The organism is Natrialba hulunbeirensis JCM 10989, from assembly GCF_000337575.1.
Classification (GTDB): Archaea; Halobacteriota; Halobacteria; order Halobacteriales; family Natrialbaceae; genus Natrialba; species Natrialba hulunbeirensis.
This window is the reverse complement of record NZ_AOIM01000013.1, coordinates 1-57,509: the sequence shown is the minus strand read 5'-3', so window position 1 is coordinate 57,509 and position 57,509 is coordinate 1. Positions and strand designations below refer to the sequence as shown.

At 61.8% G+C, this 57,509-nt stretch carries 49 protein-coding genes, 1 tRNA gene and 3 pseudogenes (1 of these 53 running past the window's edge); 26 read left to right on the top strand and 27 right to left on the bottom strand.

All coding sequences use genetic code 11. The features are described 5' to 3' along the window. Positions 1–904 carry the 5' portion of a S1C family serine protease gene (locus C483_RS03995; protein WP_006652069.1) on the bottom strand. It extends 248 nt beyond the left edge of the window, so only the first 904 of its 1,152 coding nucleotides appear in the window; the start codon lies at positions 902–904; its stop codon lies off the left edge, out of view. Between the two features lie 318 nt (positions 905–1,222). Here C483_RS03995 and C483_RS03990 point away from each other — a divergent pair, with 318 nt between their 5' ends. Continuing rightward, positions 1,223–3,256 carry a glycoside hydrolase family 15 protein gene (locus C483_RS03990; RefSeq protein WP_006652068.1) on the top strand — a complete coding sequence of 678 codons (2,034 nt, stop codon included), beginning with the start codon at positions 1,223–1,225 and terminating at the stop codon, positions 3,254–3,256. A gap of 136 nt (positions 3,257–3,392) precedes the next feature. Here the strand turns inward: C483_RS03990 and C483_RS03985 are convergent, their stop codons facing one another. From C483_RS03985 to C483_RS03970, 4 genes are all read right to left on the bottom strand, one after another. After that, the gene (locus C483_RS03985; RefSeq protein ID WP_006652067.1) at positions 3,393–4,631 is read right to left on the bottom strand and encodes a mandelate racemase/muconate lactonizing enzyme family protein; all 1,239 of its coding nucleotides are present in this window, start codon (positions 4,629–4,631) and stop codon (positions 3,393–3,395) included. Positions 4,632–4,753: 122 nt separating this feature from the next. Then, positions 4,754–5,821, bottom strand: a complete 1,068-nt coding sequence (locus tag C483_RS03980; protein WP_006652066.1) for a glucose 1-dehydrogenase — start codon at positions 5,819–5,821, stop codon at positions 4,754–4,756. Positions 5,822–6,207: 386 nt separating this feature from the next. Continuing rightward, entirely contained in the window at positions 6,208–6,855 is a 648-nt protein-coding gene (locus C483_RS03975; protein ID WP_006652065.1) for a bifunctional 4-hydroxy-2-oxoglutarate aldolase/2-dehydro-3-deoxy-phosphogluconate aldolase, read from the bottom strand. Between the two features lie 138 nt (positions 6,856–6,993). After that, a complete protein-coding gene (locus C483_RS03970) occupies positions 6,994–8,085 on the bottom strand; it encodes a TrmB family transcriptional regulator (protein WP_006652064.1) in 1,092 nt (363 codons plus the stop codon). Between the two features lie 157 nt (positions 8,086–8,242). Here C483_RS03970 and C483_RS03965 point away from each other — a divergent pair, with 157 nt between their 5' ends. Then, complete coding sequence (locus C483_RS03965; RefSeq protein WP_006652063.1) at positions 8,243–10,384, top strand: hypothetical protein; 2,142 nt, start codon at positions 8,243–8,245, stop codon at positions 10,382–10,384. A 121-nt stretch (positions 10,385–10,505) separates the two neighbouring features. On the opposite strand, the gene C483_RS03960 is transcribed toward C483_RS03965, so the two are convergent. Continuing rightward, positions 10,506–11,645 carry an ABC transporter ATP-binding protein gene (locus C483_RS03960; protein WP_006652062.1) on the bottom strand — a complete coding sequence of 380 codons (1,140 nt, stop codon included), beginning with the start codon at positions 11,643–11,645 and terminating at the stop codon, positions 10,506–10,508. Positions 11,646–11,907: 262 nt separating this feature from the next. Here C483_RS03960 and C483_RS03955 point away from each other — a divergent pair, with 262 nt between their 5' ends. The 3 genes from C483_RS03955 to C483_RS03945 are packed head-to-tail and all read left to right on the top strand — an operon-like array spanning position 11,908 to position 15,154. Continuing rightward, positions 11,908–13,104: an extracellular solute-binding protein gene (locus C483_RS03955; protein ID WP_193787497.1), complete on the top strand. Its 1,197-nt coding sequence runs from the start codon at positions 11,908–11,910 to the stop codon at positions 13,102–13,104. Between the two features lie 38 nt (positions 13,105–13,142). Further along, on the top strand, positions 13,143–14,177 hold the full coding sequence (locus C483_RS03950) for a carbohydrate ABC transporter permease (protein ID WP_006652060.1): 1,035 nt from the start codon (positions 13,143–13,145) through the stop codon (positions 14,175–14,177). Further along, complete coding sequence (locus tag C483_RS03945; protein ID WP_006652059.1) at positions 14,174–15,154, top strand: sugar ABC transporter permease; 981 nt, start codon at positions 14,174–14,176, stop codon at positions 15,152–15,154. The genes C483_RS03950 and C483_RS03945 overlap by 4 nt, the downstream gene beginning before the upstream one ends. 143 nt (positions 15,155–15,297) lie before the next feature. Here the strand turns inward: C483_RS03945 and C483_RS03940 are convergent, their stop codons facing one another. From C483_RS03940 to C483_RS03915, 5 genes are all read right to left on the bottom strand, one after another. Beyond that, positions 15,298–15,624, bottom strand: a complete 327-nt coding sequence (locus C483_RS03940; protein WP_006652058.1) for a hypothetical protein — start codon at positions 15,622–15,624, stop codon at positions 15,298–15,300. Positions 15,625–15,882: 258 nt separating this feature from the next. After that, positions 15,883–18,093, bottom strand: a complete 2,211-nt coding sequence (locus tag C483_RS03935) for an alpha-amylase family glycosyl hydrolase (RefSeq protein WP_006652057.1) — start codon at positions 18,091–18,093, stop codon at positions 15,883–15,885. A gap of 46 nt (positions 18,094–18,139) precedes the next feature. Continuing rightward, on the bottom strand, positions 18,140–19,378 hold the full coding sequence (locus C483_RS03930; protein ID WP_006652056.1) for a mandelate racemase/muconate lactonizing enzyme family protein: 1,239 nt from the start codon (positions 19,376–19,378) through the stop codon (positions 18,140–18,142). Positions 19,379–20,588: 1,210 nt separating this feature from the next. Then, positions 20,589–21,917, bottom strand: coding sequence for an alanyl-tRNA editing protein (locus C483_RS03920; protein ID WP_006652054.1), 1,329 nt, complete (start codon positions 21,915–21,917; stop codon positions 20,589–20,591). A 93-nt stretch (positions 21,918–22,010) separates the two neighbouring features. Beyond that, on the bottom strand, positions 22,011–22,535 hold the full coding sequence (locus C483_RS03915; RefSeq protein ID WP_006652053.1) for a helix-turn-helix domain-containing protein: 525 nt from the start codon (positions 22,533–22,535) through the stop codon (positions 22,011–22,013). Positions 22,536–22,676: 141 nt separating this feature from the next. Between C483_RS03915 and C483_RS03910 the strand changes: the two genes are divergently transcribed. Next, positions 22,677–22,761: transfer RNA gene (locus C483_RS03910), tRNA-Leu, on the top strand. A gap of 507 nt (positions 22,762–23,268) precedes the next feature. Continuing rightward, positions 23,269–23,832 (top strand): DUF420 domain-containing protein, encoded by a 564-nt coding sequence (locus C483_RS03905; protein WP_006652052.1) that lies wholly within the window; start codon positions 23,269–23,271, stop codon positions 23,830–23,832. Between the two features lie 56 nt (positions 23,833–23,888). Here C483_RS03905 and C483_RS20345 read toward each other — a convergent pair whose 3' ends face one another. The 4 genes from C483_RS20345 to C483_RS03890 all read right to left on the bottom strand — a co-directional run bounded on the left by C483_RS20345 (position 23,889) and on the right by C483_RS03890 (position 26,625). Beyond that, the gene (locus tag C483_RS20345; protein ID WP_006652051.1) at positions 23,889–24,032 is read right to left on the bottom strand and encodes a hypothetical protein; all 144 of its coding nucleotides are present in this window, start codon (positions 24,030–24,032) and stop codon (positions 23,889–23,891) included. Between the two features lie 104 nt (positions 24,033–24,136). Continuing rightward, a complete protein-coding gene (purF, locus tag C483_RS03900) occupies positions 24,137–25,609 on the bottom strand; it encodes an amidophosphoribosyltransferase (RefSeq protein ID WP_006652050.1) in 1,473 nt (490 codons plus the stop codon). A 146-nt stretch (positions 25,610–25,755) separates the two neighbouring features. Beyond that, a complete protein-coding gene (locus tag C483_RS03895) occupies positions 25,756–26,316 on the bottom strand; it encodes a hypothetical protein (RefSeq protein ID WP_006652049.1) in 561 nt (186 codons plus the stop codon). Positions 26,317–26,427: 111 nt separating this feature from the next. Further along, positions 26,428–26,625 (bottom strand): hypothetical protein, encoded by a 198-nt coding sequence (locus C483_RS03890; RefSeq protein WP_006652048.1) that lies wholly within the window; start codon positions 26,623–26,625, stop codon positions 26,428–26,430. A 122-nt stretch (positions 26,626–26,747) separates the two neighbouring features. Here C483_RS03890 and C483_RS03885 point away from each other — a divergent pair, with 122 nt between their 5' ends. Further along, entirely contained in the window at positions 26,748–28,673 is a 1,926-nt protein-coding gene (locus tag C483_RS03885) for a MutS-related protein (RefSeq protein ID WP_006652047.1), read from the top strand. Positions 28,674–28,710: 37 nt separating this feature from the next. Here the strand turns inward: C483_RS03885 and C483_RS03880 are convergent, their stop codons facing one another. Both C483_RS03880 and C483_RS21325 read right to left on the bottom strand, forming a co-directional pair. Continuing rightward, positions 28,711–29,391 (bottom strand): DUF6735 family protein, encoded by a 681-nt coding sequence (locus C483_RS03880; protein ID WP_006652046.1) that lies wholly within the window; start codon positions 29,389–29,391, stop codon positions 28,711–28,713. Positions 29,392–29,652: 261 nt separating this feature from the next. Beyond that, complete coding sequence (locus tag C483_RS21325; RefSeq protein WP_449289181.1) at positions 29,653–29,796, bottom strand: DUF7577 domain-containing protein; 144 nt, start codon at positions 29,794–29,796, stop codon at positions 29,653–29,655. Positions 29,797–29,989: 193 nt separating this feature from the next. Here C483_RS21325 and C483_RS03875 point away from each other — a divergent pair, with 193 nt between their 5' ends. Further along, positions 29,990–30,652: an HAD family hydrolase gene (locus C483_RS03875; RefSeq protein WP_006652045.1), complete on the top strand. Its 663-nt coding sequence runs from the start codon at positions 29,990–29,992 to the stop codon at positions 30,650–30,652. A gap of 4 nt (positions 30,653–30,656) precedes the next feature. On the opposite strand, the gene C483_RS03870 is transcribed toward C483_RS03875, so the two are convergent. Continuing rightward, positions 30,657–31,103, bottom strand: a complete 447-nt coding sequence (locus tag C483_RS03870; RefSeq protein WP_006652044.1) for an SRPBCC domain-containing protein — start codon at positions 31,101–31,103, stop codon at positions 30,657–30,659. A 171-nt stretch (positions 31,104–31,274) separates the two neighbouring features. Between C483_RS03870 and C483_RS03865 the strand changes: the two genes are divergently transcribed. The 3 genes from C483_RS03865 (at position 31,275) to C483_RS03855 (ending at position 32,960) form a co-directional block, all read left to right on the top strand. Continuing rightward, on the top strand, positions 31,275–32,045 hold the full coding sequence (locus C483_RS03865) for an NAD-dependent epimerase/dehydratase family protein (protein WP_006652043.1): 771 nt from the start codon (positions 31,275–31,277) through the stop codon (positions 32,043–32,045). Between the two features lie 102 nt (positions 32,046–32,147). Next, a complete protein-coding gene (locus tag C483_RS03860) occupies positions 32,148–32,603 on the top strand; it encodes a hypothetical protein (protein WP_006652042.1) in 456 nt (151 codons plus the stop codon). Positions 32,604–32,714: 111 nt separating this feature from the next. Next, complete coding sequence (locus C483_RS03855; RefSeq protein ID WP_006652041.1) at positions 32,715–32,960, top strand: DUF7535 family protein; 246 nt, start codon at positions 32,715–32,717, stop codon at positions 32,958–32,960. A 43-nt stretch (positions 32,961–33,003) separates the two neighbouring features. Here the strand turns inward: C483_RS03855 and C483_RS03850 are convergent, their stop codons facing one another. After that, a complete protein-coding gene (locus tag C483_RS03850; RefSeq protein ID WP_006652040.1) occupies positions 33,004–34,008 on the bottom strand; it encodes a glutathione S-transferase family protein in 1,005 nt (334 codons plus the stop codon). A gap of 214 nt (positions 34,009–34,222) precedes the next feature. Further along, positions 34,223–34,474: pseudogene (locus tag C483_RS03845) on the bottom strand (calcium/sodium antiporter); the annotation flags it as partial. 120 nt (positions 34,475–34,594) lie between these two features. Between C483_RS03845 and C483_RS19825 the strand changes: the two are divergent. From C483_RS19825 to C483_RS03825, 3 genes and pseudogenes are all read left to right on the top strand, one after another. Next, complete coding sequence (locus tag C483_RS19825; protein WP_152419819.1) at positions 34,595–35,716, top strand: hypothetical protein; 1,122 nt, start codon at positions 34,595–34,597, stop codon at positions 35,714–35,716. Between the two features lie 185 nt (positions 35,717–35,901). Continuing rightward, positions 35,902–36,474, top strand: a pseudogene (locus tag C483_RS03830) (Na+/H+ antiporter NhaC family protein); the annotation flags it as partial. Continuing rightward, positions 36,471–36,746, top strand: a complete 276-nt coding sequence (locus C483_RS03825; RefSeq protein ID WP_006652035.1) for a DUF7513 family protein — start codon at positions 36,471–36,473, stop codon at positions 36,744–36,746. The pseudogene C483_RS03830 and the gene C483_RS03825, both read left to right, overlap by 4 nt. 57 nt (positions 36,747–36,803) lie before the next feature. Here C483_RS03825 and C483_RS03820 read toward each other — a convergent pair whose 3' ends face one another. Further along, positions 36,804–37,052, bottom strand: a complete 249-nt coding sequence (locus C483_RS03820) for a bacteriophage holin (protein WP_049912419.1) — start codon at positions 37,050–37,052, stop codon at positions 36,804–36,806. Positions 37,053–37,150: 98 nt separating this feature from the next. On the opposite strand from C483_RS03820, the gene C483_RS03815 reads away from it, so the two are divergent. Continuing rightward, the gene (locus tag C483_RS03815) at positions 37,151–38,272 is read left to right on the top strand and encodes a DNA methyltransferase (protein WP_006652033.1); all 1,122 of its coding nucleotides are present in this window, start codon (positions 37,151–37,153) and stop codon (positions 38,270–38,272) included. Between the two features lie 93 nt (positions 38,273–38,365). Here the strand turns inward: C483_RS03815 and C483_RS03810 are convergent, their stop codons facing one another. Next, a complete protein-coding gene (locus C483_RS03810) occupies positions 38,366–39,016 on the bottom strand; it encodes a potassium channel family protein (protein WP_193787496.1) in 651 nt (216 codons plus the stop codon). A gap of 193 nt (positions 39,017–39,209) precedes the next feature. On the opposite strand from C483_RS03810, the gene C483_RS03805 reads away from it, so the two are divergent. Then, entirely contained in the window at positions 39,210–40,655 is a 1,446-nt protein-coding gene (locus tag C483_RS03805) for an NCS2 family permease (RefSeq protein WP_006652031.1), read from the top strand. A 175-nt stretch (positions 40,656–40,830) separates the two neighbouring features. Then, positions 40,831–41,079: a glutaredoxin family protein gene (locus C483_RS03800; protein ID WP_006652030.1), complete on the top strand. Its 249-nt coding sequence runs from the start codon at positions 40,831–40,833 to the stop codon at positions 41,077–41,079. Positions 41,080–41,181: 102 nt separating this feature from the next. Here the strand turns inward: C483_RS03800 and C483_RS03795 are convergent, their stop codons facing one another. Then, positions 41,182–43,020, bottom strand: coding sequence for a pentapeptide repeat-containing protein (locus C483_RS03795; RefSeq protein WP_006652029.1), 1,839 nt, complete (start codon positions 43,018–43,020; stop codon positions 41,182–41,184). Positions 43,021–43,057: 37 nt separating this feature from the next. Further along, positions 43,058–44,023 (bottom strand): transcriptional regulator, encoded by a 966-nt coding sequence (locus C483_RS03790; protein WP_006652028.1) that lies wholly within the window; start codon positions 44,021–44,023, stop codon positions 43,058–43,060. A 220-nt stretch (positions 44,024–44,243) separates the two neighbouring features. On the opposite strand from C483_RS03790, the gene C483_RS03785 reads away from it, so the two are divergent. Next, positions 44,244–45,620, top strand: a complete 1,377-nt coding sequence (locus tag C483_RS03785) for a tRNA(Ile)(2)-agmatinylcytidine synthase (RefSeq protein WP_006652027.1) — start codon at positions 44,244–44,246, stop codon at positions 45,618–45,620. 68 nt (positions 45,621–45,688) lie between these two features. Then, the gene (locus C483_RS03780) at positions 45,689–45,904 is read left to right on the top strand and encodes a hypothetical protein (RefSeq protein ID WP_006652026.1); all 216 of its coding nucleotides are present in this window, start codon (positions 45,689–45,691) and stop codon (positions 45,902–45,904) included. A gap of 95 nt (positions 45,905–45,999) precedes the next feature. On the opposite strand, the gene C483_RS03775 is transcribed toward C483_RS03780, so the two are convergent. Next, a complete protein-coding gene (locus C483_RS03775; RefSeq protein ID WP_006652025.1) occupies positions 46,000–46,203 on the bottom strand; it encodes a VNG_1110C family protein in 204 nt (67 codons plus the stop codon). A 163-nt stretch (positions 46,204–46,366) separates the two neighbouring features. Between C483_RS03775 and C483_RS03770 the strand changes: the two genes are divergently transcribed. The 6 genes from C483_RS03770 (at position 46,367) to C483_RS03745 (ending at position 53,206) form a co-directional block, all read left to right on the top strand. Continuing rightward, positions 46,367–47,479: an OBG GTPase family GTP-binding protein gene (locus tag C483_RS03770; RefSeq protein WP_006652024.1), complete on the top strand. Its 1,113-nt coding sequence runs from the start codon at positions 46,367–46,369 to the stop codon at positions 47,477–47,479. Positions 47,480–47,709: 230 nt separating this feature from the next. Further along, the gene (locus C483_RS03765) at positions 47,710–49,404 is read left to right on the top strand and encodes a Na+/H+ antiporter NhaC family protein (protein WP_006652023.1); all 1,695 of its coding nucleotides are present in this window, start codon (positions 47,710–47,712) and stop codon (positions 49,402–49,404) included. 127 nt (positions 49,405–49,531) lie between these two features. After that, a complete protein-coding gene (locus C483_RS03760) occupies positions 49,532–50,329 on the top strand; it encodes a VOC family protein (RefSeq protein ID WP_006652022.1) in 798 nt (265 codons plus the stop codon). Positions 50,330–50,512: 183 nt separating this feature from the next. Further along, positions 50,513–52,027, top strand: coding sequence for a sugar transferase (locus tag C483_RS03755; RefSeq protein ID WP_006652021.1), 1,515 nt, complete (start codon positions 50,513–50,515; stop codon positions 52,025–52,027). Positions 52,028–52,116: 89 nt separating this feature from the next. Further along, the gene (locus C483_RS03750; protein WP_006652020.1) at positions 52,117–52,713 is read left to right on the top strand and encodes a hypothetical protein; all 597 of its coding nucleotides are present in this window, start codon (positions 52,117–52,119) and stop codon (positions 52,711–52,713) included. Next, positions 52,697–53,206 (top strand): metal-dependent hydrolase, encoded by a 510-nt coding sequence (locus C483_RS03745; protein ID WP_086009725.1) that lies wholly within the window; start codon positions 52,697–52,699, stop codon positions 53,204–53,206. Before C483_RS03750 ends, C483_RS03745 begins: the two co-directional genes overlap by 17 nt. Positions 53,207–53,314: 108 nt before the next feature. Here C483_RS03745 and C483_RS03740 read toward each other — a convergent pair whose 3' ends face one another. Both C483_RS03740 and C483_RS03735 read right to left on the bottom strand, forming a co-directional pair. Next, positions 53,315–55,966 carry an efflux RND transporter permease subunit gene (locus C483_RS03740; RefSeq protein ID WP_006652018.1) on the bottom strand — a complete coding sequence of 884 codons (2,652 nt, stop codon included), beginning with the start codon at positions 55,964–55,966 and terminating at the stop codon, positions 53,315–53,317. A gap of 90 nt (positions 55,967–56,056) precedes the next feature. Then, positions 56,057–57,487 (bottom strand): annotated as a pseudogene (locus tag C483_RS03735) (COG1361 S-layer family protein); the annotation flags it as partial. Between the last annotated feature and the right edge of the window lie 22 nt (positions 57,488–57,509).

Sequence of the window (57,509 nt, the reverse complement as noted above, 5' to 3'; positions counted from 1 at the left end):
AATCGGGGACGACTTCGGAGACGAGAACGCCGCGGGCTTCCTCGAGGTCGTTCGCCTCGGCAACCTGCGGTCCGACCGCCGAGACGCCGATCCCCATGTATGGGTGTTCGTACTCGCCGTCTTCGACGAGTGCCGGGATGACGCGGTCTGCGAGCTGTGCGGCGATTGCGAAGCCGATGGTCTGGCCGGCACCGGCGAAGACGACGCCGAGGACCTCGCCGTCCAGCGAGACGAGCGGGCCGCCGCTGTTGCCCGGGTTGACCGGCGCATCGGTCTGGATCGCGGCCGGAATGGCAAAACCGGTCGGGCTCGGCAGTTGGCGGTCGAGGCCGCTGACGATTCCCTGGGAGAGCGAGGCGTCGAGTCCGAGCGGGTTCCCGAGGACGAGGGCCTCCTGGCCGATCACCGGGTCGTCAGCCGTAAACGAGAGTCCGTCCGTGATATCCGGGAGGTCATCAACGGCGATCGCGGCGAGGTCGCTGTGACTGTCGGTGCCGACTACCTCGCCTTCGCGCCACTGTTCGTCACGGAACTGGAGTTCGACGGTGCTGGCTTCTCCGACGACGTGGGCGTTGGTGACGACGTGATCGCCGACGACGAAGCCGGAACCGATGCCGCCGGGGTCGTCGTCGAACGGATCGTCCGAGCCGACGACGGTCACCAGCACGACGTCGTCGATGATATCGTCGTAGACGTCAGCGTAGGGGCCGCCGGCGTCGAACGGATCGTCGCTGTCCTCGCCGTTCTCGTCGTCTGCGGTGTCGTCCTGCAGTCTGCGTGTCGCCACTCTATCAGCGCCGCCGGTGCCGACACCTGCTCCGGCGCTGATCCCGACGACTGCGGCGCTGCTGCCCGCTCGAAGGAGTCGCCGCCGTGAGAGTTCGTGCTGTCGTTGTCGTCCCATCGTAGACGTTCCACCGTGACGAGGGCCATAAAACGCCGGCCAGCACGCCATTGTTCTCACTCTCTTGGATGCCCGATAACTCGTGTAGGCGCTCGTTACTCGCCACACCCGGCCGCTGCTGGCCGACATTTATGCGCGTGAACGGTGACAACACAACGGGTCACTGACTCTCCGCGACCGCTGGAACCTCGCCTAACCGTCATCACCCCACACCCACACCCTACCCACACCCCACCTGGCCGCGGTCCCCTCGGTTCGCCTCCCACCCCAGGCACCGAAACACGGGCACCGTGCCAGAGTTTCCACGTGAACACAACGATGGAACACGAGTATCCACCCCTTCGCGACTACGGCAGTATCGGCAACGACGACCGGTGTGCACTGGTCAGCCGAGCCGGTTCGATCGACTGGTGCTGTTTCCCCCACCTCGAATCGCCGAGCGTCTTCGCTCGCGTTCTCGATGCGGACGACGGCGGACACTTCACCGTGTCACCAGTGACTGACGACTACGAGTCGAGCCACCGGTATGCAGACCGGACGAACGTCCTGCAGACGATTTTCGAAACGGAGAGCGGTCAGGTCACGGTCACCGACTTCATGCCGATCCGGAACGGTAACGACGCTACGCAGCGGACCGACCAAATCGGTTCGGACTCCCAGCACGCAGACGACCAGCACCCACAGCCACAACACGCCATCTACCGCCGACTCGAGTGCGACCGCGGCTCGATGGCGTGTCAGGTCGTCTTCGAACCCCGACTCGAGTACGCGCGAGTGACGCCGACGTTCGAGGCGGTCAGGGATGGTATTACGGCGAGGCGGGAAGGTGGCGAGGGGGCGGACACTGGCGGCACCGAAGACAGCGACGATGAAGACGACTGGCTCGACCAGCGCCACCAGCCAGTCCACTACGTCGGCGACGCCGACCTCGAAATCGACCACGAGGAAGCGCGAGCGACCGGGACCGTCTCGCTCGAGGCCGACGACACCTGCTGGGTCGGCGTCCAGTACGGTGGCCGGGAGCCAGCACAACCGGAGTCACCGTCGTATCAGGAGTGGCTCGACGAGACCAAACGGTACTGGCGCGAGTGGATCGGCGGCCGGGACGGCGCAGCGGACTCGGTTCCGGAGCGCTGGCACGAGATGGTCGTCCGCGCAGAACTCGTCTTGAAACTCCTGATTCACCACGAGACGGGGGCGATTCCGGCTGCAGCGACCACGTCGATCCCAGAGAAAATCGGCTCTGATCGCACCTGGGACTACCGGTACAACTGGATTCGCGACGCCAAGTTCACCGTCCAGGCGCTGCACGATACGGGCCACCGTCAGGAAGCCAGGAACTACTTCGACTGGTTCGTCGGCATCGCGACGGACCATCCCACCGAGATTCGCCCGCTGTACGGACTCCACGGCGAACACGACGACGATCTCGACGAACGGACGCTCGATCATCTCGCCGGCTATCGCGACACGGGTCCGGTTCGGGTCGGCAACGGTGCCGCATCACAGCTCCAGCTCGACGTCCACGGCACGTTCGTTCAGGCCATCTACGAAACCGTCCAGTTCGACGAGGACGCCGGACTGAGCGAGGACAGCTGGGACGCCGTCATCGAGAGCATCAACTACGTCTGTCGCAACTGGGACCAGCCGGATGCCGGCATCTGGGAGTTCCGCGAGGAACATCGTCACTTCCTGCACTCCAAACTGCTGTGCTGGGTCGCGCTCGACCGCGGCATCGCGCTGGCCGAGGAAAACGACTTCGACGCGCCGCTCGAACGCTGGAGAGACACGCGCGACGAGGTTCGTGAAGCGATCGAAACGCGCGGCTACAGCGAGGCTGCCGGCAGTTTCGTCCAGCACTTCGAAAGTGACGAGGCGGTCGACGCGACGGCACTCCTGATCCCAATCTACGAGTTCCTCCCGCCAGAGGACGAGCGCGTCCAGTCGACCATCGACACCGTCCTCGAGAAGCTCGCGACCGACGACGGGCTCGTCGTGCGCTTCGTGGATACCGACGTGCGGGAAGACGAGGAGGAGCCCTTCCTGCTCTGTTCGTTCTGGCTCATCGACGCGCTCGTCCTCTCGAACCGACTCGAGCTCGCGACGGAGTACTTCGAATCGGTACTCGAGTACGCCTCGCCGCTCGGGCTGTATTCGGAGAAGGTCGACCCCGATAGCGGTCGACTGCTCGGAAATTTTCCGCAGGCGTTCTCGCATCTGGGGTTGATCAACAGCGTGAGTTATCTCGCGCGGGCGATGGATGCTGATGGGGACGTATCACCCGAGGATTTCCATCCGGAGAACGTGGAAACGCTGTTTCGGCGGGGTAACGAGGATGTCGTCACTGACTGAGCGCTCTGGTGCTGTTCCGATCTCAGTCGCTGTGTTCGTTCGATGTGGTTTCGTCTCATCTAGCGAGCAGCGAGCAACGAATAGCAAATAGCGACTAACTAACAGCGAACAGCAAAGCGGTTCCAGCGTGCCGGTGTTACGCTTCGTCGAACAACTCCTCACCCTCGACCATGTGCTCCTCGACAGTATCCAGGTCGAGGGTAACACCGAGTCCCGGCTCCTCGGGAATCTCGATGTAGCCGTCCTCGATTACATCCTCCTCGACGAGATCCGACCACCACTCGAGTTCGTAGGAGTGGTACTCGACGGCGAGCGAGTTCGAGATGGCCGCGCCGACGTGGGCGCTGGCCATGGTTGCGACGGGTGAGGCGACGTTGTGCATCGCGACGGGGACGTAGTAGAGGTCCGCGAGGTCGGCGATTTTCCTGGTTTCGCGCATCCCGCCGACTTTCGGCATGTCGGGGGCGATGATGTCGACCGCTTGCTCTTCGAGGAGGCGGCGCTGGCCGTGTTTGCGGTAGACGTTTTCGCCGACGGTGATTGGGGTGGTCGTCGACTGGGTCACTTCGCGCTGGACATCGTGGTTCTCCGGCGGGACGGGGTCCTCGAGCCACCAGACGTCGTACTCCTCGAGTCGCTTTGCGAGACGCTTGGCGCTGCCACCGGAGAACGTCCAGTGGCAGTCGAAGGCCACGTCGGCCCGCGAGCCGACGCGTTCCGTGATGGCTTCGACGATCGAGGCCTTGTGTTCGATCTCGGGCTTGCGAAGATGGCGGTTCGCGCGGTCCTTCTCGTGACCCGAAGGGACGTCGAGGTCGAATTTGAGGGCGTCGTAGCCGAGGTCTTCGACGACGCGTTCTGCCTCGTCAGCACACGCAATCGGGTCAGCCTCGTCCTCGGTGTGACAGTCGCAGTAGACGCGGACCTCGTCGCGGTACTTGCCGCCGAGCAACTGGTAGGCGGGAACCTCGAGAATCTTGCCCGCGAGGTCGTGCAGTGCGACCTCGATTCCCGAAATCGCCGTCACGGTAACGCCGCCGATCGAGCCCTCGCCGGACATCTTCTGCACGAGGTGTTCGGTGAGCCGGTCGATGTCGAGTGGGTTCTCGCCACGGAGGAAAGGCGCCATCCGCTCGATGAGTTCCGGCGCGCCAGCACCCCAGTAGGCCTCGCCGGTGCCGACGATGCCCGCGTCCGTGTAGATTCGGACGAGTGTCCACGGGAAGTTGCCGTCGATCATCGTCGTCTGCACGTCGGTAATCTCGACGTCGCGGCCGCCGCCGCGCTCGCGTGTCACGCCCATCGTCTCCGCCGAGAGCTCTCGCATCGTGTACTCGGCGTTCGGATCGTGGAGCCGCGTGTAATCTACACCCATGGAATGAATACTTACACCTATGATAGTAATAGTTTTGCATCCGGTGCGTGCGAACGCGCCTCGACGGTCTGTGTTTCCGAGTCGCCCGTTGCAGTGCAGGCGCTCAAACGAACACTCCAAACTCAGACGCCGTCGAACTCGATCGCAGTCTTGACGACCTCGTCCCCCGCGTCGAAGGCGTCCCGATAGTTCTCGAGGTCGTACACTCCGGCCGCGAGTTCCTCGGTGAACCAGTCTGGAAGCTGTGCGAGCGTGTCGATCGCGGCCTCGAAGTGCCCGCGGTGGGAGTTGACCGTCCCGAGCAGCGCCTTGTTGTGCAAGACGAGTTCCCGATGGAGCCGACCGCCGTCGACTTCGAACTTCCAGGGCTCTGGCACTCCAAGCAGAACACCGACCCCGTTCGGCGCGAGCGCCTCGACCGTTTCGAAGGCGTGCTTTGCGTGTCCCGTCGCCTCATAGACCAGGTCGACAGCCTCGTGTTCGGCCGGAATCTCTGCAACCGGCGTCTCTCGTGAGTCGACGTAGGTACCGCCCAGCTCCGAAACCAGTTCGACCGTCGGGTGCGACCGATCCCGGCGACCCAGACAGTAGGTCCGGTCGAACTCGAGTACCGACTCGAACATCGCGAGGGTGATGAGCCCGAGCGGGCCGTTCCCGAGGACGAGCGCCGAGTCGGGTTCCCACTCGAACGCGGATCGGCTCGCGACGGCGTGCTCGAGTGCTTTCTCCGTGATACTGATCGGTTCGACGAGGAAGCCAAGCGGTGCGAGTTCCGCGGGAATCGGGACGAGGTACTCCGCGGGACTGGTGAAGTACTCGGCCATAAAGCCGTGTGCGCCGACGATTCCACGCTCGACGTACTCGCCGCTTGGGGCCATGTCGGGCTCGCCGCGGTCGAAGAACTCGTTGGTCTCGTCAGGTCGCCGACGCACGGTCGGCACGACGAACTGGCCGGACTCGAGTGCCGTCCCGTTGGGATCCTCGACGACGCCGACGGCTTCGTGGCCGAGGACGAGCTCGTCCGCTCCGTCGGGGAGATCGCCGTGGTGGCCCGCGATCACCTCGTGGTCGGTGCCGTCGATACCGACGCGCAGCGTCCGGACGAGGGCTTCGCCTGGCTCGGGATCGGGGCGTGGCCGCTCGACGAGAGCGGGTTGGCCGGCCCCTGGGTCGACAGCGATCGCTTTCATACTCGACCAACGGGACCAGTGGAATAAAAATTTACCCTTCCAGTAGTAAACTTCTGAATAACGCGGTCTGACCGTCAGTACCTATTCGGATTCCGACAGAGATGCACCCCTCGGCGAACATCAGGTACAACTCTCAGTCGTCGGCTGGAGGCACTCTCGGACCAGTCTCTCAGGCGATCAAGCTAACCGGTTGCTGCATCAGTCGTACTGACTCGACTGCTGTTCGAACAGCTAGTCGGTGTATCGGACCCAATACAGTACAGTCACTGTTAGCACCGTCGCCCGCGACGGCTTGCAGCACTAATTTTTGTGGCAAGCGCTGCCACTGGCGGCCATATTGTGAACAGTGGTCCGGGACCAGCAGTAACTACCGTGGGTGTCGACTACTACCGGGCGTCCTCGACCGCCTCGACGAACGTCTCGGCGGTTTCGCGGACCTGCTCCATGTCACCGCGTTCGATGGCCTCGTCGTCGAGAATCGCACCGCCCGCGCCGACGGCGACCGCGCCCGCGTCGAAGAAGTCCGCGACGTTGTCGGGCGAGACGCCACCCGTTGGAATAATACCTACATCGCCGAGCGGGCCGCTGAGTGCACCGATGTGACCCGGCCCGACCGTCGAGGCGGGGAACATCTTCAACAGATCCGCGCCGGCTTCCATCGCCGTGACGGCCTCGGTCGGCGTCATGACACCCGGTGCTGCAAGCACGCCGTGGCGGTTGCACGTCCGGACGACCTCGGGACTGGTGTGTGGCGAGACGACGAACGTCGCGCCCGCGTCGATTACCGACTGTGCCGTCGCAGCGTCGAGGACAGTTCCCGCGCCGATGACGGTGTCGGTGTCCGCGAGTTCACGATCCACGTCGGCGATCATCTCGGCAGAACGGGTTCCGTCGGCGGTGATCTCGAGTGCCTCGACGCCAGCATCGGCGAGGGCGCGTGAGACGGAGACGATCTGGTCCTCGCTGACGCCGCGCAGGACGGCGATAACGCCGCTCTCGACGATTCGATCCTCGGTGGTTCGTTTGTCGGTCATTGGGTGTCTCCACGTGGGCCCGACGGATAGTTTTCACCGGGCTGGTCGTTTCGGACGGACGTATTACGGAGTGCATCTCTACACATCGACTCCGTCTTTCTGGCCACTCACCAAGAAATTTACTCACAGGCGACTCTATTACTCGCCGCTCAGTTCGCGGAGCGTCACCGACTCGGCCTCGAAGTCCTCGAGGAACGCGCCGGTTCCGCCGATCGTGTAGCGCTCGGCCTCTCCCGCGCTCTCGTCTGTCACCTCGATCGTGAACGAGTTCTCGATCGGAACGGACGACGTTTCCGGGCGAACGAGACTCTGACGCACGTCGACGACTCGGCCGGTGAGCGTCCCCGGGGCGGTCGAGGTGTCTCCGTCGCCAACGGGAGTTCCCGACACCGTTGCTTCGAGCGCCGTGTCCGTCGCGCGGTGAAGTGCGATCTGAAACACCGCGTTCCGGAATCCGTCGTAGGTCTCGGGCAGCGCCCGCGGGGTCGTCACGTAGCGCTCCTCGGCGGTCGGCCAGTAGTTCGCCAGGAACGAGCCCGCGAGCACCGGCACGAGCTGTTCCTGTGAGAGCGCGATCGCGCGCGTATCGCTCGTCGAACTCGTGAGCAACTGGCTCGGCGCGAGCAGGCCGTGCTGGCGGTCCACGGTGAGCATCGTCGGCACCAGCGCGTCCCACGTCCGCACCGTACTCGCCGCACCCGCAAGTGAGGCGATATCCTGTTCGTCGCCGCCGGTCGCACCGAGCAGGAGGAGCACGAGCACGCCGCGGTCGACGGTCTCCTCGAGTGTCGATCGAATCTGGGGGAGGATGCTGACGGGAATCGAGAGCGTCACCTCGGTGTCGGCGCTCGCGAGCAGTTCCTCGAGTCGCTTGACGACGGTCTGGCGGGACTTGATCACCTCGAACTGCTCGCCGGTGCGTTCGGTTGCGGTATAGCGCTCGCGGAGTTCGGGCTCGATGTCTTCGACGCTGCGGGTGAGCCGGTCGACGACGGTTTCGGGATCGACGGGTCTGATCACGGTCGGGACGGCATGGTCGTCGACCTCCACGAAGCCACGGTTCTCGAGTTCCTCACTGATGCTGTAGACGTAGCGCTTCGAGACGTCGGCGGCGTCGGCGATGGTACTCGCCTTCGACGCGCCGTGGTCGAGAATCGCGAGGTAGGTGTCGATTTCCTTTTCGGAGAGTCCGAACCGTTCGAGGAGGTCGGCGAGCCCGTCAGTATCCATGAGTATACAGTACTTCACGGATTGCGACGGTGCGTGAAAAAGTTTCACGGTTGCGCCGGGCTCGCAAGCCGGTTACGGCCTCCACGCGGGAACTCGAAAAGTGAGATTACATTTTACAACAAACTTTAATCGGTGGGGGTTGTAGTCGTCCGTCACGATGAAACTTCACAGCGCCCTGAACGACGTCAAGCGCTCACGGGGTGACGACCGCCGATTCCCCGGCGAGCGCCGGTCGACGACGGGTCGCTTCTCCGGCTTCGACGACAGGCTCGTCCACGTCGCACCGAACGGCGCGCTCAGTGACTACTCCTACCCGCTCTCGGGACTGGTTGGTATCGACCACTCGCGGTTCGGTCTCGAACTCGACGACACGCTCTACTGGCTCGACGAACCGGGCGACCAGCGCTACGTCGGTGAGACGGCGCTCGTGGAGACCACACACGAGGTCGACGGCCACACACTTACCCAGTACGACCTCACGCTCGGCCGCCTCCATCTCACCCACTTCTCCCTCTCTACCGACGACGAGCGCGACGACACCGACCCGGACGCAACCCTCTACGCCTGCGTCGCCTTCGCCCCCGAAGACCGCGTCAGCCGCATCGGCCAACTACTCCACGGCGACGCCGTCGAAGTCCACCACGACCGTGAACACGACTTCCTGACCGCCGCGACCGACATCGAGGTCACCGGACAGATTCCCGCGACATTTTCGGAGCTACTCGAGTCCGAGCCGACTGAACTGCCTCGCGGTGAGGACGACGGCCGGTACGAGGAGGCGCGACTGAGCCCGATCACACTGGCCGAAGTCGAGCTCTCGGGATCGGATGCCTCGACGACCGTGGCGACGTTACTCGCCGATTCGGAGGCGGGTGAGGAGTCACGAACTGGCGCGCTCAAACGCGCCCGCGCCGGCGCTGCGGAGCACGCAACTCGCGATGCACTCCTCGAGGCGGCCCAAGCGCAGGCCGAAACCGCGTTCGAGGGCGTTCGAGCGGCGACAGACGACGCCGAAACCGTCGATATCGCCGATCCGATCGCCGACTTGCGGGCGCTGCGTCTGCTTCGTGCACCGACCGGCGCGCGCATTGCCGGCCCCGAATTCGACCCGTTCTACCGCTATTCGGGCGGCTACGGCTACACGTGGTTCCGGGACGACGCCGAAATCGCCGGCTTCCTGCTCGCGGCCGACCGGCGCGCCGGCCTCGGACTCGAGCAGTGGCACCGCCAGAGCGCACACTTCTACACCACGAGCCAGCTCGCAGACGGCACCTGGCCCCACCGCGTCTGGCCGCGAAACGGACGGCTCGCACCCGGCTGGGCACACGGCCGCGTCGAGGAGGCCGCTGATTCGACGGACTATCAGGCTGACCAGACCGCGAGCGTCGCCGCCTATCTCGCGACGTACCTCCGCACCGTCGACGCCGACGACGAGCAGGTCCGCAAGGCGCTCGTCGCCGCACTCGACGGTCTCGACGCGACGCTCGCCGACGACGGCCTGCCGGAACGCGTCCAGAACGCCTGGGAGAACATGACCGGTCGGTTCACCCACACCGCCGCGACGTTCCTCGAGGCCTACGCGGCGATCGCCCGCGCCCCCATCGCAGACGAGCACCGTGAACGCGCACGGGACCGGGCTCGCACCGTCTACAGCGCACTCGACGACCTCTGGGTCGCTGACCGCGGCTGCTACGCGCTCCGACTCGACGACGGCGACCTCGACGACCGCCTCGACGGCAGCACCTTCGCGCTCGCTGCGGCCCACCGCGAGTTCGACGTACTCGAGCGTGACCAGTCAGACACAAGCGGAACTAGCGAACATGCTGGCGGCGTCGGCGTTGATGCTGACCGACTCGCCCGGCTGGTAACCCACATCGAGACGACCATCGACGGGCTCTACCGCGATCCCGAGGGGCCACTCGAGGGCGTCGCTCGCTTCGAGGACGATCCGTGGCGCGTCGACGAGCAGGCCGACGCGAAGATCTGGTCCGTGACGACGGCATGGGGCGCACACGCCGCGGCCGAGATGGGGGCGCTACTCGCCGCACACGACCACGAGGCCGCCTCGCGGTTCGACGAGCGGGCACGGGAGCTACTCGCGCTCGTCGAGCCGGGCGGACAGCTCCGCCGCGACGGGGAGTACCTTCCAGAGCAGTTCTTCGACGACGGAACGGCCGATAGCGCGACACCGCTTGGCTGGCCGCACGCGTTGCGACTCGCGACGGCGGCGGAGCTAGCGACGGTCGAGCAGGAGCCGGCGTCAGCGATGAACTCGGATTGCGCGCCGGTACAGGACTGACTGGGTCTCGGCGTTCGTGGTTCCGGTGACTCGTCGCTGCGCGGTTGGCAGACGATTCGAACAAAGAACGCTTCGTCTTGCGGGTTTCTTGACGGAGATCTCGGCTCGCCGGCCCGTCCCGTTACGGCGCTGTCGCCGGCTGGGACTCCGGATCGCGACCGAGGATTTCCGCGCCGGTTTCGATGTCGAACAGGTGGATGTCCGACTCGTCGAAGGTGATCGAAACCGTCTCACCGGCTTCGAGATCGACGTCGGATGGCACGCGAGCGATGAACTCCGGGCCGACGTCGAGATGGAGGAAGTTGTCCGACCCGACCGGTTCGACGACGTCGACACCGGCCGAGATCGTGTTCGACGGCTGGCCGCGTGCGATTTCGACGTTCTCCGGTCGAATACCCAGCGTGTAGCGGTCCATGCCGAGTGCCGCGTCGTTCGCGGTGGCGTACGCTGCGGACAGCGTAAACGAAAAGTCGCTATCGGTGTCGGTTAGCTGGAGGCCGTCGCTGACCTGATCGACAGTGACATCGATGAAGTTCATCGACGGCGAGCCGATAAAGCCGCCGACAAACTTGTTCGTGGGGTTCTCGTAGACGTCAGTCGGTGCACCCTGCTGTTGCAGTTCGCCGTCGTTCAGGATGACGATTCGGTCACCCATCGTCATCGCCTCGTGCTGGTCGTGTGTGACGTAGACCGCCGTAATACCGAGTTCGTCCTGCAGACGCTGGATCTCGGCTCGCATCGTCGTTCGGAGTTTGGCGTCCAGATTACTCAGCGGCTCGTCGAACAGGAACAGGTCGGGCTCTCTGACGATTGCACGACCGAGTGCGACGCGCTGTTTCTGTCCGCCGGAGAGCTCGTCGGGCTTGTCCTCGAGTAAGGTTTCGATATCCATCATCTCGGCCGTCTCGACGACGCGCCGTTCACGCTCGTCCGCGTCGAGGTCGGTACTCATCCGGAGCCCGAACGCCATGTTCTCGAAGACGGTCTTGTGCGGGTACAGCGCGTAGTTCTGGAACACCATCGCGACGTCCCGGTTCTTGGCGTGGACATCGGTAACGTCCTCGTCGCCGATCTCGATCCGACCGCTGGTTGGCTCCTCGAGTCCGGCCAGCATTCGAAGTGTCGTTGTCTTCCCACAGCCGGAGGGACCGACGACGGTCACGAACTCGCCGTCCTCGATTTCGAGGTTCAGATCGTCGACCGCGACGACCGTTCCAACGTCGTATTCCTTTCGGAGCGATTCGACCCTGACACGTGCCATTTCCGTGTTCGTTCGGTGAGCGAACATAAAGTCCTTTCCCAAAATCAGAGATGTTAGAAGAAATATTACACCACTAATTACAGTTCGATGGGTTGTGAGCTGGACTGAGTCGCTGTGTTCATCCGTCTCCGTTTCCGACGAGTAGCCAGTCCGCGCGCACGAAACGGGCGTATGCGGGTCGCTTTCGGTCGACAACCCGGGATACTGGATCCTAACAATTAAATATATGAAGATATAATTCATCACTGTTTCCACCATGCCAATGCAACGCAGGCAAGTCCTCGCGGGGATCGGGGGGGCCACGATGCTGACGGTCGCAGGATGTCTCGGCGACGAAGACCAGGGAACGACGCTCTGGAACGAGTTCGAGGACGCCGAAGAGGAGACGCTCGAAGAGCACCTCGACGCGTTCAACGAGGGTCGTGACAACGAACTCAACGCGGACAACATCGCCGATATGGAAGACCAGCTCGAGACGGCGATTCCAGCCGGTGACGGCCCTGAAACGTTCGCGTGGGCACACGACTGGCTCGGCCGCTACCACGACCAGGAGTTCGGCTACGACGCCAGTGGCGATCTGAATCTCGACCTCGAGAGCGAGTTCACCGCCGACGCCGTCGACGCAGTTCAGTGGGAGGGTCACACCTACGGCCTTCCCTACGCGTCCGAGACGGTGACGCTCATGTACAATCCGGATCTGGTCGACGAGCCACCGGAGACACTTGAGGAGATGGTCGAGATCATGGACGACTACCACGACCCTGCCAACAACCAGTGGGGACTCTCGTACCCACCGGTCGACCCGTACTTCGTTAGCGGCTTCTTGCACGCGTTCGGCGGTCGAATCTTCCACGAGGACACCGGCGAACTCGGCATCGAAGACGACGAGTTCATCGAGGGTCTCGAACTGCTTCAGGAGAACCTCTGGGAGTACGTGCCGTCTGATCCGGAATACGGGTCACAGATGGCCCCGTTCAACGACGGCAACGCGCCGTTCGCGATCAACGGACCGTGGCAGGTCGGTGGCTTCCGTGACGCCGGTGTCGACGCGACGCTCGCGCCGTTGCCGGATGTCGACGGCGGTTCGCCGACCCCCTACACGGGCATTCAGGTCTGGTACTTCACCTCGGGACTCGACGGCGCAGACGAGGAGACACTCGAGACGACCATCGACTGGGCGGAGTGGTACACGACCAACGAGGACGTGATCGTCGACAACGCCGAGCGACACGGCCTGATCCCGGTCCACCAGGAGTACGCAGAGAGCGACGATCTCGGTGAGGACGTCGATACCTTCGTCGAGACCGTCGAGATGGGAACGCCGATGCCGGCCGACCCACGGATGGACCTCGTCTTCACGCCACTCGAGGAGGCACTCGAGCGCGTGTTCAACGAGAGCGAAGAGCCGGCCGAAGCGATGGAAGCGGCAGCCGAAGAGATTCGCGGTCGCTGGGACTAACCGTCGCCGGTCCCAGCTGTAGTTAGTACCTTCACGCCATGTCTACGTCACTCCTCGATCGCGTGTCTGCGGAGAGTCAGCGATTGCTCCCGTTCGATACGCGCAACCTCAACCTGTTTGGGCTCTTGCTCGTCGCACCGGGTGCGGTGTTGTTCCTGTCGTTCATGCTGTTCCCGATCGCGTTTCTGGTCTATCTCTCGATGACCGACGCGACCCACGCAGGAACGGTCATCGGTGGCGACACGAACTTCGTCGGGTTCGACAACTACGTCGACCTCTTCACCGATAGTCAGTTCTGGACGTCCTTCGGGATAACCTGGCTGTTCCTGGCAGTGAGCCTGGTAATCAAGATCGTCGTCGGACTCGGCCTCGCGATGTTACTGACACATGCTCGCGTCGTCGGAAAGCGATACATGCGAGCGATCGTCATCATCCCGATGGGGCTGCCGGCGATTTTCATCATCACCGTCTGGCGCGGGATGTTCAGCGGTGCCAGATTCGGTCCGTTCAACGAGCTGTTAGCGACGTACAACAGCGCCGTCACGACGCTTGCAGGCGTCGTCGACCAGGCGCTGTTCTTCGTCGCCGTTTCGGTGCCGGAGTTTCTGCTCGTGGACATGCCAGTGAGCTGGCTCAGCGGTCGCTGGAGTGCATTTATGGCATACGTCACGACGGAGGTCTGGCTGGCGTATCCGTTCATGGTGATCATCATCGTGAGTGCGCTGCAGGACGTTCCAATGGAGCTACACGACGCAGCCAAGGTTGACGGTGCGGGGTACCTCCACCGATTCGTTCACGTGACGCTTCCAGCAGTCAAGCGGCCGGTCATGTTCGCGTCGATCCTGACCGCCGCGACCTCGTTCCAGCAGTTCCTCATCCCGTGGATCTTCAACTCGGGTGGTCCGTCACGCCAGAACGAGTTGCTCATCGTCTACGGCTATCGGGAGGCAATCGAACTCAATCAGTACGCCTACGCGTCTGCAATTATGGTCACCGCAATCGCATTCGTTGGTCTGTTCATGTGGCTCGCCGTCAGAAAGGGCAACCTCGCTGAGGGGGTGGATTCCGCATGATCGCGGTCGTCGCCATCCTCGCGAACGTCATCAGCGTGCTCACGACCTGGGCACACGAGAAGGTGACCTGGCCGATGCGGGCCGCCAGAACGGTCAGACTGACCCTCGAACAGGTCCGAACCGGAAAGCGAAGCGTTCGTGATCTCGCCAAGACAGTGGCCGGGACCGGCGGTGCGATTGCCGTTCTCGTCGTGCTTATGTTCCCGATCTACTGGATCTTCACGGCCTCGCTCTCCGAAGGTGCGGGACTGATGAGCACCGAGGGCGTCTTCGCGGATCCGTCGACGTACAATCTCGATGCCTACCGCTGGGTGCTGTTCGAGTCGTCGTTCACGGACGCGCTGCTCAACAGCCTGATCGTCGTCTTCGTGACCGTCTCGGTCTCGATGTCGGTCGTCATCCCCGGCGCGTACGCACTCTCACGCCACGAGTTCCGCGGCCGGAAGAAGATCCTCTACGGCTACGTCCTGTTCACGCAGGTCGGTGCGGGCCTGTCGATTGCGACGCTCATCGCACTCTATGTCTTGTTCGTCAACTTCGGCCTGAGTAACAACCTGCTCGTGCTCGGGTTGTTCTACGCCGCAGGCGCGATTCCGTTCAACACGTGGCTACTCAAGACGTTCATGGACAACATTCCGGTCTCCTACGAGGAGGCTGCCGTCATCGACGGTGCGGGACGCTGGGAAGTCATTCGCGAGGTGATCTTGCCGCTCTCGAAGCCCGGTATCGCCGTCGTGTTGGTGTTCACCTTCCTCGCAGGCTGGAACGAGTTCATCGTCGCGCGAACGCTACTCAGTCCGGAGAACTACACGCTCTCGGTCGAACTCTACGCGCTCGCGACGGCCGGCCAGTACGACACGCCGTGGACTCAGTTCTCGGCGTTCGCGATCCTGTTCGCGATGCCCGTCGCGCTGATTTACTTCTTCGCCCAGAGCTACGTCGAGAGCGGGCTCTCGTTTGGCGGGATGGAAGGCTGATCGGGCCGTACTCACGCTCTGTTTCTTTCCCGATCGCTCCCTCTCTGTGATCGGCTTTTCGTCGACGCAAACGCTGTCGGATATCTGATCGAAACGGACTCTATTTGCCGTACCGCTGACCGTAGTGGCTGGTTTTGCGAAACTCAACCGCAGACAGATTGGTCAAATACAAAATAGGTGTCGTTCTCCTCACGCGACGCTCGTATCTCTGCTACGAATACATCCGTACTGTTCTCTCTGCCCATACACATCACTCGAAATCCGCTCTCCGCAGATTCACCGCTAGAGAGTTCAAGATCGATAGTGAACCGGTCGTCAGTACGTGCTTCGACGAATTCGTCTTCCCGAATCACAGTTGCTTCGCCTGTTGGCTTTCGTTCACCGATTTCATAGGATTCACTCAGTACTGTCTCTCCCTCGTGCTCCGAGAGCGTAACAGCAACGTGCTGTGTCTCCTCTGTAACGTTCATGAGTTGGAACGCAACAGGACCAGCTCTGTTGATAGAGGGGCAGCCAGCACCCCATGCTGTCACCCCCGTGCTAATCATCGCTAGAGCAGTTCGACGGTTCATATCAATCATTCTCAACTGATAGACGATGATACTAATCCGTACTGGTCTAAGAACAAACTACTGAGGCGGGTGACCTCCAGCAATGGTACACTCTATGTGCTGATTCAGCGACCGTGCGATGAAATCGAGGCCTCAGATTCGCGAACCGAAACAGACCTACTCCGTAGCCGAACCCTCGGACTCGAGTACCACCGCCGAATCGACAGTCACTGTTCGCTCCCAGTCGGACTCGTCTCCGTCGCTCTGGCTGACGACCTGTGCACCGGAGAGCAGATCCGGACCCGACACGCGCTCGTTCACCCGCACCGTCGTCGGCTCCGGGCTGAAATTGAGGACGATGAGAACACGCTCTGGCCCGTCCTCGGCGTCCGTTTGATCCGACTGCACCGCCCGGTCCGCCGTCGATGCGTCACGCGCGTACGCAACTGCATACTTTGTCGATGCCTCGTACGACACCCGCTCGAGTGCCGCCGCGCGCTGGAGCGCCGGCACCGACTGACGAAGGTCACAGAGCTGGTGGTAGTACTCGAGTAGCGCCGCATCGAACGCACCCCAGTTCATGGGTTCGCGGCGCTCGGTGAGACCGGTTTCCTGACCGTAGTAGAGCATCGGCGAGCCGGGAAGTGTGAAGGTGGCGGCGGCAGCGGCCTGCTGTGCGTCGCGGCCGTGTTCGGTGAGGAAGCGGTCGGTGTCGTGGTTTTCGACGTAGAGGAGCCACTCCGAGTCTGGGTGTGTGCCGCGGCGGGCACGTTCGTCGACCGCGTCGAGGATCGCGCTGGCGCCGTCGCTGGCGTCGACGGACATGTCGGAGAAGGTGTCGGCGACGGCGTTTTCGGTGTCTGTGTCGCTGTTTTCTGCTTCTGCTTCCGCTTCTCTGCGCCATCCTTCTTCATTACGTCCGGTACCGCCAGCCCCATCTGCAGACACAGCCGCCGCGGCAACCGACTCGAGTGTATCGTGCAACACGTCGTCGTGATGCATGTGGAATCGGCCGCCACCCATCTCGACATCCGAGGGGATGGTTTCATCGAGCAGGAAGAACTCCGCGTCGTACCGGCGCAGTCGATCGGAAACCTCTGTCCAGAAGCCAAGCGGGACGCCCCAGGCAACGTCTGTGCGGAAGCCGTCGACCAGCGGTGCCCAGAAGTCGATCACCTCGAGTAAGTACGCGCGCACGGCTGGGTTGCTGTGATCGAGGTTCGGGATGCCATCCCAGCCGAAGTAGGTGTCCGCATCTCGCTCCTCGAAGTCCTCCCAGCGGTACCAGTCGCGGTAGCGCTCGTGCTCTGGATGGGAGTCGTCGACGGCGGCCTCGTAGAACGGATGCGTATCCCCGGTGTGGTTGATCACCAGGTCGAAAACGACCCGGATGTCGTGGTCGTGGCAGGCATCGACCAGCGCCTCGAAATCGGCCAGCGTGCCCAGATCCGGGTCGACCTGAAGGTAATCGTCCGTGTGATAGCCGTGCGGGCCGCCCTGGCTGTCCGGCGTGCCGAAGCCGCGGTCCGTCTCGAGCATCGGCGTGAGCCAGAGTACGTCGACACCGAGGTCGGCAAGGTGATCGACGCGATCCGCGATCGTCTCGAAGGTCGGGTCGTCCTGGTCTGGAAACCGACGCGTGAAAATTTCGTAGACGACCGCGTCTTCGACCCAGGACGGCGGTTCGAAGGGGCGTTCGAGTTGGACACCGTCAGCGCCGGGTTCTGAATCGAGTTCCACTGCGTCAGGAATCGAATACCGGCCGTCGTCGGTGACCGCAACCGCATAGACGCGAACGGGGTACTCGAGTTCCTGCTCGACGAGTTCGGCGGTGCGAATCCCGTTCCGGTCGTCCAACTCGAGTGCGCTCCGATCGTCGATGTAGTATTCGACGGTCAGGTCGGTTTGGGTTTCGTCGTCCGCTGTTGCGTCGCTGCCCGCCAGTTTCGTCGTCGCCGCAAACTGGATTCGATTGGGATTCCGATTCGGATCCGAATCCCGATCCGTGTCGACGGTCGCCTCGAGTCGGACCTGCGGACGCGGCTGTCCGCTCTTGTCCGCCTGCTGCGGAAACGCACGAACCGTGAGTTCGTGCTCGCCGTCAGGGGCCTCGAGAACGAGTGTGTACTCACCGGGAACGTCGGGGACGAACTCCGCGATTGGCGCGTCGGTGGGGGTAGCAGTGGACTCTTCGGGTGCGTCTGCGACGTTCCAGACGAACTCGCCATCTGGATTCCGATCGAGATTCCACGGTGCGAGTTCGTCGCGCGTCTCCATCTCGTCGCCGTTCGGGTTGATCAGTCCCTCGCCGACGGTGACAAAGCGGGGCGGGCCGGGATGGTGAGAGCCGTCGCCGCTTTCGATCCTGTCAGTGTCTTCACGAGCCATACCTCTGATACGCACGGCGATTGTATAATTATGGTGTACTATTACATCACGTCTCGTCGAAGAGTTCCTCGCCGTCGACCATACGCTCCGCAACGGCGTCCATGTCCAGTGTAACGCCCAGTCCCGGCTCCTCTGGCACCTCGATGTAGCCGTCTTCGATCACGTCCTCCTCGACCAGGTCTTCCCACCAGCCGAGTTCGTAGGAGTGGTACTCGAGTGCAAGCGAGTTCGAGATCGAGGCGGCGACGTGGACGCCGCCCATCGTCGCGATGGGGGAGGCGACGTTGTGCATCGCGACGGGCATGTAGTAGAGGTCTGCGAGGTCGGCGATCTTCTGCGTTTCTCGCATCCCCCCAACTTTGGGCATGTCGGGGGCGATGATGTCGACGGCTTGCTCCTCGATGAGTCGGCGCTGGCCATGGGTTCGGTAGACGTTCTCGCCGGCGGCGATCGGCGTCGATGTCTGGTGGGAAATCTCGCGCTGGACGTCGTGGTTCTCCGGCGGAACGGGATCTTCGAGCCACCAGACGTCGTACTCCTCGAGCCGTCTGGCAAGGCGTTTCGCGCTACCGCCGGAGAACGTCCAGTGGCAGTCGAAGGCCACGTCTGCGCGTGAGCCGACGCGGTCGGTAACGGCCTCGACGATGCTCGCTTTGTGCTCGATTTCGGGTTCGCGAAGGTGTCGATTTGCCCGGTCCTTCTCGTGTCCGGAGGGCACGTCGAGGTCGAATTTGAGGGCGTCGTATCCCAGGTCGTCCACCACACGCTCGGCTTCGTCCGCGCAGGCGATCGGGTCCGCTTCCTCCTCGGTGTGGCAGTCGCAGTAGACACGGATCTCGTCGCGGTACTTGCCACCGAGCAGCTGGTACGCCGGTACGTCGAGCACTTTGCCGGCCAGATCGTGCAGCGCGATTTCGATCCCCGAGATTGCCGTTACAGTCACCCCGCCGATCGAACCCTCACCGGACATCTTCTGGACGAGGTGTTCGGTGAGTCGGTCGATGTCGAGCGGATTTTCGCCACGGAGGAAGGGTGCCATGCGCTTGATGAGTTCCGGCGCGCCCGCGCCCCAGTAGGCCTCACCGGTGCCGACGATGCCCGCGTCGGTGTAGACCCGAACGAGCGTCCACGGGAAGTTGCCGTCGACCATCGTCGTCTGCACGTCGGTGATCTCCAGATCCCGATCGCCACCACGCTCGCGTGTTATGCCCATCGTCTCCGCCGAGAGTTCGCGCATCGTGTACTCGGCGTTCGGATCGCGAAGCTGTGAGTAATCGATTCCCATCGGGGCGTGTACACCGATGACGGGCATAATGCTGGGGGCACAGCGCTCGGCTCGTTGACACAGTCGTCTCGCAGACCACGAAACCGGATCTGAACCCAGGTCTGCACTCAAACACAAACGGTCTTATTGAAATACTCAATCGGTGATAAACTCCCGCTAGCTTGCTGAATACACAGCGCGAATGTCCCACGTGCTCAGAGCCGATCTGTGAAGGGGAGTGCTCGATCAGTGTAGCGTTTGTCTTGGATGGGACAACAGCTGTGTTTAGGACCCGTCAGCGCCGCCAAATATGGCTAGAGGTATCAACAGAAAGAGTACCCCGAACCCGAGTGCGAAAACGACTCGGCGTTCTCGCTGCCCATATGGGTCCGCATCGTTGGCCTTCCAGCTAATCGGTCGGTCAGAATCTCGCGATTGTTTTCGAAGTTCCCGGACCGCCCAGATGACGTAACTGAACAGTGAGATTACTACGCAGGCCCACGAACCGAACCCTACAATCAGGGTGGGATGGGACAGTGGCATTTCTGCCCCGTCTGGCGACTGCACCGCGAATGCGAAGAGTCCGAAAAACGAGAGAACAAACAGACCCACTCCAGTGGCAGCTATCGTACCAAACACTTGTCCGAGAGTGTCAAACCGAAGACGAGATGTCAACCGCTCGCCCTCGTCGCCGGAGGTGGATTGTTCTTCCATGCAATATTGTTAAATCTCTCAACTCTCTAGCTAAAGCATTCCGAATAGTATATCGCAGATAAGAAGACGAATAAGAGCTATGTCACAGACACCGTCGCTGTTTCGATATCCGCTCTTCCGTTGGGGAATCGCCGTACTTGATGCCGTTATGATCGCAGCAATAGGATTTTTCCTCGTCGAAGATGAGACACTCCAGTTGGGTATTTATGCCGTTGCTGCTGCTGGTCTCATACTCACGCCTTTACTATTGAAACGGACAGTCCCAGAAGAATAGTCGTGCTTGGTGGAGGACTATTGGCCCATTGAACCCAGGTGATGACTGGTTTCAATAGACTGAGTACGCACGTTTAGTAAGGGGGATAGTTCACCAATGTAGGGTGAAAACAATCGAAGTCATCGTGTTGCACTCCCCCGCCTCTGTATTCAGCAGTCACCTCTTGTTATCTGCTGAGGATTTTAACAGATCTACACAAACGTAAACGCAGACCCAGACTCAAACTAAAACTGAAGCCCAAACCTACTGTAACTCGACCGACTCGAGTACGTCCCGAATCTCGTCCTCGTCTGGCAACTCGGCGAAGCCGCCGGCCTGTGCGAGCGCATCCGAGCCGCCGCCACCACCGCCGAATTCGGCCGTCAGGGCGTCGATCACCGCGCCAGCCGAAATCGTCTCCTGTGCGTCTTCGGCCACGCTTGCGACAGCGTACGGTGAGCCAGTCGCACCCGCAATGACGACGACGGCCGCACGCTCTCCCGCCGCTTCGCGCGCGATTTCGCCTGCGTCGTTCGCGTCGACACCTGCGCTCTCGCCGCCTCTTCCGACCGCGACAGCCAGCCACTCGAGTCCGTCCCGTTCGAACGAGTCGGCGGACTCGAGTTGGCGCTCGACCAGGTCGCGCTGGAGTGTCTGCACCTCGGCGGCGAGGTCGTCGCGTTCGTCCTGGAGACGTGCCAGTTCGTCGCCGACCTCCTCGAGGGGAACGCCGAGTTCCTGGCGCGCGGTGAGCACGACAGCCTTTTCCTCGCGCCGGCGGTCGATAGCCGTCGGGCCGACGCTGAACTCGACGCGCGTCATGCCTTCGCCGGGGTTGGATCGCCCGAGGACGGTGACGGGGCCGATTTCGCGCGTGTTGCGGACGTGCGTGCCGCCGCAGGCGGCGACGTCCCAGGGCTCGGCCGAGCCGTCGGTGCTCGTGGTCACGGTCGGCCCAGCAGACGATCTATTTCGCGTGCGTGTACCGTTGCCGCCATTCTCGTCCGCGCCGCCGATCGTGACGATGCGAACGCGCCCCTTCTGGAACGCGCCGTCCTCGGTAGCCTCGTTGAACGCGATATCTTCGCGTTCGCGCGCGTCGGCGACCGGGATGTCTTCCCAGGAAACGGGCCGGGACTCCCAGACGGCTCTGTTCACCAGCGAGTCGAGTTCGAGCAGCGTCTCGTCGTCGAGTTCACTGGTCGTCTCGAGGTCGACGCGCACCTTCTCCTCGCCGATGTCGAAGCCGCCGTAGCCGAGGTCGTCGAGGAGCCGGCGACCGGCTCCGTAGAGGGCGTGGCTGGCCGTGTGTGCGCGCATGCAGTACATCCGGAACGACCAGTCGATCGAACAGAGGACGCGCTGGCCGGCCCGGAACGACGGCTCCTCGGCCAATACGTGGACCTGCTCGCCGTCCTCGAGCTGGACATCCTCGACGGCGACGCTGTCGATTGTTCCGCGGTCGGCCGGCTGGCCGCCGCTCTCGCCGTAGAAGTAGCTCGTCTCGAGCCAGACTCGTCGGCCGTCGATCGCCGTCACTTCGGTCTCGAACCGCGTGGCGTACGGCTCCGCTGCCGCCCGTTGCCCACTCATCGGTCTCACTCCGTCGCGCGGTACTAAAAAGCTGCTCGCCGATTGCGGATGATACCCCGCTCGGTCTCGAGTACTCCCGATCTCCTCCGCCTCTCACTCAGCCAGTTCGATATCGAGGTGCTCCTCGAGTGCATCGATCAGCCCGCCGCCGATGCCGGCCTGTGTTGCACGGCCCTGTTCGACTGCGAGAAGGTCCTTTTCGGGGACCTCGAGCTCGTCTGCGAGTTCTGAGCGCTGGAGGCCAGCGTCCTGGCGAGCGTCGATGAGTTTGTCGCCGTAGTCCGAAACGAGGTACGGCAGCGGGTCGTCGTCGTAGTTCGTGCCGTCTTTCTCCCAGTGCTCGGAGTCGCCGTCCCAGACCGGGTTCGCCTTCGCGACGTTCTGGGCGGCCTTTTTCTTGCGGCTCGGTTCGTCCTGCGAGTGCGAGCCGCCTGAGTCCTGCGAGGAGCGTCGGCGACTCGACGTTTGCTGGGTATCGTCGTGAGGTGCACAGTCGGGACAGACCTCGAGTTCCGCGCCGGCGACCGACGCCAGCCGCAGGGAGTCGCTTTCGGCACCACAGAGTTCGCAGTTCGTCCCGCCACCGCCGCCGGACGAACCAGTCGAGTATTTAGCCATGGTATGCTTTGGCAATTGTGCCATTTGAAATCTCCGTTCCAATCGGTCCCGTGTGACCTCACCGCAGACGCAAGCACAAAGGAAAGGGCTTTTATAATCACACTGGATACGATTGAGTGCAGACAAAGAACGAAACCGCGAGCGTGGGTAGCCAAGCCAGGCCAACGGCGCAGCGTTGAGGGCGCTGTCCCGTAGGGGTCCGCCGGTTCGAATCCGGTCCCACGCATCGCATGCGCGGTACATCGTACCGCGAAACGCAAGGCGGTTTCACCGCCGAGCAACACGATGCAGGTGATTTCCCTTCGCGGACATCACCCACGCATAATCCTTTCAGAAACCTACACCAAGAAGCGACGGCTTTCCCGTCCCATCCGGGCGCTGTCCCGCAGGGGTCCGCCGATGAGCGATTGGCCCTGCCAATCGCGAATGTCGTCGTGGAGCGACGCGTAGCGCGGAGCGAAACGACGGGAGTTCGAATCCGGTCCCACGCATCGCATGCGCGGTACACCGTACCGCGAAACGCAAGGCGGTTTCACCGCCGAGCGAAACGATGCAGGTGATTTCCCTTCGCGGACATCACCCACGCATAATCCTTTCAGAAACCTACACCAAAGAGCGACAGTGGTTGCGTTGTGATTCGGAAAAATCACAACACCCACTCTCGCTCGAGAGCACCGCTGCACGCAAAGTCGATACGCACTTCCTCGTTCCATCCAACACTCACCTATAGACAATGGAGTACGTCTCGCGGGAACGCGTCACCCCTCTCACCGCCATCCTGAGCGTCGTCTCACTCATCGTCGTCTTCGCCGCCGCAGGCGGCCGCATTCCACAGTCGGCCGTCCCGGCTGCGCCTGGGTGGGTACTCGAGTCCGTTCCGCATCTCAACGTCGCGATCAGCGCGACGGCGATCGTGACGATCGCGGTGGGGTGGCGAGCGATCCGCCGCGGCGATATCGTTGCACACCGACGGGCGATGCTCGCTTCGTTCGCCCTCTTTGGGGCGTTTCTCACGTTCTACCTCTATCGACTGATCGCGACCGGTGGCCCGGATCCGTTCCCTGGCCCTGAGACGGTTTATCTCACCGTCTACCTGCCGGTTCTGGCGATCCACATCCTCCTCGCAGTCGTCTGTATTCCGCTCGTGTACTATGCGCTGTTGCTGGCGGTTTCGCGCCCGATTTCCGAGCTTCGACAGACGAGCCACGCTCGTATCGGACGAATCGCGGCGAGCCTCTGGCTGATTTCGTTTTCGCTGGGAATCGTGGTGTACGTGCTCGGTCACGTACTGTATTGAGCGATCCTGGTAGAACGATTCTGGGCGTCGACGGAGGAACGCTGTGGGTCCGGGGGCTACGAGATCAGCTCCTGGAAGAAGTCACTGAACAGTATCAGGAACAGTCCAGCGATGATGATCAGTAACAGGAACCCAAAGAAGATGATCGCTGCCTGTCGTCCCGTCAGATTGTGCCCCTCGAGGAACTCGTTTAAGTCCATAGTGAGGTGTTCACGCGTCTCTATGTTAAAATTAGCGCAGCGTTTTGCTGACTGTCATATCTCGGCAACCGGTCGGTCGGAGCGGTCCCTGACCGACAGCGATTCTAGTCGTCCGCCGACAGCTGTCGGCTGGCGAGTTGCGGTCGCTGGACGTCCCGGTCGGTTTCCTCGCCCTCGATATCGTAGGGGTACTCGCCGGTAACACAGCCCAGACAGAGGTCGAGTCGCTCCTTCCCGAGCACGTCGGCGACGGCATCCGTCGAGAGGTACGCGAGACTGTCGGCGCTGATCGCATCCCGAATCTCCTCGGTCGACTTGTCCGAGGCGATCAGCTCCTCGCGGGTGGCCATGTCGATTCCCATGTAACACGGGGCGACGATTTCCGGCGCGCCGATCCGAACGTGGACCTCTGCTGCACCGCAGTCTTTCAGGAGCTGGACGAGCTGCGTCGAGGTCGTTCCCCGGACGATCGAGTCGTCGATGACGGTGACGGTTTTCCCCTCGATCGTGGACTTGATCGGGTTGAGCTTCAGCCGGACGGCGCGCTCGCGCTCGTCCTGCGTCGGCATGATGAACGTCCGCCCGACGTAGCGGTTCTTCATCAGCCCTTCGGCGAACTCGACGCCGTCGTCGTCCTCGGCTCGAGCTTCGCCGTCCGCGGTCGTCTCGGTCGCCGCATCGGCGTAGCCCGAGGCGAACGCGCGTCCGGAGTCGGGAACCGGCATGACGACGTCCGTCTCGACGCCGCTTTCTTCCCAGAGCTTGCGGCCGAGGTTTCGACGCGCCTCGTAGACGAGCGTCTCGTCGATGACGCTGTCCGGGCGCGCGAAGTAGACGTGTTCGAAGAAGCAGTGGGCGGTGTTGTCCTCCTCGACGAGCTGGTAGGAGTCGAAGCCGTCGCCGTCTTCCTGCAGGACGACGAGTTCGCCCGGCCGAACGTCACGGACCAGTTCGCCGTCGAGCGTATCGATCGCGGCCGACTCCGAAGCGAGGATGTAGCCGTCCTCGAGTTCGCCGATACAGAGTGGCCGGTTCCCCTGTGGGTCGCGGACGCCGAGGACGGTGTCGTCGTGGCTGATCGTCAGCGCGTAGGAGCCGTGGATGCGCCCCATCGTGCGTTTGACGGCGCGCACGAGGTCTTCTTCCAGGAGGTTGCGCGCGAGGTCGTGTGCGATGACCTCGGTGTCGCCGTCGCTCGTGAACGCGTGGCCGACGGCGGCCAACTCGTCCCGGATCTCGTCGGCGTTGACGAGGTTGCCGTTGTGAGAGAGGCCGAGTGAGCCACTCTTGAACGAGACGGAGAAGGGCTGTGCACACGAGGTGTCGACGGAACCGGCGGTCGGATAGCGGACGTGGCCGATCCCGGCCGATCCGGCGAGTGGGTCGAGGTCGCCCTCGCCGAAGACGTCCCCGACGAGGCCCATGTCGACATGGCTGTGTTGCTGGAAGCCGTCGTGTGTGACGATCCCGGCGGACTCCTGGCCGCGGTGCTGGAGTGCGTAGAGCGCGTAGTACAACGGTCGTGCCGCGTCTCGACCGTCCAGTGAGACGCCGACGACGCCGCACTTTTCGGTCATTCCTGTTCGCCGGGGAGTTTCGCCCCGCCCATCAGTCATGGTCGTCCATAGGAGCCCGCCCGGATAAAAATCCCCGTGTTTGTGCGCTCCAGAGACGGTTCACCACACAATATTATACACGGATGTGCATATGATCGAACAGGCCGCTACCTGTAGTCGTCGAGGTCAACCGTCGCCATCGCAATTGGCTCGCTTCCCGAGCGAACCCCGACCGTCAGTACATCCTGGTCCTGATGAATCCAGCTCCAGTGCACCTCAATCGCTGCCGTCTCGCCGGACTCGAGTACCACCGCCTCAATTGGCGCGCTCTTTTCGGGTTCGTCGTCGAACGTGAGCCCTGCGCGGTCGACTGTCAGCGGCGTAGCTGCCTGGTTTTCGACGGTAACGACGAACGACTCGACGGCGTGTTTCGTCTGAGCGGACTCGAGTACGAGTTCCACATCGACGATCTCGCCTGTCTGCGCAGCCGGGCCGGATTCTTGGGTCGGCCCCGATGGAGGCTCCGACGAGTTGTCTGGTTCCGGCGAGCCGTCTGCTTCCGCTGACCCGTCCGCTCCGCGGTGGCGCGCGATTACGCGACCCGGTACGTCTTCGAGGTCGAGTTCGACCCAGCGCATTCGGGTGGTGTCGTACTGTCGAACCATCCCGTCGCTGGCACCCGCCTCATCCCAGCCGGAGTACTGCCGTTCGTGACGCCGGTTTGCCATTACTCGATACGTTGTCGGTGGCCGCTTAAATCTACGGTCGAGTGTACTCGAGTACACCCCATTCGAGAATTCCTGCCCTGGCACACACCGCGCTGAGCACAGTCCTGCCTGCTACGAGCGAGGTGCACTGGAACGGACGATTCCGTACAGTCCGAGTCCGATCAGCAGGGTGGTTGCGAGGAGGAACGGCCAGTTGTCCTGTGTTGCCATGCCGTCGGACAGTCGGCCGGCTGTGAACGCCAGCACGACGCCACAGCAGTAGACGAACCCGAGTCTGATGGTAGTCGAGTTCGGGGTTCCTGTTGACATGGGAGAATGTATGAAGAGGTAATATATGTTTGTATGCACGCCTGCATCTGCGCCGACACGCGCCAGCGGGTAGCCGATGGCACAGTATTCAAGCGTACTGACTCGAATGCGATGCGTATACTATGCGACTCGAGGAGTACTGGGGCGTCGGCCCGAAGACGAGGGAGGCACTTGTGTCGGAGCTGGGACGGGAACGCGCGATCCAGGCGATCGAGAGCGGCGACGTTCGCGAACTCGCGACCGCCGGCCTCGCTCGCGGGCGCGCAACACGTATCCTGCGGCGAGCGACCGGCGGCGACGGAATCGACATGCTGGCGACGAGCGACGCCCGCGCGGCGTACAAGGACCTGCTCGATCTGGCGGTCGAGCACGCCGTCACGCAGCGCGCGGCCGACCGAATCCGCGTCCTCACGCCGCTCACCAGCCGCGAGGAAATGGAGTCGCGTCTCGACGACGTGCTCGCGGCCCGCGACGCCTGGGCGGCACTCGAGAAGGCAGACCGCGAGGCCGTCCTCGAAGCCTACGAGCGCTACGACGAACGCGACGAGAGCGAACGCGCCGCCGTCGAAACCGCGCTCGCCCTGCTCGAGGCCGGGGTCGACTCCGGCCCGTTCGAAACCGTCGCTGAACTCGAGCGCGAGACGCTCGCAACCGCCGCAGATGCGCTCTCTGCCTTCGCGGACGACGGCGGGCAGGGCCGACTCGTCCGCGGTGCCGACGACGAACTCGACCGCCTGCACGACGCCCTCGGAACTGTCGAGGATATGGACGCGAACGCACTCGAGTTGATCGAGGAACTGCGGGACGACGGCGTCCGCGACGTGGGCCAGTTCCGCGAGGCGTTCGAGGACCACCTGCTCTCGGAGACGGCGGTGACGGTCGACCAGGTTCGCGAGGCGATGCCGACTGACGCGACCGACGCGACGGATTTCGTGGGGGGTACGCTTCGGACGCTTCGGGGGGACCTCACGGCGGCGATCGACGACCGCGAGGAGCAGGTCGCTGGCGAGTTGCGAGCCGAACTCGAGGGGGCTCGGGACGCCATCGACCAGGCGGTCGCGGCGGTCGACGACATCGCGTTGCACCTCTCGCTCGCGCGCTTCGCGCTCGCGTACGGCTGTACCCGACCGACGTTCGTCGGGGGCGAATCGGCTGCGGTGTCGGTCGTCGAGGCGCGGAATCTGACGCTTGCCTCGCCGGCGACCGACTCAAGTGCTGACCAGCGCGACGGTGGTGACCGGCGCGAAGGAGGGAACCGGCACAATGGCGGCGACCAGGTCCAGCCAATCACCTACGCGCTGGGCGAGCACGGACTCACCGAAGCGGATGCGATCTCTGGCCGCGACGGGACCGGTACCGGCGCTGGCACTGGGACCGGTGTCGGCACCGATACCAATGGCGACGACGCCAGCGCAAACGCAGTTCCCGGACGGGAACGTGTCTCCGTCCTCACCGGCGCGAACAGCGGCGGGAAAACCACGCTGCTCGAGACGTGCTGTCAGGTTGTTCTCCTCGCCTCGATGGGGCTGCCGGTCCCCGCCGAGCGCGCCGAGGTGACGCCCGTCGACTCGCTCGTGTTCCACCGCCGCCACGCCAGTTTCAACGCGGGGGTACTCGAGTCCACCCTGCGCTCGGTCGTGCCGCCGCTGTCCTCGGACGGACGAACGCTAATGTTGGTCGACGAGTTCGAGGCGATCACGGAGCCGGGGAGTGCGGCCGATCTGTTGCACGGGCTCGTGACGCTGACCGTCGAGCGCGATGCGCTCGGCGTCTTCGTCACGCACCTCGCGGACGACCTGGAGCCGCTACCGCCTGAGGCTCGCGTGGACGGCATTTTCGCCGAGGGACTGAGCCCGGAACTCGAGTTGCTCGTAGATTACCAGCCACGGTTCGACACGGTGGGGCGGTCGACGCCGGAGTTCATCGTCTCGCGACTGGTGGCGAACGCGGACGACCGGGCCGAGCGTGCGGGCTTCGAGACGCTTGGTGAGGCGGTCGGCAACGACGTGGTGCAGCGGACACTGGCGGATGCGCGCTGGAGTGAGTGAGTGGCTGAGTGGCCGAGTGAGTCGCTGAGTCGGGCGGTTACGACCAGTCAGGGCCGTGGTCGCTGTTTTGATCGTCGTCGTTTCGGTCGGTATGCCGAGAGACCGAGTCGAAGGGCGTCTCATCGAACCAGCCGCGAAGCTCCGGCGGGAATCGATCCCCCTTCGGAAGTGAGGTCGGCTGGACCGACGGGTCGCTGGCGGGGTCGGTCGGGTCTGTATCCGCCGGCTCGGACGGAGTCCCCGTGTAGGTGTAGACGACGCCGGCGTACTCCTCACAGACGCGCGCTTCCAGGTACGATTGTGCGGCTCGCTGTGAGAGGACGCCCATCTCGATCACGTCCGAGAGGGTTGTCTTGATCGCCCGAAACCACGTTCTGACGGACTCGTCCGTCTGGTCGGTTCCGATAAGCGCGCCCCGGCCGTCACCGTGGCCGTCGCCCCACTCGAGCCAGCAGACGTGGTAGGGTGTGACTTCGTAGCCAGCGCTAGGTTCGACGAGGAACAGCATCTCGTGAACGCAGGGATCGAGGTGGTCGGTAAGAATGCGGTCGCGGGCGATCGAGTCGGCAAGCAGGCTCGCGGAGACGGCGCCGTCGGCGAGCGGTGTGTCGGCGGTGAGTTCGGCCACGAGCGAGCGGTCGGCCCCGCCCCAGTGGCTGTATCGGAGGTCGTAGAGTCCGTCCGGACGGCGGTAGCCGACGAGTGCTCTATGTCCCACGCATTCCCTCCGCGTCATTGTGGGTGGTTTCTGCCGTTCTCGAACGCTCTCTGGGGAGGTCCGCCCTCGGTGTTCGTCGGTGTCGCCAGCGTCTGTCGTCGCTGCGACGGTCACTCGGTATCGGTATCGGTGTCGGTGTCAGTGTCGGCATCGGCATCGGCATCGACATTGTCGACTCTGGTTCCCTTTCGGTATTTGAACCTCAGGACCGGAACTGAGCCAGCCGACGAGCAAGACCTGCCCTCCCCCAACTGGGTCCCGTCAGTGAGGCGAGTGGCGCCGCGCGTTACTGGGCAACTCCTGCAGACAGTTCCGACAGAACGTGTAGAAAAAGTCGTTTTCGGCCGAACAGTACGGGCACGAACCCTGTACCGTCGAGTTACTCGAGGCTGTCGTCTCTCGCATACACACCGCTCCGCTCGTCCCGGGAAAAAGACTGGCTCCGGCACGCGAAGGCACCGTCACTAGCAGGGTGAGAGACATCGACCACCAGTCCGTCTCGTGTCTTTGGCCCCTCTCAAACTGAGCCAACGCCCGCACGCGTGCGCCACGGCGAAACATCAAACTGGCTCGCCCGCCTCACTCGAACTGACTACGAATGGAGATGGACAGCTCGTACGACGCGATTCTCTTCGACAACGACGGCGTGTTGACCACCCCGACGGACCGAGATGTCCTCCTCGAGGCCATGACCGAGGCGTTCGCGACCGTCGGCGTCTCGAACCCGCCCCAGGCAGCCATCGAAACCCTCCTCAGCCCGGACGTCGACTCGCTCCGGACCACCGCAGCCGAGCACGGCGTCGAGCCCCAGACGCTCTGGACTGCCCGCGAAGAAGCCGCCATCGCCGCCCAGCGCGCAGAACTCACCGCCGGCCGCAAACAGTGCTACGACGACACGGCCGCACTCGAGTCCCTTCCCCAGCCGACGGCGATCGTGAGCAACAACCAGCACGAGACGATCGGGAACATTCTGGATGAACTGGATCTCCCACCGTTCGAGGTCTGGTACGGACGAGAACCGACACTCGAGGGGATCAACCGCAAGAAGCCGCGGCCGTACTATCTCGAGCAAGCGATCGACGAACTGGACGCGACGGAGCCGCTCTACGTGGGTGACAGCTACGTCGACGTTGCCGCCGCGGATGCGCTCGGAATCGACGTGGCCTTTATTCGGCGGGAGCATCGCGAGGGGTACACCTTCGACGGTCCCGCTCGGCCGACGTTCGAAATCGAGTCGCTGCGAGCGCTTTCACAACAATAACGATTCAGCTCGACGCCGCAACCCGCGCCTCGGCACGCTCCTTGATCGCCTCGTTCATCGACCGAAAGCCGCGCTCGAGTCGGTCCTGATTGGCGAGCACCGGGACGAGCGCGCCGCGGAACGTCTCTCGCTGCAGGAACCGCGTCCGCTGGGCTCTGTCAATCGGCTCTACTCGGAACTCGTGGTAGCCGTCGAACGCGAAGGGGACGACCAGCCGACCGAACCAGGCCAGTCGCCGCCCCTCTTCGAGTGCGACGATCGCCGGTTTGAACGTCATTCCTCGCCCGCCCGGTGGCTGGATTCGGACCCGCAACTGCTCTCCCTCCACCGGTGTCCCCTCGATCGACTGCACGAACGGATTCCACTCCGGATAGCGCTCGAACTCGAGTAGCACGTCCCAGACGACATCGGGTGGGGCGTCGATTTCTTCGAAGACCTCGATCTGTTTCATGTGTACTGATAACGTGGTGAACGTGTATGGCCGTAGCGGTTAGTTGCGTCAGCGGTAGTCGCGTTAGCGGTAGTTGCGTTGCGGTCAGTCGAACCAACGAACCGTCCTCGACCGGTGGCCACCGGAACGCGCTGGCCCGAGCTATTTCCCCGCGGTCGGTGACTTCCTCCTATGACGAACGTTGCGATCACCGGCGCATCCGGTCGGGTCGGCAGGGAGACTATCGAGGCGTTCGAGGACCGCGAGGAAGCGCTCACCCTCTTCTCGCACAGCGAAACCGAAGACCTCGAGACGACCCCGATCGAGATCGGCGATCGCGAGGCGGTCATGGACGCGCTCGACGGACAGGACATCGTCATCCACCTCGCGGCCAACCCCGATCCGCGCGCCGAGTGGGATGCAGTACAGGAACCGAACATCGAGGGCGTCTACAACGTCTACGCGGCCGCGCTCGAGCACGACCTCCAGCGCGTCGTCTTCGCGAGTTCGAACCACGCGGTCAACATGGGAAACACCGTCTCACCTACCCGTCCGGAGTCGACCGTCGGCACGCCGACCGCCGTCCGTCCGGACGATTCGATGGATCCGGACACCTACTACGGCGTCACCAAGGTCTTCGGCGAGGCGCTGGGCTCTTACTACGCCAACCGACACGGACTGGACGTGATCAACCTCCGGATCGGCTGGCTCCTCTCGAACGAGGAACTGGACGCCGAAATCGCAGACCGCGACGGCGCCGGCGAACGCTACGCCCGCGCGATGTGGCTCAGTCCCGACGACTGCCAGCGACTCATGGAGGCCGCCGTGACGAGTTCGCTCCCGCACACACCGTTTACCGCCCACGGCATCTCGAACAACGCAGCACGCTTCCTCTCGCTCACCGAAACCATGCTCGGACTCGAGTACCAGCCCCAGGACGATTCGGCGCGGGTACTCGAGTAGTCCCCGTTCGCAGACCCTGATTGTAGCGTGTCGGATTCTGTGCGGACGGGATGTCACACGTACGTTTTTATAGGAATACGTGAAAGATCAGAATCGATACGAATGGGGGAGATTGACGGGTCGCTGGCGCGATTCGTAGACTACGGACTCGCCGTGCTCGTGCTGGGTGTTGCAGCCGTGGTGTTTACGGATATTCCGCGACCGTATCCGGTGTGGCTGAGCGCTGGCTCCGTCCCCGTCCCCGTCCCCGTTCCCGTTTCGGTCGAACTCGTCGCCGCCGGCTCGCTTGGCCTCGTGGTGTTACACCGCTTGCAAACGGCCGAGATGCGCGGTGTGACGCCGATCACCGTCTTGCTGGGAACGCTGACGCTGTTTCTTGCCGTGTTGGCGACGTATCTCAGGTGGGTGGGGGCCGGCGAGGGAAGCGGTGTGATCGTCATCGTGGCGTTCACCCTGATCTGTGGGGTGGTCCTCGCGGGAGTCGTGCTGGCTGAGGCGCTCGTTCGTGCTGGCCGATACTGGCAGCAACAGCGAGGACAGTCGGTATCTCCGCGGTGAGGCGCTACACGAATGGAGCCGATGCTCGCACTTTCAGAACGCGGTTCAGGAGTCCGTCGAGTCGTCGCTGGGATCGAAAGACCGAATATCGGAACGTTTCTACTAGGCCGTATGTCCACGAAAGTGTCCGAGTCGACGGGCTACGTGCCGAATCTACAGATGTCGGCGTTCGGCTACGTGATGGCGGTGGCAATCGCCCTGTTGCTGTTGCCGGCGCTCCCCGTCATCGCGGTCGTCTGGCTCCTCTGGCGCGCCTTCGTCGCCGAGGACCCGCCGGAGTCGAGTTACGAACGGTGGCGAACCGAGACGGCGAACCGAGAGCGAGACCGGAAGCCCAACTCGCCGAACGGCGCCTGATCGCGACGGATTGGGTCTCGGGTCTCGGGTCTTTTTCCCAAACTTACCGCTTTGCAGACGAGACGAGCGCAGCCGGTGGCTCGCCGGCCAGTTCGTCCCGGTCGTGTGGCGCTCCGAAGTAGAGGTCGGGTCCGCGGGCGATGATCCGGTGTGGGTTCACGTCCGGATGGGTCGTGTAGTAGTGTTCCGTGATGTGGTCCATGTCCACCGTTTCGCCAACACCTGGCGTCTGATAGAGATCCCGGAGGTACGGCCACAGATTGTCGAACTCGCGGATGTACTGGACGTTACACATGAAGTGGGTGTGGTAGACGTTATCGAAACGAACCAGCGTCGTGAACATCGCGATATCGGCCTCGGTTAGGCGGTCACCGGCGAGATAGCGCTGGTCTGCGAGCACGTCGTCCCAGTGGGTGAGCGCACCGAAGAGTTCATCGACAGCCTCGTCGTAGGGGCCCTGTTCGGTCGCGAAGCCAGCCCGGTAGACGCCGTTGTTGATCGGTTCGTAGATGTCGTCGATGATCCGGTCGACCTCCGCCTGATCTCCGTCTGGATAGAGGTCCACAGTGTGATCCGCGAACTCGTCGAACTCGGTGTCGAGCATCCGCATGATCTCTTCCGATTCGTTGTTGACGATGGTGTCTTCCTCGGTGTCCCAGAGGACCGGCACCGTCACGCGACAGGTCACGTCCGGATCGGCCTGCACGTACAACTCGCGCAAGTAGTCGACGCCGTGAACGTGATCGTGCGTACAGCCTTCTTTCCCGGGTGTAAACTGCCACCCATCTTCGCCGCGGTAGGGGTCGACGACCGACACCGAGATGGCGTCCTCGAGTCCCTTCAGCGCGCGCGTGACGAGCGTCCGGTGCGCCCACGGACACGCGTAGGAGACGTAGAGGTGGTAGCGGTCCGATTCGGGCTGGAATCGGGCATCGGGATCGTCCTGTACCCAGTCGCGAAACGTGGTCTCCTGCCGATCGAACGAGCCGTCGTCGCCGGTTAGTTCGTGTGCATCCGTTCGCCACTCGCCGTCGACGAGCATGTTCATACGGTCTGTAACGGATCAAGACGTAAAGAGACTCGTTACCGCCCGAATCGCTGTCTGCTGTGTGTCGCTCGCGTTCCGTATCCGTGTTCTGCCTCTTATACCCCCTATTCTGCGTTCCGTCTCCATGTTCTGCGTCTTGGACCCCACGTTCCGCGTCCTGTATCCCGGACCCGGCACCCGAACTGTTGTTTCAGACTGTTGGGTCGGTGCATAGTCAGACGAACACGTTGCCGAGCCAGTAGCTCATCCCGAGTGCAAGGAGGATCAGGCCTTCGAGGCGAGTCACTCGCCGACCGGTCGCCAGTAAGATGGTCGCAATGGCGGTCACGGCTAGCAGCCACGCCAGTCCGGGAAGGACGGCAGGGTCGACGGCGAGGGGGCGGATGGATGCGGCGAGGCCGAGCACCGCGAGGAGGTTGAACACGTTCGAGCCGACGACGTTTCCCGCGGCTATGTCGGTATCACCAAATAGCAAATTTGATAACAATAGTACTGATAGAGAGATGATGGTTTTCACCCACATATTAGTATGTAAATGTTCGTATGAATAAATTTATATTGGTAGGCATCACAGACTCTATTGTTGATGGAAATGACTCATGGAAATGAAAAAAGAAGCGGAGCAAAAAATGCAGATGATAGAAAGCGAACTATTCAGCCCAACCGACGACAATTTCTTGCAGCCACTAGTGTTGCTATGGGTACCGCAATTGCCCCGAGCGCTGTTTCAGCGGAGAAAGAAAAAGACGGAGAATTCATTATTAGGAAACGGAATCATGATAATCCTATAACTAAAGAAGAGATCATGAATATCCAAAGAACAGTAAAGAATAGATATATGGAAGATAGGGACTTGGATAGGGGAATTGTTAATAATATTCCCGAATTCGATGATGAAACGAATATTGTTTCATACTTGTACTATATTACTGAACAAGGAAACGCTCGTTCATGGATTGGTGCGGCACCTCGCAACGAGTCAGACGCAAATGCAAATGCAAACGTAATAGACCGGCATAGAGGTGCTGAAGAATACTTAGATAGATTACAGCGTTCTGCAAACGATGTGACGATAGAGTCATGTGAAGGTGGAGTTTGTGTTGATGAAGATTGGCACAGATTAGTTGACCAAAGTGTAGTTGAAAACGGAGACTGTCCCTTTGGAAAATACACATCTGAACTTAAACTTTGGGAACATGAAGATATTTCTTCAAAACAGTTTGGCGCTCATGTGACCTTGAGTACTTATCCAGGTATAAATCAATGCTCAGATGATGATTGGGATTTCGTTAATTATAGAGCATGGGATACTATTGATTGGAGTGATAATTCAGTTGGTGACGGGGATCAGACACATGCTGAGCATAGTCCATCAGGTGAAAGGAGCGGAAGTTGGAGCACTTCAGCTAGTCTTAGCTATAATGCCGCATCTATTTCTTGGGATTATGACCAACCGGATGTATCGTTTAAAAGTACATCTACAACAGAAAAAGCTGATTGGGAGTGGGAATGGAACAGTGGAGGTAGCGCTTCTCAAGTCTTTAATGTTGGTAGTAGAAACTACTATGACATCTCTCCAAAGTGTGATGAGCAACTGCTTCACCATGAAGCATCATTCCAGTGGCGAGACGGTATTAGTTCTGGGATACGCGGACACGACGATTATCTGAGGTGGGATAATGAGGGTTGCCAGCCAGGGATGCCGTAGTTTAACTTAGTAGCATAATCCTTTCCCCTTGTACACATTTGTTCTATACCTCCCAATAAAATATTATAAACAGGATATCATTACGTGTGTAATGACTAGGTTCACCACCCTGTCTCTGCAGGCCTATTGCTCGGCGCGAACCCTGTTCTCCTTTTTGGATAATCCTCTTAGGAGCGATCTTCGACGACGATCCCGACGCGGTCAGCGTCGGCGGGAGCCTCATCGAGGGGGCGTCGGGCTTCTTCGAGCTGGCGATTCTCGTCTTGCTGATCATCGCGGCGGCCCAGATTATGATTCGCGGCGGTGCCTTCCAGGCGATTCTGGACTGGTCGATCGAGAATCTGGCAACGAACGTTCGCAACGCCGAACTCACGATGGTCGGCTCGGCAGCGCTGATCAATGCGGTCATCACGATCAATACGGCCGCGGAGGTCGCGATCGGACCGTACATCTCGAAAATCGGCGAGCGGTTCAATCTGAACGGCTACCGGCGGGCGAACATTCTGGACGCCCAGACGGCGGCGCTTGGGTATATCTTCCCGTGGTCCGGCGGCGTACTCGCGGGGTATACCGCGATGCAGGATCTCCCGGACAGTTACGATTGGTTCGACACCGGGATGCTGGTGACGCCGATCGACGTTGTTCCGTTCGTCTTCCAGGGCTGGCTCCTGGTGGCAGTCTTTGTCATCGCAGCGCTCACCGGCTTCGGCCGTGAGTACGTAATCGACCGCGAGAGTGAGGAGGTGGCACGCATATGAGCATCTTCACGAAGTACCTCAAAGGATGGCAGTTCCGCGATACGACGCCGTCGCTCACGGTGGGCGACGAACTCGACGTCTTCGTCGCGGAGGCGAACAGTGACGGAAACGGACACGTCTACATCGGGGATACACACCTGCTCGTCGAGGGCGCGGGACAGGCGACAGTCGAAAAACGCGTTCGCGTTCGCGTGACCGAGTTCGACGAGGAAGCGGCTACTGGACGCGGCGAATTCATCGAAATCGTCGGCGAAAGCTCCTACACGAGCTAATCCGCGACCCGCGGCCCGCGATCCGTGGTCCGTGGCTCGCGACTTACGACTCGCGGCTCACTCCGCGAGACGGTTGTACAGCCAGCCAAACGCGAATGCGGCACTGAACCCATCCACGAACGCCAGCGCCGTCCCCCAGAGGAGGTCGCCGGGCGTTCGGTCGTATCCCGGATAGATATCCTCGAAGAGCAGCCGCCACCGCTCGCCATACTGGGTGTCAGCCGTCAGTTCGAGAAGGGCAATGAGCAGTGCCCAGAAAATACCGGACGCGAGTCCGAGTGCGCGGGTATCGATCGGTCCAGTCACGACTCTGTAGACGACAAGTCGACAGCGATAGCTGGTGGCTGCGATCGAAAGGCCAGTGTTCGACATTTAAGTAGACTGGGCGTTCACTCCGGGATACAATGGCAGACGAGGGTGACGGGCCGGGGAGACACCGACAGAGCCGACTCTTGACCGACGACGACGGCACGTTCGACGCCGAACGCGCTCGTGACGAGTCCCTGCCGGTCGAAGACGGCGAGGTCATCGACACCGACGACCTCGCTGAGCATCAGCACTACGTCGAGGGACGAGGCATCTACGACGAGCGAAATCGAGTCAACGACCTCACTGGCAAGGAGTGGAAGTACGCGACCAAATCGGTGATCGCGGAGGGCTACCCGCCGGCCGTCCAGCACGACCTGCGCAGCGAGCACGGCGGCCAAAAGCCGCCTCGGCTCTGTGCGGAACTTATCGGCCGGTTCAGCAAGGCCGGCGATACCGTGCTCGACCCGTTCGCCGGCGTCGGCGGCACCCTCCTCGGTGCGAGCTTCTGTGAACACGAGGGAACCGGACTCAGGGACGCGATCGGCTTCGAGCGTACCGAGCGCTGGACCGACATCTACGCCGAGGTACTCGAGTGCGAAAACGAGGAGCGACGCGCCCGTGGGGAACCCGAACTCGCCACACAGGAGATGCGCCACGGTGACTGTGCGGACCTGATCGAGGAGGTCGACGACGACAGCGTTGACCTCCTGTTGACCGACGTCCCCTACTGGCATATGGACGAACTCGAGCAGACGCGGAATGTCCACGAGACTCGAGAGAGCAAGTTGGGGTCGTTCGACGCGGACGAAGCGGGAGCTACCGGGACTGAGACAGCGGACGACAGGGATACCACTGGAGACGCAGCCGGACCGACAGGAGACACGGCTGAGACTGCAGGAGACGCAGTCGAAACCACGACGAAAGACGACTGGCTCACCGACATGGCCACTAAATTCGACCGCTTCACCGACGCCGTCGCCCCCGACGGCCACATCGTCGTCTTCATCGGCGACATGTACCGCGACCAGTCCTACAAGTTCCTCTCGGCCGACCTCGCACGAGCGATTGAATCAACCGCGCCTGTCACCCTCGCGGCTAGTCTGGTCTGGTACGACCCAACGAAAGACCTCCACGTCTACGGCTATCCGTTCTCGTTCGTCCCCTCGATGGTCCACCAGAATATTCTCGTGTTCCGTCCGGACGAGACCGCTGGGTAACCAGACGAGACCGCTGCGTGACGGTCGTTCGCTGGCAGGACCCAAATCCACCTCGTGTGTCTCCACTACAGCACCATTCCACTCGCGTCCCTACTACTGCAACGCCGTCCGCACCTCGTCCGCACTGCTCGCCTCCGTCACCACCGCCACCTCATCACCCGCTTCGAGTTCCGTCCCCGGCAGCGGAATCGTCAACGACTCGCGGGCTCGCCCATGGGCATAGATCCGCGCCGACTCGGGTAACTCGAGTTCACTCATGCGCTTGCCGACCGCGGCCGAGCCATCGGGGATCTCGAGGACGGTGAGTTGCAGATTCGTCGCAAGGTCAGTGACGACGTTGAAGTCGCCGCCAAGCATGGCGGTTTTCGCGCCGGCAGCGCCGAGTCGCTCGGGGTAGATGATCTCGTCGACCTCGTCGGCGTATCTGGTGTAGATTTCCTCGCGGTAGTCTTCGTCGATTCGCAGGGCGGTCCGACAGTCGTGGTGGTCGCCGACCATGCAGGCGGCGAAGTTGGCGTTGAGGTCGGGCGTGAACGCGCCGATTGCGTCCGCGGTTTCGATGCCGGCGTCGACGAGGACGGCTTCGTCCGCGCCGTCGCCCTGGACGGTTTCGAAGCCGTCGCCGCTCGCCCGATCGATTCGGTCGGGGTCGTTATCAACGACGACGACGTCGTGTCCCTCCTCGCTGAGGATCCGACTGGTTCGAGAGCCCACGCGGCCGTACCCAACGATGACGAACTTCATGATAACACAGTACATGCTCCGAGATGAAATACGTTCGTCCCACGTCGTGGTGAGGACTGCCGTCCAATCCTGTCAATCACCACACCAACCTCTCTGCCACGGTATCCGAATGTATGCACATATGTGGAATGGTTTTCCGAAACCGAGACAAGAACTTTTAACTAAGCGCTGTGGATATGCTTGACCATCCAATATGGGGGTTACCGAAACGATCGCGGACTACTTTGGATTCGATGAGTACGACACGAGCCTGTCGACCGAGATGGTCGCCGGGCTGACGACGTTCCTGGCGATGTCGTACATCATCGTCGTCAACCCGATGATTCTGGCCGAAGCGATCCAGATCGACGGTTACGACCAGACACAGACACTGCAGATGATCGCCGTCGCGACGATTCTCGCATCGATCGTCGCGACGATCGTGATGGCGTTCTGGGCGGATCGGCCGTTCGGGCTCGCGCCCGGGATGGGGCTAAACGCCTTCTTCGCGTTCACCGTCGTCCTCGGACTCGGCGTCCCCTGGGAGGTCGCACTCGCCGCCGTGTTCGTCGAGGGGATCATCTTCATCGCACTGACCGCAGTCGGTGCGCGTCGCTACATTATCGAACTGTTCCCGGAACCCGTCAAGTTCGCCGTCGGGGCCGGTATCGGTGTCTTCTTGCTCTTCCTCGGACTGCAAGAGATCGAACTGGTCGTCGCCGACCCGGAGACACTGGTCTACCTCGGCAACGTCGCGACGAGCCCCGTCGCTGCGCTCTCGCTCGTCGGACTGGTGCTGACGTTCATCCTCTACGCCCGTGGCGTGCGTGGTGGGATCGTCCTCGGTATTCTCTTCACCGCGATCAGCGGCTGGCTGCTTACCCTGCTCGGCTTCGTCGCACCCGGTGAACTCGCGCCCGAAGACGAGTACAACCAGATCACGAACGAGGGGCTAAGCGGCATCGCCGAAATGATCATGACTGTCCAGTACGACTTCACGCCGCTCATCTACGGCTTTGTGGACGGACTGGGGATGATCACTGAGGAGCCACTCGTCTTCGCGCTCGTCGTCTTCACGTTCTTCTTCGTCGACTTCTTCGACACCGCCGGGACGCTCATCGGCGTCTCCCAGATCGGTGGCTTCCTCGACGAGGAGGGGAACCTGCCCGAGATGGAGCGCCCGCTGATGGCCGACGCAGTCGGTACGACCGTCGGCGCAATGATCGGGACTTCGACCGTGACGACGTTCATCGAATCCTCGGCCGGACTCGAGGAGGGCGGCCGAACCGGCTTTACCGCACTGGTCGTCGCCGGTCTCTTCGCGCTCTCGCTGCTGGTCGTCCCGCTGATGGGTGCGATTCCGCAGTACGCGACCTACATCGCGCTGGTCGTGGTCGGTATCATCATGCTCCAGGGCGTTGCTGACATCGACTGGAACGACCCAGCCTGGCTAATCTCGAGTGGCCTCACGATCACGATCATGCCGCTGACGGCCTCGATCGCGAACGGACTGGCCGCAGGGATCATGAGCTACCCGCTGATCAAGACCGCCGTGGGCGACCGTGCTGACGTCTCGCTCGGCCAGTGGGCGCTCGTCGTCGCGTTCATCGTCTACTACATCGCCTACTTCGCGACGGATGCTGGCGTGCTGGCGTTCTGAGTGCTGACGGCAGACAACTGACGTCTGGGACCTGACGTCCGCCACGAAACGCCCGCCGCGGAACACCGTAGTTGCCGTCTTCACACTCGTTTGCTACTTCTGCGATATCACACCGTGCAACCGAACTGATACCGCGACCGGTGCGCTCATACACCTCCACCCGTTAGCACCCCGTATGGCTGACATCACACTGTACAATCTCCCCGGCTGTCCGTTCTGTGCAAAAGTGCGCTCGACACTCGACGAACTCGAACTCGAGTACGACGTGATCGACGTGGAACGAGATCACGGAAAGCGAACAGAGGTCGAAGCGGTGAGTGGGCAGACCGGTGTACCGGTTCTCACGGATGAAGCAAACGATGTCGAAGGAATGCACGAAAGCGATGATATCGTCGCCTATCTCGAAGAGACGTACGGAGCCTGAAAGACCTGTGAGGTGAATCACCTCGAGGTCAAGCCTCCGGGGTATTCTCCTGTTTCGCTGATAAAGCGGACCGCCATCGATGGCCCCGTCGTCGACCTGAAACTACCGTTGAATCGACCGCGTGAGCGTAAACACGAATAGCGCGATGAGGAAGGCGCCAACGAACGCCTGCACTTGCGCTGCCAGTCGAACGGCGGTGCGCTCGACCGGTACGGAGCCGCCCAGTACGAGCGTTACGAACGATTCGAGGCTAAACATCAGGTAGCCGACGGCACCTCCATACGGCGGTGATCCCGGCCAAAGCGCCGCGTACAAGAGCGCAAACCCAGCGACGATTCCAGCAGCAGTTAGTACGACTCGACCCGGTCGTTCGCCGTGACCGGCGACAGCACCGAAGACGGCATTGGCGACCCACTTGCCGCTATCGACGATCCGTGACCGTGACCAACCCACCTCTCGTGCGCGTTTTGCGTGTCCGTCCCGCCGGTAGCGCATCTCGTGGCGGAAGAACTCACCAGCTGCCTTGCTGTCGCCGACGGCTTTTGCCCCGTGTTTTGCCTTGAGGTACGTGCTCTCGAGTGTTTCTGGTGAGAGTTGCCGCTCGTCTCCGCCACACCCACTCTCGTTTTCATGGTTCCACTCGTGGAGTCGCCATCCACTGGACTCGAGTGCACTCCGTACGGTCCGATCTCGGAAGTCGAACCCGTCGAAGTGCGTGTTTTCGATGATGAACTGTGAGAGCGACAGTGGAACCGGTTCCGTCCGGTTTTCAGTGTCGCTGTTGCGCTCAGTAACAGCGGCTCCGCCGGTCTCACTGTCGCTTCCAGTTCCCCACTCGATCGGCCCGACTTCGGCACCTGAAAGATCGTACGTGAGTGAGTCAGTCGTTTCTAATCGTCCACCAGAAAGTACTGCGCCAGACAGATCAACCAGACAGGCATCGGCATCGCACTCGAGTCCCGTGAGTAAGAGCCGATCGGCAAACGTCGTCTGTGCGAAGACGGCTCGGGATGGAACGGTGACGTTGGTGAGTCGGACGACATCCTCGAAGGTCCCATCTTGGAACATCGCCTCCTGTCGAATCGTCGCACCGCCGAAACGGGTCGGCCCAGCAACGGTTACGTTCCACCAGTTGAGCCCACCGGCGAAGGTAGCGCCGGAAAAGAACGCTTCACCCTGAAACGAGGCGTTGCTGAACGACGACTCCTCGATTGCTGTCACCCTGTCGAAGAGTGCGTCGTCCGCAAATCTAGCACCAGGTGCATCGATCCCGCGGCCAACTTCTACTCCGCGGCAGACGGCACGACCGCTGAAGGTCGCATCAGGTAGCGAGAGGTCGCCCCTAACCACGGTATCCGATATCGAAACGCGATCGCCGAACCGTGCATCGCCTGCACGTAGGTCGCCGCCGATGTGGGCATCTGCAACTGTGACTGACTGTTGTGCACGGATTGTCGAACACTCGAAATCGCCGTTACAGATCGCACCATCGAACTGGAGCGGGTTCTCGAGGGTTGCCTTGCGCAGATCTGCCCCCTCTTCGATAGTCACGTGGCGGAGATCGATTGGGTAGTTATCTCGAGCAGCCAGTGTTTCGTGGCGAAGGTCGAGCGAAACGAACGTCGCCCCGATGAACTGTTTGCTCCGACGACGGTCTCGCTTGCCGTCGTTGTCGCTATTGTTATCGTTACCGCCCGATTTACCACAGATTGCATCTCGGAGCGCAGCAACCGTTTCACTGGGTTCCCAGTCTCGTTCTGCAAGTGGGGTGTGAAAGCGGCAGTATCCGCTGTTCCCGTCGGCGGCCCGATGGCATCGCCACGTTCCGTCGGCGTTCAGCTCGCTTGTATCCAGTGTGTTTCCGGTTTCGGCTGTTCGTTCCCACACACCGGGATTGAATTCGTACTGACACTGGCGCTCACGCTCACTCTCGCTCGTCACACCTTACCTGTCCGCGAAACCAAAATAAATCGACCGGCTAGGCCGCTTCCTCGTACTCTGCACGCTCTCGAATCACGTCTCGAAGTTCGTCCGTATCGCGAAGGTTCTCGAGTTCCTCGCGTTCGACGAGCGCGGTGCCATCGACGGACTCCTGCTTGGCGCGGTCGACGACGTACACCGAGCGCGTGCGGGTGACCTGGCCGATCGAACTCATGATGCGGGCGCGCTTCTCGGCGGCCTTGGTGAACTCCGAGTGACCCGTGAGGACGACCTCGCTGTCGTCTTCGTCCTTGCTGATGGCCTTGAACGGCGAGCGGATCGTCGGGTGGACGCTGTAGCCGGCCCGCGTGAGGACGGCGACGACCTGTTTGTCGTCGGGATCGGCCTCGGGGTCGTCCGGCGTGTCATCGGTCTCGTGGACGTCGTCTGCACCCTCGAGCACGTCGACGGGGCTCGTCAGCGGTTCGTTGAACAGATCCTCTAGCGCCATCGCGACTTCGACAGAGGCGTTCATCCCGTCTTCGTACTTCGAGACGGTGCGCCGGGAGACGCCGAGTTCGGTCGCGAGTTGGCCGAGACTCCAGTCGCGGTCCTCGCGTTCGTCGGCGAGCAGGTCGCCGTCGATGTTGACGTAGAGGCCGCCGGGTGCGGCGTAGATCAGCGGCGGCACGTCCTCGATGAACAGGTTGTACGCGGTGTCGGGACTCAGGACCGGAACGCCGTGGCGGAAGTAGACGACGTCTGGCTTGAGATCCTCGTCGCGACTGCGCAGACCGAGCACGAGCGGCGTCGCCTGGAGATACGTCCCGAGGCGGCGCATCTCGTGGCCGGTCGCTTCGTTGAACGCGTCGATATTGCCGAGAATCTTGACGAGCAACAGGTCCTCGCCACGACGCGCGGCGATATCGAAACTCTTCGGGCGGATTGCACACCGGTCACTGACGACGAATCCCGCGTCCTCTAACATCGCGGTCACGTTGCCGACCAGTGCGGAGCGGGACATAGGGTATTGTAAGCTATTCCTCATACAAGAGCGTTTCCCCAAGATGGCTACCTGCGGTGTCGCGATTGGGATGTGTACCAGCAGTATACTTATATAGGGGTGTCAGCGCCCAGCTATAACTGTTCGTCTTGCATCGCACATCGATTCAGTACCAGATACAAACCGCCCATCAGGGTGGCACACCGAAAGGCGTTACTCACAGCCGTCACAAGACTCGCTGATGACGATCGTCGGGCTCGACGACACGGATTCCCGCGAACACGGGATGTGCACGACCTACGTCGCCGCGCAGATTGCAAAGCGGCTGCGTCGCGAGGCTGACGCCGCGGCCACCCGAACCCTCCTCGTCCGGCTCAACCCCGCCGTCGAGTACAAAACGCGCGGCAACGCCGCGCTCGCGATCCACACCGACTGCAATCCTGCTCGCGCGTTCGACATTTCACGGGAGGTACTCGAGTCCCTCGCAGAAACGCGCGACGAGCGGACGAATCCGGGGCTGGTCGTCGCGGACATCGATCTCGCCGCCGGCGAGGGCGCGATTCCGGCGGCTGTCGCGCGGTTTTCGACGCGCGCGATCCGCGATCACCTCTCGCGCGCTGCGGCCGAGACCCTGATCGACGACCACGGCTACCAGTCGTGGCACGCGGGAAACGGCCGCGGGCGAATCGGCGCGCTGGCCGCCATCGGGGCCTGGAGCGCGCTTGCAGACTGGACGTACGAATACATCTCCTACCGCAAGCCCGAGCGCTGGGGAACGCCGCGCGAGGTCGACCACGACAGCGTCTTCGCGGCCGCAGACTCCGGCTATCCCGACGTCTGGGACACCGTCGACCGCGGCGAGAACGAAACCGTCTGCGTACCCCACACACCAGGACCGATTCTCCACGGGATCCGTGGTGACGATCCCGAAGCCGTCCGCCGCGTCGCTGAACAGATCGATAGCGAGCCGGTGTACTCGAGTCACCTGTTCGTGACGAACCAGGGGACGGACGTGCATTTGCGGGATGTGACTGTGGGCGCTGACAGTGACTCGGGGACCACTGGGTCGGCTGCCGATGCAGCGACCGCGACCTCCCTGCAGGACGGCCGCGCCTACCGACTCGACGCACGAGTTGTTTCTGAGCCGGAGACGCGACGCGGCGGCCACGTCTTCGTCGACGTTGCGCCGGAGGGTGTGGCAGCCGGCGATGCGGACAACGCCGCTAGCTCGCCGGCGAAACTTCCCTGCGCCGCCTTCGAACCCACCAAACGCTTTCGCGACCACGTTCGCGCACTGCGACCCGGCGACCGCCTCACCGTCTGCGGCGAACTCGCCGACGGCACGCTCAAACTCGAGAAGGTCGCCGTCCGAGGCCTCAATACTACCGACCTCGTGACACCGGTCTGTCCCGACTGCGAGCGCACGATGGAGAGCGCCGGCCGCGACCAGGGCTATCGCTGCCGAGACTGTGGAACCGACGCACCCGGGAAGGAACGGGCTGAGATTGAGCGGGTACTCGAGTTGGGTTGGTACGAGGTGCCGCCGTGTGCGCGTAGACATATTGCGAAGCCGCTGGTTCGGGGCGGGTTCGACGGGCCGGTGCATCCGGAGCGCTAGGGGCGCGTTGGAGCGGAGTCACCGACATGTGACCGGAGATTCTTTGTTCCCGCCGTCGTGCAGCCGATATGGGACTGTCGACGAGTGCGGACCCCAAGCCGCCGGGTGTGTTCGCGTTCGAGATGCTAGCAGCGCTGCTTGTTCCGCCGCTGGTCGGTGGCGTTGGACTCGCAGCGGTGAGCGGGACCGAGAATTTCCTTCCGGGCTTCGGTATCGGACTTCTTTTGGGGGTTATGCTTGCATCGCTCAGACGAGAGATTCGTGGCGAACGAGGCGGTGAATGAATCGAGTGTGCAAGGAGAGACAGTGAAGGGGGGCCAACGTCGAGCAGCTCACACTGTGAAAGCAGCCGATGGGACACTCACACTGCGAAACCAGCCTACGGGACACTCACACCGCGTCGAGCCAGGAACTCGCTCACGGCCTTGATCTCGACCGGGCTGCCAATGATTCGACAGTAGTTTTCGCCTTCCGGAAACACCGTGACGGTAAACTCCTCGGTGAGCTGTGGCTCGAGGCTCTCGACAGCCTCTGCCGGAAGGACGATTTGCGTGCTGTCACGCAGCCGTGTCGGATCTGGCATCTGTCTACGCTGCAGTTTCGCCTAGTCCCGTTTACCTGTGTCGGAATTCAGTTTGTATTGGTAATAGACTCGGGAACAGTGAACAGGAACGGGGACTCGAACACGACTCGCCGTTCCCACGCATGGAAAGGGTTTTTCGGGACGACCGGCTGGGTATAGACAAATGGGGCTCGAGGAGGACATCCAGGAGATCGAGGACGAAATCGCCAACACGCCCTACAACAAGTCGACCGAGGCCCATATCGGTCGGCTGAAGTCCAAGCTCGCCGAGAAAAAAGAGAAATTCGAGAAACAACAGTCCGGTTCGGGCGGTGGCGGTGGCTACTCCGTCGAAAAACACGGCGACGCCACGGTCGCGCTGGTCGGCTTTCCGAGCGTCGGGAAGTCGTCGCTGTTGAACTCGATGACCAACGCAGAGAGTGAGACGGGCTCCTACGAGTTCACGACGCTCGACGTGAATCCCGGCATGCTCAACCATCGCGGGGCGAACATCCAGATGCTGGACGTGCCCGGGCTGATCGAAGGCGCAGCGACGGGGCGTGGCGACGGCAAGCAAGTGCTCGCGGTCGTTCGAAACGCCGACCTGATCGTGTACATGCTGTCGGTGTTCGAGATTGAACAGTACGACCGCCTGCAGAAGGAACTCTACGACATCAACATCCGCGTCGACGAGGAGCCGCCGGGTGTGACGGTCCGCCCGAAGATCAAAGACGGAATCAAGATCACCTCGAGTACCGACCAGGACCTCGACGAAGAGACGATTTCGGACGTCCTCCGCGACCAGGGCTACGTCAACGCCGACCTGAACCTCCAGGAGAACGTCTCTATCGACCGCTTGATCGACGGGCTGATGGACAACCGCGAGTACATCCCATCGATCACCTGTGTCAACAAGGTCGACCTCATCGAACCCGACTACAAGGAAACGGTCGACGAACAGCTTCGCGAGCGTGATCTCGACCCCGACGAGGTGACGTTCATCAGCGCCGAGATGGAGAAGGGACTCGAGGCGCTCAAAGATCGCATCTGGGAGAATCTCGACCTCATCCGCGTCTACATGGACAAACCCGGTCGCGGCGTCGACTGGGAGGAACCGCTGGTCATCGAACGCGGCTCCACTGTCGGTGAGGCAATCACAAAACTCGGCGGTGAGATGGAAGAGCGGTTCCGCTTCGCTCGCATCAGCGGCCCCAGCGCCACTCACGACGAACAACAGGTCGGCGAGGAGCACGTACTCGAAGACGAGGACGTGTTGAAGTTGATTTTGCGCCGCTGACGGACAGACACGTTTGTTCGATACGCGTTGGTACCCCTCGACCGGTGGTCCGGTCGTATCACGATTGTACAGTCCGTCTCGAGTGCAACGCGAGTGAACGAGTCGTGACGCAGGACGTAGTAATTTGACAGGCACGCACGAGCGACGGCCGTACTTTCAAGAATATAATGAACGATAGGACAAACAATCGAATGAGTAGGATTATCTGCGCACCCGATAAATAGTGACACATGTCGGATTTTGGTGCGATATCACTCGTTCCGCCGCTGCTCGCGATCGCACTCGCGATCGTGACACGCAGACCGATTCTGTCGTTGTTCGTCGGGATCTGGTCGGGCGGCATCATCGCAACGGGAACGCATGGAATTGGACAGACGTTCGCCTGGATCACCGGTTCGATCGGTGATGTCTTCCACGCACAGATTCTTGTCTTCACGCTCCTGCTCGGCTCTGGCGTGGCACTTATCTGGCGTCTCGGCGGCGCAACGGCAGTTCGAAACTGGGCGACAGAGCGATTACAGACTCAGCGGGCCACCGGACTTTCCACGTGGATTCTCGGGATGCTCCTGTTCTTCGACGACTACGCAAACACGGCGATCGTCGGCAACACGATGCGCGAAATCTCCGATCAGATGCGGATGTCGCGCGAGAAGCTGTCCTATATCGTGGACTCGACTGCCGCGCCGGTCGCAACCATCGGACTCTCGAGTTGGGTCGCGTTTCAGCTGTCGATGATCGACGAGGGGTACGAGAGTCTGATCAACGACGATGATCTCAACGTCGCCGCGGAGGATGTGCCGGGCGTCTTCGAAACGTTCGTCGGTTCGATTCCGTTCAACACGTACTCGCTGCTTGCGATCGTGATGGTTGGCGTTATCGTCCTTTCACGACGCGACTACGGCGAGATGCTCACCGCGGAACACCGCTCCTGGCAGACGGGGAAGGTGAACCGAGATGACGCACAGCCACTCCAGGAGGTCGAGGAAGACCTTCGCGAACCGATCGAGGAGAAGCCGATGCTCCGGACGTTCTTCGCGCCGATCGCGACTCTCATCGCGGTGACACTCGTCGGTGCGTTCTGGACTGGGTATCAGGAGTGGGTCGCCGAACAGGCCGAGGAGGGAGCACCGACGACGATCACGGAGGCCATGAACGAGGACGGCGTCGTTCAGGTTCCTGTTGACATCGTCGGGGCCGGCGACTTCGCCGCCGCGCTCGTCTGGGGCTCGTTCGCCATGGTCGCGACGGCAGTCATCATCGGGCTCGCCTACGACCTATTCGACCTCGACGACAGCGTCGAGACGGTACTCGAAGGATTCAACCTCATGCTGACCGCAGTGACCGTCCTCGTCCTCGCGTGGTCGATCAGCGCCGTTGCGGAGGACCTCGGGACCGGCGACTACGTGGCGGGCGTCGCAGAAGGCGTCGTCTCGCCCGAACTGCTCCCGATCGTCGTCCTCTTCGTCGCCGCCTTCGTCGCGTTCACGATGGGGTCGTCCTGGGCGACGATGGGGATCGTGACGCCGATTGCCATCACGGTTGCTTACAACCTCACTGGTACCTTCGAACTGATGCCGGTCATCGTCGGTGCGGTGTTCTCCGGTGCGATCTTCGGCGACCACACGTCACCGATTTCGGATACCTCCGTGCTCTCATCGACGTTCACCGGCGCGGATCTCATCGACCACATTCGGACGCAGATGTACTACGCTGCCACGGTCATGGCCGTCGTCGTCGTCTGCTACCTCCTCTATGGGTACCTCTCGGTGTCCCCTGTCGTCTTCCTCCCGATCGGCGTCGTCCTGCTCGTTGGACTCGTCTACGCCCTCTCGGAACTCGACGGACGCCGCCGCGGCGTCGATCCGAAGGCCTCGGCCGTCACCCGCGATACTGACGCCAGTTCCACCCACGGAAGCGACGACTGATCGTCACCTGCAGATCGGCACCATCGCCGATCGTCCGAGCCGATCACACTGCCGTTTACCCCCTCCTCGCGCCGAACGGACCTCCGCATTCGCCACTCTTTTGCCAATTCCCGGCGTTTGCCCGCCCATGGACGGAACGCTCGACCACGTGATGCTTCGTGTCGCAAACCTCGAGGAGTCACTCGAGTGGTACCAGACCCATCTCGAGTACGAAGAGAAAGATCGCTACGAGGGCGACGGCTTCACCATCGTCTATCTCGGCCCCGAAGAGATGCACGAGGACGGTGCGATGCTCGAACTCACTCACAACGAGGGCGAAGACGACCTCGAGGTCGGTGACGCCTGGGGGCACATCGCCGTCCGCGTTCCCGAGGGGGAACTCGAGGACTACTACCAGCAGCTCATGGACGAGGGCGTCGAGGACTATCGCGATCCAGAGTCCTGTGGCGGGCGCTACGCGTTCGTCAAGGATCCGGACGGCCACGAGATCGAGATCGTCAAGCGCGACCCCGACGAGGGTGCGCTCTGGTCGCTCGACCACACGATGATCCGCGTCGAGGATGCTGACGAGGCGCTCGGCTACTGGACTCGCAAGTTCGAGTACGAACACACCGGCCGCTGGGAGGCAGACACCTTTGCGAACTACTTCCTGAAGCCCGAGGATGCCGCCCCAGAGGAGATGGCACTCGAGCTCACCTACAACTACGACGGTCGCAGCTACGACATGGGCGACGCCTGGGGGCATCTCTGCGTTCGTGTTGATGATCTCGAGGAGGACTGGGAGCAGCTGTTGACCCGCGAGGCACCGGATTATCGGGATCCCGAGAGCAACGACAACATGTATGCGTTCACGAAGGATCAGGACGGTCACGAGATCGAACTCCTCGAACGTGATCCGGACGCCGACTCGCTGTTCCCGTTCTAACCGACGTTTTCCTTTCGTGCTTGTCACTGTCGTCTCGTCACGAGTGCTGAATTGCTGACCGATACGGCTAGTGATCCGTGATAACGTTACTGGCCGAATACGGCCGTTCTCGCGGGTGAGACAGTATCAGAAGGTGATTTATTCAACAACTTTATGCCGACGCCGACACGTGAGTCGTAACGAATGCTGACTGGGTGGCGGTTTCGGATCGGAAGCATGCTCGGCGTGATGATGGTAACGATCACTGCCGTGCTCGCTGCAAACCACCCCGTTTCACAGACCCTCTTTACCACGTACGTCCCACTATTCAACCGACTTGAGGTAACGGTGCTTTCGGGACCGTCGCTGTACTGGGCGATTACATTGAGCGTGGTCGCAGTCGTTGGCTGTCTCACTCCACTGTACAAGCCCCAGCCGCGACGGACGCTTGATCTGGTGGTGTTCTCCCAGAAGCGCGTTATCGTCGCACTGCTCGCACTCGCAGCGCTTGGCTACTTCAAGTGGTCACACCGCCTGCCACGAGCGACGCTTGCGATGATCGCAGGTATGCTTCTGGTGGCGATTCCGCTGCTGTTTCTCGTTATTCGTCGTCATCCTGGGACGACCGCTTCGCGGACGCTCATCGTCGGCGATGACCTCGGCCAGATTGAACGCATCGCTCCCGAAATCGATGCACCGGTACTTGGCTACCTCTGCCCGTCGACGGTTGCGACATTCTCGTTCGACGAACGGACGGCCGGGACACACCTGACGACTGACGGTGGCGTCGTCGTCGGAGACACACCGAAGCAACAGACTGGCGACCACGACCACGATCCGGATGGAGAAGCATCCGACGAAACAGCTCCGAATGCCGGCACACTACGTCACGAAGACCACGGCACCGTTGATTCGTTGACTCGACTCGGCGGTCTCTCGCGACTCGAGGACGTGCTGATCGAGTACGACATCGATACCGTTGTGCTTGCCTTCCAGCAGCCCGACCGTGCCGAGTTCTTCGGTGCGCTCGATGCCTGTCACGAACACGGCGTGCGAGCGAAAGTCCACCGCAAGTACGCTGATAGTGTGCTGGTCGCAAACGGTGCTGTCGATACGTTGGTCGATATCGATCTCGAACCATGGGATCCGTTCGATCACTTCTTCAAGCGCGTCTTCGACATCTGCTTCGCTGCTGTCGGACTGCTCGTGTTTGCACCGCTCATGCTCGTCATTGCACTTGCGATCAAACTCGACAGCCCTGGGCCCGTGCTGTACAGCCAGCACCGGACTGCCGGGTTCGGTGAGACGTTCCCAGTCTACAAGTTCCGGACGATGGTCCCGGAAGGCGAGTCCGCGACGCCGACCGACGACGAAGACAACGACCGCATTACGCGGGTCGGACGCGTCCTCCGAACAACTCACCTCGACGAACTCCCTCAGCTGTGGTCGATCCTGCTCGGTGAAATGAGCGTTGTCGGCCCCCGTGCGGTCTGGACCAGCGAAGAACCGCTGCTCGAACAGGACGTTCCCGCGTGGCGAAAGCGCTGGTTTGTCAAACCAGGGCTTACGGGTCTCGCTCAGATTAACGACGCAAAGAGCACCGACCCCAACATGAAACTCCGATACGATCTCGAGTACATCCGCAAACAGTCCATCTGGTTCGACTGCACGATCGTGATCCGCCAGCTCTGGAAGGTACTCGAGGACATCAGGCGCTAAACTAGGGGTGCAAAATACACCCGACACGGTACCACGACAACCGGATCAGAAAACCTATTCCCTCCCTTCCGTTCTCTCCATCCGAACACATGGCGGAACCGTTCGGTCAGCGCGGTCGCCTGCTTGCAATCCTGCTCTTGCTTGCGCTCCTCTTCGGACTCATGGTCTGGGCCGGCGCATCGCCAGCCGAACCGATGGAACAACCCGGTCCCGACGAAACCGATGTCCCACAGGACCGGGCCGCCTACGTCGGTTCTGCGGTCACCCTCGGCGGCGAAGTCGTCAGCACCGAGCCCGTCGTCATCGCAACCAGGGCCAGCGGCTACGGCCAGTTCACCATCGTCGGTGCCGATGACACGCTGGTGACTACTGGCGGCCCACTCGAGTCCGGTGACCAGCTTACTGCTTACGGGACACTCGAGGACGAGTCGACGCTGGTCGCGGAGCGGACGGTCACCCGGCAGTCGAACGAGATGCAGTATATGTACGCGGTGTCGCTGCTCGGTGGGCTGTGGGTCGTCGGTCGGTTCGCGTGTGGGTGGCGATTCGATCGAGAGCGCCTGGCGTTCGTCCCGCGAGAGCGTCGGTTGTCGGTGACGAGATGGCTCTCGAGTCGATTCACAGACTGGCTCACGACGCTACGAGCGCCCAGCCGTGGCGGAGCGGGAGGTGAGCGCCGTGGCTGACGTGTTGACCCACGTGTTAGCCGGGTACGTAATTGGAACGCTGTTGTCGATGCGCTACGAGTGGATGCGACCGGCACATGTGACGTTGGTGATGATCGGCGCGCTCGCACCCGATTTCGTCAAGATCGAGTTACTACTCCCGGATCCGGCGGTCTCGTTCCTGCTCGGGGTTCCGTTCTCCTGGGCACCGTTGCACACGCTTGTTGGAACGCTCATCGTCGCACTGCTCGGTTCGTTGTTCGTCTCGCCAGATCTGCGTCGGCGCGCACTCGCGCTTATCGTTGTCGGAATCGTGTCTCACCACGTCCTCGATATCGTGCTCGTGACTGCCACAGGACACTCCTACGCGGTGTTCTGGCCGATTTCTGGCTACCGCTTCCCGGCCGCAGATCTGTTCCTGAGCAGTGATCGATGGCCGGCGCTCGGTGCGGGTGTGAGTGCACTCGTGGTCTGGCTTCTGAGTCGCCATCGACACGGGTCAAGACAGGTATAGACATACTCTGTGGGTGTTGCGGGGTAGTAGAAGACTGGTCACATAACACCGAACTGACTGCGATCGAAGCCGGAACAGAAGCCAACCCGATCCGTGGTTCACTCCCGACTACGCCGTCGTCGACGGGAACCACTCGAGTTCACCGTAGCGTTGCTCGAGTCGGTCCCAGACGATCACGACCGACGGGAGGACGAGAATCGACGTGAACCAGGCGTAGAAGACGCCGAGTGCGAGCAGCAAGCCGAACTCCATGATTAGCGGAATCAGCGCAAGGTACAGCACGCCAAGGCCACAGACGGTCGTGAGCATGCTGCCAGTGAGCGCGCCGCCAGTTCCCTGCACCGTTACGAGCAGCGCCTCGTGAGTGTCCTCGCGTTCCTCGTACTCGTCGACGAACCGGTGCATCAGGTGGACCGTGTAGTCGACGCCGAGTCCGATCGATACCGAGAGGATCGGTGCGTTGATCGGACTTAGCGGGATGTCGAACAGTCGCATCGATCCAGCGAGCAGTGCAACGGCGAGCAACACGGGGACGAGGTTGATAACGCCGTAGATGGCCCGGCCCTCGAGCCACCAGTACGAGAGCACGAGGAAGACGATTGTCAACACAAACGCGACAAACAGACTGGTGAGCGACGAGTCGGTCGTCTGTTCGATGACGGTCTCGAACAACACGAGCTGGCCGGTCGGTGTTGCATCGAGTGACATATCGTTGGCGACCTCGGTCGCCGCAGCGACGGCCTCGTCCTGCTCGGCGTCGACATCGACCTGAATGTCGATTCGCGTGGCGCTTCGGTCGGTTGTCAGACGGTCCGCGGCCTCGTCCGGCGCGGTGTCGAACAGCGCGTCGTAGACCGCGTCGATCTCACGGTCTGGGATTTCGTCGCCACTACTGTCGTATCGCGTGACGGTCGCGTCAAACGTGGGATCGGCGGCCGCCTGCGCCTCGATCGTATCGAGCAGGCTGTTCGCGTCGGCCTGTCTGCCGTCCGATTCGAAGGCGGCGGGCGGACGCTGGAGCGCCTGATCGATCTCTCTGAGTGCGTCGTCGTCTCTGAGCCCTGGATCCTCGATGTAGACGGTTACCGAGCCTTCGAGCCCTTGCTCAAAGTCCTCCTCCATGTGATCGAGTACCGTCAGGAAGGTATAGTCACCTGCTGCAAACGGCTCGGGAAGTGCCTCGTACTGCTCGAGACGTTCCTCGTCGGGGAAGAACGCCTCGTCGTCGAACTCGGTGTCGACGCCGACTCCGTACGCGGCAGCTCCCGTCCCGATAACGAGCATCGTGACGAGAAAGAGCACTGGAACTGCCCGAGCGATGTGAACACCGACCGGGAGCACCCGCCCCAGGAACGACTGCTCGCTTCCGAGCGGTGTCGTCCCGAACTCGGGGAATCGAGTTCCCTCGCGGAGCCGGTCGAACCCGACCTTTCCTGCCGGCAAGAAGACGCCAAAGATGAGGAACGTAAAGATGATCCCGCCAGCCGCGACGATTCCGAAGTCGCGGGTCATCTCGCTGATGAGATTCGCGCCGAAGCTGAAGACAGTCGTTACCGTGACGATGAGCAACGCAGTCGTCAACTGTCCGGTCGTAATCTGCATCGCCTCCCCGATCGGGACACCGGTCGTGCGCTCCTCGCGGTATCGGTTGATAATATGAATCCCGAAGTCAATCCCGACAGCGAGCAACAGCGGGAAGACGGTGATAAGTGCGTCCGAGAACGGAATCTGGGCGAATCCCATGAACCCGAACGTCCAGATCATCGTCATCACCAGCGCAACGAGTCCGAGACCGAGGTCGATCGGATCACGGTAGGCAACGAGCAGGAAGAACAGGATCAGGATGATCGCCGCCGGGAAGACGACGATCGATGTGTCGCCGAGCAACTGCAGGGTCTCCTCTTCGAGAATCGCGTCACCGAAGATAACGACGTTGTCGTCGGTGTCGAAGCCGTCGATCTCGTCCGCGAGGTCCTGGGTTTCGAACTGCAGATTCGCATAATCACTCGTCTCCGCCATCGGAGGCGTATCGTACGTGATCGCGACCTGTGCGACGCTCGCACTCGCCGACGAGCGGGTAAAGTCCGTGCTCACCGGCAGTCCACTCGTCTCGTCGGCCGTTGCAATCGCTTCGTCGAGTTGGCGCTGAGAGGCCCTGTCGACTGCCCGGTACTGCTCTTCGGGCGTCGTCGCCGACGGATCGAGCTGCGTGGCGACCAGCGAGGCCGGACTGGTACTCGAGACAACCCGAAGGTCGCCGTCGTTCTCGATCCGATCCTGGAACTCAAGCATCCGCAATAGATTTGGCTCCGAGAGGACGTTTCGCTCATCCGTAATGAACAGTTGTGCCGACGTGCCACCGCTCGAGCGCTCACCACGGTCGAAGTTCTCCTGCATCTCCTCGAACGCCTCGTAGGCCTCGGTGTCTTCGGTGAACTGGTCAGCACCGGCTTCCTGCCCGGCACCACCACCAATTGCACCGCCGAGGAAGACACCCGTCAGCAGGAGAAAGACTAGAACGACGGTCCAGGGTCGGTTCGTAATCAGGGGATTGACGCGGCGAGTAAACGGATCATCGCCGCGCGATCCGCCAGCTGAACCACCATCCGAACTACCACCGGAGCCACCACCGAGCGAGCCCAGTCGATCACTCAGTGTCCCAAAGAGGCTCACACCGGTATCACCGCTCTCTGATGACGATGTCTCTGATGCCGACTCTCCTCGTGTCTCCGCCGGCTGATCCGATCGATCTTCACTCATCGCTCTTTGGACATTCGTCGGACACTGGTTTGCTCACGACAGGGCCTGAAACCGAGTTCACGGCGTGAAACGGTGAGTCGACACATCCGTTCACTCACGTGCGCGCCACCAGAATCCGAGGCCGAGACCAACCGCTGTGAGCGCTGCCATCAGACCGACCGCAGAGCCGATGAAGCTGCCACCGTCGTCTGAGTCAACGGCCTCGACATCGATCGGATGCTGGTAGACGTCCGAGATCGTCGTCTCGCCGCGTTCGGTCTCGTACTCGAAGTCGAGCTCGACCGGATGCGTTTCGGCTGGCGCGTCGGCGGACGCCGCCACGTCGAACGTCATCGTCGCGGATTCACCGGGCTCGAGTTCCGAAACGAACGCCTCGTCGTTGCTCGTCTGCAGCGGACTATCGGTGTACAGCTTCGCGTCGATATTCGACAGCATCTCCTGACGTTCGTTGGTAATCACGAGGTCGAACGATGTCTGCTCACCCTGTGGGACAGAAATCCCGTCGTCAGTCAGGCTGAACTCATCGTGCTGTGGGTCAACGAAGACGCGCTCTGAAATCGGACCGTCCTCGAGTGTGGCGTCACCGCTGCCGGTGTACTCGACGGAGAATCGAAGCTGGCGCGGCCCTTCGTCGGCCTGTCCGCTCACGTCAGTCGGGTAGCGGAACGTCGTCGTTTCACCGGCGTCGAGTTCTGGGAGCGCGTAGCGCGTATCCTCGATGAACAACGACTCGCTCATCGGCTCGACGATCAGTACCGCGTCGTCGACTGCCCGCGGTCCGTCGTTCGTAAGCTCACCGGTAATCTCGCCATCGTAACCGACAGCGAGCGTGTCCTCGAGGTTGTCGATGGAGAACGACTGCTCTGAGGCGGGGACGAGGCTCGCCGTTTTGGACTGGCTCTCGCGTTCGATACCCGAGGAATCGCGGTAGCTGAACTGGATGTCGAGTGGCTTTTCGCCGCCACTCAGTGCGGTATCGAGTGCGACGTCGACTCCGAACGTGGTCGACTCGTTCGGTTCGAGATCACCGATGAGCTCCTCTGCTGGTGCCTCCGGCGTGCTGCCGTCGATCGTGACGCCAGTTCCACCGGTCATCGTGGCACGCGTGACGTTTGCCTGTTCGGTCCCCGTGTTCGTCACTTCGATCGTCGCAGGGCTGCTGGCACCTGGCTCGACATCCGTCTTCACGTCGGTAATGTCGAACCGTGGTTCGTCGGGAACGACGACGGTCACGTCGTGGGTTTCCGAGGCAGTCTGTCGTTGCGTAACGCCAGCACGATCAGAAACCATGCTCGTGTACGCGTATCGCACACGAACCGACACATCGTACTCACCGGGCTCGATATCGTTCGGCACCTCGATTTGCTGAGGTACAGAGACGATCTGTCCGTCCTGAATCGGCCCGACTGCGGTTTCACCGGATTTCGACTCGAACGGCCCCGTATCCTCGAGTTCGACCGACGTTGCACGGGCAGTCAGTACTTCCTGGCCGCTGCCGACGGTCAGTTCGGCATCTGTCTCTTATACACATCTCTGATGGCGC

What these genes read in the sequence shown, in the direction of transcription:
- C483_RS03800 (WP_006652030.1), top strand. Translation starts at nt 40,831, where the DNA reads ATGGCTGACATCACACTGTACAATCTCCCCGGCTGTCCGTTCTGTGCA.
- C483_RS03785 (WP_006652027.1), top strand. Translation starts at nt 44,244, where the DNA reads ATGACGATCGTCGGGCTCGACGACACGGATTCCCGCGAACACGGGATG.
- C483_RS03790 (WP_006652028.1), bottom strand. Translation starts at nt 44,023, where the DNA reads ATGTCCCGCTCCGCACTGGTCGGCAACGTGACCGCGATGTTAGAGGAC.
- C483_RS03765 (WP_006652023.1), top strand. Translation starts at nt 47,710, where the DNA reads ATGTCGGATTTTGGTGCGATATCACTCGTTCCGCCGCTGCTCGCGATC.
- C483_RS03895 (WP_006652049.1), bottom strand. Translation starts at nt 26,316, where the DNA reads ATGGCAAACCGGCGTCACGAACGGCAGTACTCCGGCTGGGATGAGGCG.
- C483_RS21325 (WP_449289181.1), bottom strand. Translation starts at nt 29,796, where the DNA reads ATGCGAGAGACGACAGCCTCGAGTAACTCGACGGTACAGGGTTCGTGC.
- C483_RS03930 (WP_006652056.1), bottom strand. Translation starts at nt 19,378, where the DNA reads ATGGGAATCGATTACTCACAGCTTCGCGATCCGAACGCCGAGTACACG.
- C483_RS03870 (WP_006652044.1), bottom strand. Translation starts at nt 31,103, where the DNA reads ATGAAACAGATCGAGGTCTTCGAAGAAATCGACGCCCCACCCGATGTC.
- C483_RS03755 (WP_006652021.1), top strand. Translation starts at nt 50,513, where the DNA reads ATGCTGACTGGGTGGCGGTTTCGGATCGGAAGCATGCTCGGCGTGATG.
- C483_RS19825 (WP_152419819.1), top strand. Translation starts at nt 34,595, where the DNA reads ATGGAAATGACTCATGGAAATGAAAAAAGAAGCGGAGCAAAAAATGCA.
- C483_RS03740 (WP_006652018.1), bottom strand. Translation starts at nt 55,966, where the DNA reads ATGAGTGAAGATCGATCGGATCAGCCGGCGGAGACACGAGGAGAGTCG.
- C483_RS03950 (WP_006652060.1), top strand. Translation starts at nt 13,143, where the DNA reads ATGTCTACGTCACTCCTCGATCGCGTGTCTGCGGAGAGTCAGCGATTG.
- C483_RS03825 (WP_006652035.1), top strand. Translation starts at nt 36,471, where the DNA reads ATGAGCATCTTCACGAAGTACCTCAAAGGATGGCAGTTCCGCGATACG.
- C483_RS03965 (WP_006652063.1), top strand. Translation starts at nt 8,243, where the DNA reads ATGAAACTTCACAGCGCCCTGAACGACGTCAAGCGCTCACGGGGTGAC.
- C483_RS03750 (WP_006652020.1), top strand. Translation starts at nt 52,117, where the DNA reads ATGGCGGAACCGTTCGGTCAGCGCGGTCGCCTGCTTGCAATCCTGCTC.
- C483_RS03945 (WP_006652059.1), top strand. Translation starts at nt 14,174, where the DNA reads ATGATCGCGGTCGTCGCCATCCTCGCGAACGTCATCAGCGTGCTCACG.
- C483_RS03775 (WP_006652025.1), bottom strand. Translation starts at nt 46,203, where the DNA reads ATGCCAGATCCGACACGGCTGCGTGACAGCACGCAAATCGTCCTTCCG.
- C483_RS03940 (WP_006652058.1), bottom strand. Translation starts at nt 15,624, where the DNA reads ATGAACGTTACAGAGGAGACACAGCACGTTGCTGTTACGCTCTCGGAG.
- C483_RS03915 (WP_006652053.1), bottom strand. Translation starts at nt 22,535, where the DNA reads ATGGCTAAATACTCGACTGGTTCGTCCGGCGGCGGTGGCGGGACGAAC.
- C483_RS03960 (WP_006652062.1), bottom strand. Translation starts at nt 11,645, where the DNA reads ATGGCACGTGTCAGGGTCGAATCGCTCCGAAAGGAATACGACGTTGGA.
- C483_RS03850 (WP_006652040.1), bottom strand. Translation starts at nt 34,008, where the DNA reads ATGAACATGCTCGTCGACGGCGAGTGGCGAACGGATGCACACGAACTA.
- C483_RS03865 (WP_006652043.1), top strand. Translation starts at nt 31,275, where the DNA reads ATGACGAACGTTGCGATCACCGGCGCATCCGGTCGGGTCGGCAGGGAG.
- C483_RS03885 (WP_006652047.1), top strand. Translation starts at nt 26,748, where the DNA reads ATGCGACTCGAGGAGTACTGGGGCGTCGGCCCGAAGACGAGGGAGGCA.
- C483_RS03875 (WP_006652045.1), top strand. Translation starts at nt 29,990, where the DNA reads ATGGAGATGGACAGCTCGTACGACGCGATTCTCTTCGACAACGACGGC.
- C483_RS03985 (WP_006652067.1), bottom strand. Translation starts at nt 4,631, where the DNA reads ATGGGTGTAGATTACACGCGGCTCCACGATCCGAACGCCGAGTACACG.
- C483_RS03855 (WP_006652041.1), top strand. Translation starts at nt 32,715, where the DNA reads ATGTCCACGAAAGTGTCCGAGTCGACGGGCTACGTGCCGAATCTACAG.
- C483_RS03890 (WP_006652048.1), bottom strand. Translation starts at nt 26,625, where the DNA reads ATGTCAACAGGAACCCCGAACTCGACTACCATCAGACTCGGGTTCGTC.
- C483_RS03980 (WP_006652066.1), bottom strand. Translation starts at nt 5,821, where the DNA reads ATGAAAGCGATCGCTGTCGACCCAGGGGCCGGCCAACCCGCTCTCGTC.
- C483_RS03815 (WP_006652033.1), top strand. Translation starts at nt 37,151, where the DNA reads ATGGCAGACGAGGGTGACGGGCCGGGGAGACACCGACAGAGCCGACTC.
- C483_RS03920 (WP_006652054.1), bottom strand. Translation starts at nt 21,917, where the DNA reads ATGAGTGGGCAACGGGCGGCAGCGGAGCCGTACGCCACGCGGTTCGAG.
- C483_RS03935 (WP_006652057.1), bottom strand. Translation starts at nt 18,093, where the DNA reads ATGGCTCGTGAAGACACTGACAGGATCGAAAGCGGCGACGGCTCTCAC.
- C483_RS03955 (WP_193787497.1), top strand. Translation starts at nt 11,908, where the DNA reads ATGCAACGCAGGCAAGTCCTCGCGGGGATCGGGGGGGCCACGATGCTG.
- C483_RS03810 (WP_193787496.1), bottom strand. Translation starts at nt 39,016, where the DNA reads ATGAAGTTCGTCATCGTTGGGTACGGCCGCGTGGGCTCTCGAACCAGT.
- C483_RS03970 (WP_006652064.1), bottom strand. Translation starts at nt 8,085, where the DNA reads ATGGATACTGACGGGCTCGCCGACCTCCTCGAACGGTTCGGACTCTCC.
- C483_RS20345 (WP_006652051.1), bottom strand. Translation starts at nt 24,032, where the DNA reads ATGGACTTAAACGAGTTCCTCGAGGGGCACAATCTGACGGGACGACAG.
- C483_RS03860 (WP_006652042.1), top strand. Translation starts at nt 32,148, where the DNA reads ATGGGGGAGATTGACGGGTCGCTGGCGCGATTCGTAGACTACGGACTC.
- C483_RS03905 (WP_006652052.1), top strand. Translation starts at nt 23,269, where the DNA reads ATGGAGTACGTCTCGCGGGAACGCGTCACCCCTCTCACCGCCATCCTG.
- C483_RS03780 (WP_006652026.1), top strand. Translation starts at nt 45,689, where the DNA reads ATGGGACTGTCGACGAGTGCGGACCCCAAGCCGCCGGGTGTGTTCGCG.
- C483_RS03975 (WP_006652065.1), bottom strand. Translation starts at nt 6,855, where the DNA reads ATGACCGACAAACGAACCACCGAGGATCGAATCGTCGAGAGCGGCGTT.
- purF (WP_006652050.1), bottom strand. Translation starts at nt 25,609, where the DNA reads ATGACCGAAAAGTGCGGCGTCGTCGGCGTCTCACTGGACGGTCGAGAC.
- C483_RS03805 (WP_006652031.1), top strand. Translation starts at nt 39,210, where the DNA reads ATGGGGGTTACCGAAACGATCGCGGACTACTTTGGATTCGATGAGTAC.
- C483_RS03770 (WP_006652024.1), top strand. Translation starts at nt 46,367, where the DNA reads ATGGGGCTCGAGGAGGACATCCAGGAGATCGAGGACGAAATCGCCAAC.
- C483_RS03760 (WP_006652022.1), top strand. Translation starts at nt 49,532, where the DNA reads ATGGACGGAACGCTCGACCACGTGATGCTTCGTGTCGCAAACCTCGAG.
- C483_RS03990 (WP_006652068.1), top strand. Translation starts at nt 1,223, where the DNA reads ATGGAACACGAGTATCCACCCCTTCGCGACTACGGCAGTATCGGCAAC.